This is a genomic window from Nocardia sp. NPDC056000, from assembly GCF_042269265.1.
Lineage (GTDB): Bacteria > Actinomycetota > Actinomycetes > Mycobacteriales > Mycobacteriaceae > Nocardia.
Map to the genome: position 1 here is coordinate 109,666 of NZ_JBHJXS010000004.1, position 54,766 is coordinate 164,431.

General features: G+C 64.7%; 63 protein-coding genes (2 of these 63 running past the window's edge). 30 read left to right on the forward strand and 33 right to left on the reverse strand.

The features are described from left to right. The 6 genes in view from ACFC4D_RS12535 to ACFC4D_RS12560 are tightly spaced (at most 3 nt apart) and all read left to right on the forward strand, a layout consistent with a single transcriptional unit that may run on beyond the window. A protein-coding gene (locus tag ACFC4D_RS12535) for an MSMEG_0567/sll0787 family protein (protein ID WP_376062831.1) crosses the window boundary here: on the forward strand, positions 1-881 show its 3' portion. Its footprint begins 460 nt before the window's first position; only the last 881 of its 1,341 coding nucleotides appear in the window; the start codon falls outside the window, past its left edge; its stop codon occupies positions 879-881. Beyond that, positions 878-1,801: a carbon-nitrogen hydrolase family protein gene (locus ACFC4D_RS12540; RefSeq protein ID WP_376062832.1), complete on the forward strand. Its 924-nt coding sequence runs from the start codon at positions 878-880 to the stop codon at positions 1,799-1,801. Before ACFC4D_RS12535 ends, ACFC4D_RS12540 begins: the two co-directional genes overlap by 4 nt. Then, positions 1,794-2,120, forward strand: coding sequence for an MSMEG_0570 family nitrogen starvation response protein (locus ACFC4D_RS12545; protein ID WP_376062833.1), 327 nt, complete (start codon positions 1,794-1,796; stop codon positions 2,118-2,120). Before ACFC4D_RS12540 ends, ACFC4D_RS12545 begins: the two co-directional genes overlap by 8 nt. Continuing rightward, positions 2,117-3,373 carry an MSMEG_0569 family flavin-dependent oxidoreductase gene (locus ACFC4D_RS12550; RefSeq protein WP_376062834.1) on the forward strand — a complete coding sequence of 419 codons (1,257 nt, stop codon included), beginning with the start codon at positions 2,117-2,119 and terminating at the stop codon, positions 3,371-3,373. Before ACFC4D_RS12545 ends, ACFC4D_RS12550 begins: the two co-directional genes overlap by 4 nt. 3 nt (positions 3,374-3,376) lie before the next feature. Next, the gene (locus ACFC4D_RS12555) at positions 3,377-4,228 is read left to right on the forward strand and encodes a carbon-nitrogen hydrolase family protein (protein ID WP_376062835.1); all 852 of its coding nucleotides are present in this window, start codon (positions 3,377-3,379) and stop codon (positions 4,226-4,228) included. Further along, positions 4,228-5,361, forward strand: coding sequence for an MSMEG_0565 family glycosyltransferase (locus ACFC4D_RS12560; protein WP_376062836.1), 1,134 nt, complete (start codon positions 4,228-4,230; stop codon positions 5,359-5,361). Before ACFC4D_RS12555 ends, ACFC4D_RS12560 begins: the two co-directional genes overlap by 1 nt. Positions 5,362-5,413: 52 nt before the next feature. Here the strand turns inward: ACFC4D_RS12560 and ACFC4D_RS12565 are convergent, their stop codons facing one another. Next, the gene (locus tag ACFC4D_RS12565; protein ID WP_376062837.1) at positions 5,414-5,848 is read right to left on the reverse strand and encodes an NUDIX domain-containing protein; all 435 of its coding nucleotides are present in this window, start codon (positions 5,846-5,848) and stop codon (positions 5,414-5,416) included. Positions 5,849-6,041: 193 nt separating this feature from the next. Between ACFC4D_RS12565 and ACFC4D_RS12570 the strand changes: the two genes are divergently transcribed. Together ACFC4D_RS12570 and ACFC4D_RS12575 are read left to right on the forward strand one after the other, a co-directional pair. Continuing rightward, the gene (locus ACFC4D_RS12570; protein ID WP_376062838.1) at positions 6,042-7,076 is read left to right on the forward strand and encodes a Gfo/Idh/MocA family oxidoreductase; all 1,035 of its coding nucleotides are present in this window, start codon (positions 6,042-6,044) and stop codon (positions 7,074-7,076) included. Positions 7,077-7,316: 240 nt separating this feature from the next. Further along, positions 7,317-7,760, forward strand: a complete 444-nt coding sequence (locus ACFC4D_RS12575) for a hypothetical protein (RefSeq protein WP_376062839.1) — start codon at positions 7,317-7,319, stop codon at positions 7,758-7,760. A gap of 740 nt (positions 7,761-8,500) precedes the next feature. On the opposite strand, the gene ACFC4D_RS12580 is transcribed toward ACFC4D_RS12575, so the two are convergent. Beyond that, complete coding sequence (locus tag ACFC4D_RS12580; protein WP_376062840.1) at positions 8,501-9,304, reverse strand: TauD/TfdA family dioxygenase; 804 nt, start codon at positions 9,302-9,304, stop codon at positions 8,501-8,503. A gap of 41 nt (positions 9,305-9,345) precedes the next feature. Between ACFC4D_RS12580 and ACFC4D_RS12585 the strand changes: the two genes are divergently transcribed. Together ACFC4D_RS12585 and ACFC4D_RS12590 are read left to right on the forward strand one after the other, a co-directional pair. Beyond that, positions 9,346-9,771 (forward strand): NUDIX domain-containing protein, encoded by a 426-nt coding sequence (locus tag ACFC4D_RS12585; protein ID WP_376062841.1) that lies wholly within the window; start codon positions 9,346-9,348, stop codon positions 9,769-9,771. A 114-nt stretch (positions 9,772-9,885) separates the two neighbouring features. After that, on the forward strand, positions 9,886-11,046 hold the full coding sequence (locus ACFC4D_RS12590) for a helix-turn-helix domain-containing protein (RefSeq protein WP_376062842.1): 1,161 nt from the start codon (positions 9,886-9,888) through the stop codon (positions 11,044-11,046). Positions 11,047-11,472: 426 nt separating this feature from the next. Here ACFC4D_RS12590 and ACFC4D_RS12595 read toward each other — a convergent pair whose 3' ends face one another. From ACFC4D_RS12595 to ACFC4D_RS12620, 6 genes are all read right to left on the reverse strand, one after another. Beyond that, positions 11,473-11,883 (reverse strand): RNHCP domain-containing protein, encoded by a 411-nt coding sequence (locus ACFC4D_RS12595; RefSeq protein WP_376062843.1) that lies wholly within the window; start codon positions 11,881-11,883, stop codon positions 11,473-11,475. Between the two features lie 9 nt (positions 11,884-11,892). Next, entirely contained in the window at positions 11,893-12,273 is a 381-nt protein-coding gene (locus ACFC4D_RS12600; RefSeq protein ID WP_376062844.1) for an RNHCP domain-containing protein, read from the reverse strand. Between the two features lie 319 nt (positions 12,274-12,592). After that, the gene (locus ACFC4D_RS12605) at positions 12,593-13,276 is read right to left on the reverse strand and encodes an MBL fold metallo-hydrolase (RefSeq protein ID WP_376062845.1); all 684 of its coding nucleotides are present in this window, start codon (positions 13,274-13,276) and stop codon (positions 12,593-12,595) included. A 126-nt stretch (positions 13,277-13,402) separates the two neighbouring features. Continuing rightward, entirely contained in the window at positions 13,403-14,797 is a 1,395-nt protein-coding gene (locus tag ACFC4D_RS12610) for a DUF1254 domain-containing protein (protein ID WP_376062846.1), read from the reverse strand. A 178-nt stretch (positions 14,798-14,975) separates the two neighbouring features. Further along, on the reverse strand, positions 14,976-15,215 hold the full coding sequence (locus ACFC4D_RS12615) for a hypothetical protein (protein WP_375957107.1): 240 nt from the start codon (positions 15,213-15,215) through the stop codon (positions 14,976-14,978). A 90-nt stretch (positions 15,216-15,305) separates the two neighbouring features. Beyond that, entirely contained in the window at positions 15,306-15,773 is a 468-nt protein-coding gene (locus ACFC4D_RS12620; RefSeq protein ID WP_376062847.1) for a hypothetical protein, read from the reverse strand. Positions 15,774-16,054: 281 nt separating this feature from the next. Between ACFC4D_RS12620 and ACFC4D_RS12625 the strand changes: the two genes are divergently transcribed. Together ACFC4D_RS12625 and ACFC4D_RS12630 are read left to right on the forward strand one after the other, a co-directional pair. Beyond that, positions 16,055-18,571, forward strand: coding sequence for an arylsulfatase (locus ACFC4D_RS12625; protein WP_376062848.1), 2,517 nt, complete (start codon positions 16,055-16,057; stop codon positions 18,569-18,571). Positions 18,572-18,686: 115 nt separating this feature from the next. Next, positions 18,687-19,838 carry an epoxide hydrolase family protein gene (locus ACFC4D_RS12630; RefSeq protein ID WP_376062849.1) on the forward strand — a complete coding sequence of 384 codons (1,152 nt, stop codon included), beginning with the start codon at positions 18,687-18,689 and terminating at the stop codon, positions 19,836-19,838. A 102-nt stretch (positions 19,839-19,940) separates the two neighbouring features. Here the strand turns inward: ACFC4D_RS12630 and ACFC4D_RS12635 are convergent, their stop codons facing one another. Then, positions 19,941-21,791: an ABC transporter ATP-binding protein/permease gene (locus tag ACFC4D_RS12635; RefSeq protein ID WP_376062850.1), complete on the reverse strand. Its 1,851-nt coding sequence runs from the start codon at positions 21,789-21,791 to the stop codon at positions 19,941-19,943. A gap of 152 nt (positions 21,792-21,943) precedes the next feature. Here ACFC4D_RS12635 and ACFC4D_RS12640 point away from each other — a divergent pair, with 152 nt between their 5' ends. Further along, positions 21,944-22,732, forward strand: coding sequence for a PIG-L deacetylase family protein (locus ACFC4D_RS12640; RefSeq protein ID WP_376062851.1), 789 nt, complete (start codon positions 21,944-21,946; stop codon positions 22,730-22,732). Positions 22,733-22,741: 9 nt separating this feature from the next. Here ACFC4D_RS12640 and ACFC4D_RS12645 read toward each other — a convergent pair whose 3' ends face one another. The 10 genes from ACFC4D_RS12645 to ACFC4D_RS12690 form a co-directional block, all read right to left on the reverse strand. Next, positions 22,742-23,353, reverse strand: coding sequence for a TetR/AcrR family transcriptional regulator (locus ACFC4D_RS12645; protein WP_375957122.1), 612 nt, complete (start codon positions 23,351-23,353; stop codon positions 22,742-22,744). A gap of 92 nt (positions 23,354-23,445) precedes the next feature. After that, the gene (locus ACFC4D_RS12650; protein ID WP_376062852.1) at positions 23,446-24,447 is read right to left on the reverse strand and encodes an NADP-dependent oxidoreductase; all 1,002 of its coding nucleotides are present in this window, start codon (positions 24,445-24,447) and stop codon (positions 23,446-23,448) included. 42 nt (positions 24,448-24,489) lie between these two features. Further along, positions 24,490-25,713 (reverse strand): acyl-CoA dehydrogenase family protein, encoded by a 1,224-nt coding sequence (locus tag ACFC4D_RS12655; protein ID WP_376062853.1) that lies wholly within the window; start codon positions 25,711-25,713, stop codon positions 24,490-24,492. A 41-nt stretch (positions 25,714-25,754) separates the two neighbouring features. Further along, positions 25,755-26,864, reverse strand: a complete 1,110-nt coding sequence (locus ACFC4D_RS12660; protein ID WP_376062854.1) for an acyl-CoA dehydrogenase family protein — start codon at positions 26,862-26,864, stop codon at positions 25,755-25,757. Further along, on the reverse strand, positions 26,861-28,054 hold the full coding sequence (locus tag ACFC4D_RS12665) for an acyl-CoA dehydrogenase family protein (RefSeq protein ID WP_376062855.1): 1,194 nt from the start codon (positions 28,052-28,054) through the stop codon (positions 26,861-26,863). Before ACFC4D_RS12665 ends, ACFC4D_RS12660 begins: the two co-directional genes overlap by 4 nt. Then, positions 28,051-29,082, reverse strand: coding sequence for a phosphotransferase family protein (locus ACFC4D_RS12670; protein WP_376062856.1), 1,032 nt, complete (start codon positions 29,080-29,082; stop codon positions 28,051-28,053). The genes ACFC4D_RS12665 and ACFC4D_RS12670 overlap by 4 nt, the downstream gene beginning before the upstream one ends. Beyond that, positions 29,082-29,534: a MaoC family dehydratase gene (locus ACFC4D_RS12675; RefSeq protein ID WP_375957140.1), complete on the reverse strand. Its 453-nt coding sequence runs from the start codon at positions 29,532-29,534 to the stop codon at positions 29,082-29,084. Before ACFC4D_RS12675 ends, ACFC4D_RS12670 begins: the two co-directional genes overlap by 1 nt. A gap of 20 nt (positions 29,535-29,554) precedes the next feature. Beyond that, on the reverse strand, positions 29,555-30,316 hold the full coding sequence (gene fabG, locus ACFC4D_RS12680) for a 3-oxoacyl-ACP reductase FabG (protein ID WP_375957143.1): 762 nt from the start codon (positions 30,314-30,316) through the stop codon (positions 29,555-29,557). A 52-nt stretch (positions 30,317-30,368) separates the two neighbouring features. Continuing rightward, on the reverse strand, positions 30,369-31,121 hold the full coding sequence (locus ACFC4D_RS12685) for an SDR family oxidoreductase (protein ID WP_364647814.1): 753 nt from the start codon (positions 31,119-31,121) through the stop codon (positions 30,369-30,371). Between the two features lie 245 nt (positions 31,122-31,366). Further along, positions 31,367-32,191: an SDR family oxidoreductase gene (locus ACFC4D_RS12690; protein ID WP_376062857.1), complete on the reverse strand. Its 825-nt coding sequence runs from the start codon at positions 32,189-32,191 to the stop codon at positions 31,367-31,369. Positions 32,192-32,430: 239 nt separating this feature from the next. Between ACFC4D_RS12690 and ACFC4D_RS12695 the strand changes: the two genes are divergently transcribed. Further along, complete coding sequence (locus ACFC4D_RS12695) at positions 32,431-33,366, forward strand: alpha/beta fold hydrolase (RefSeq protein ID WP_376062858.1); 936 nt, start codon at positions 32,431-32,433, stop codon at positions 33,364-33,366. On the opposite strand, the gene ACFC4D_RS12700 is transcribed toward ACFC4D_RS12695, so the two are convergent. Together ACFC4D_RS12700 and ACFC4D_RS12705 are read right to left on the reverse strand one after the other, a co-directional pair. Next, positions 33,359-34,015, reverse strand: a complete 657-nt coding sequence (locus tag ACFC4D_RS12700) for a TetR/AcrR family transcriptional regulator (RefSeq protein WP_376062859.1) — start codon at positions 34,013-34,015, stop codon at positions 33,359-33,361. The two genes, ACFC4D_RS12695 and ACFC4D_RS12700, sit on opposite strands and share 8 nt — an antisense overlap. A 72-nt stretch (positions 34,016-34,087) precedes the next feature. Next, the gene (locus tag ACFC4D_RS12705; protein ID WP_376062860.1) at positions 34,088-34,429 is read right to left on the reverse strand and encodes a DUF5713 family protein; all 342 of its coding nucleotides are present in this window, start codon (positions 34,427-34,429) and stop codon (positions 34,088-34,090) included. Positions 34,430-34,549: 120 nt separating this feature from the next. On the opposite strand from ACFC4D_RS12705, the gene ACFC4D_RS12710 reads away from it, so the two are divergent. Then, complete coding sequence (locus ACFC4D_RS12710) at positions 34,550-35,134, forward strand: dihydrofolate reductase family protein (RefSeq protein ID WP_376062861.1); 585 nt, start codon at positions 34,550-34,552, stop codon at positions 35,132-35,134. A gap of 59 nt (positions 35,135-35,193) precedes the next feature. Here the strand turns inward: ACFC4D_RS12710 and ACFC4D_RS12715 are convergent, their stop codons facing one another. Continuing rightward, positions 35,194-36,231 carry a YdcF family protein gene (locus tag ACFC4D_RS12715; protein WP_376062862.1) on the reverse strand — a complete coding sequence of 346 codons (1,038 nt, stop codon included), beginning with the start codon at positions 36,229-36,231 and terminating at the stop codon, positions 35,194-35,196. A 238-nt stretch (positions 36,232-36,469) separates the two neighbouring features. Between ACFC4D_RS12715 and ACFC4D_RS12720 the strand changes: the two genes are divergently transcribed. Beyond that, positions 36,470-36,856, forward strand: coding sequence for a hypothetical protein (locus tag ACFC4D_RS12720; RefSeq protein WP_376062863.1), 387 nt, complete (start codon positions 36,470-36,472; stop codon positions 36,854-36,856). Here the strand turns inward: ACFC4D_RS12720 and ACFC4D_RS12725 are convergent. Then, entirely contained in the window at positions 36,837-37,313 is a 477-nt protein-coding gene (locus ACFC4D_RS12725) for an MFS transporter (protein WP_376062864.1), read from the reverse strand. The genes ACFC4D_RS12720 and ACFC4D_RS12725 overlap by 20 nt on opposite strands. Positions 37,314-37,348: 35 nt before the next feature. Next, a complete protein-coding gene (locus ACFC4D_RS12730; protein WP_376063655.1) occupies positions 37,349-38,155 on the reverse strand; it encodes an MFS transporter in 807 nt (268 codons plus the stop codon). 136 nt (positions 38,156-38,291) lie between these two features. Between ACFC4D_RS12730 and ACFC4D_RS12735 the strand changes: the two genes are divergently transcribed. Both ACFC4D_RS12735 and ACFC4D_RS12740 read left to right on the forward strand, forming a co-directional pair. Next, a complete protein-coding gene (locus tag ACFC4D_RS12735) occupies positions 38,292-39,056 on the forward strand; it encodes an ArsR/SmtB family transcription factor (RefSeq protein WP_376062865.1) in 765 nt (254 codons plus the stop codon). A 91-nt stretch (positions 39,057-39,147) separates the two neighbouring features. Continuing rightward, positions 39,148-39,507: a hypothetical protein gene (locus ACFC4D_RS12740; RefSeq protein WP_376062866.1), complete on the forward strand. Its 360-nt coding sequence runs from the start codon at positions 39,148-39,150 to the stop codon at positions 39,505-39,507. A gap of 14 nt (positions 39,508-39,521) precedes the next feature. Here ACFC4D_RS12740 and ACFC4D_RS12745 read toward each other — a convergent pair whose 3' ends face one another. Together ACFC4D_RS12745 and ACFC4D_RS12750 are read right to left on the reverse strand one after the other, a co-directional pair. Next, the gene (locus tag ACFC4D_RS12745; RefSeq protein ID WP_376062867.1) at positions 39,522-40,343 is read right to left on the reverse strand and encodes an alpha/beta fold hydrolase; all 822 of its coding nucleotides are present in this window, start codon (positions 40,341-40,343) and stop codon (positions 39,522-39,524) included. A 44-nt stretch (positions 40,344-40,387) separates the two neighbouring features. Then, positions 40,388-41,548 carry an MFS transporter gene (locus tag ACFC4D_RS12750; protein WP_376062868.1) on the reverse strand — a complete coding sequence of 387 codons (1,161 nt, stop codon included), beginning with the start codon at positions 41,546-41,548 and terminating at the stop codon, positions 40,388-40,390. 177 nt (positions 41,549-41,725) lie between these two features. Here ACFC4D_RS12750 and ACFC4D_RS12755 point away from each other — a divergent pair, with 177 nt between their 5' ends. Together ACFC4D_RS12755 and ACFC4D_RS12760 are read left to right on the forward strand one after the other, a co-directional pair. Next, positions 41,726-42,292 carry a TetR-like C-terminal domain-containing protein gene (locus ACFC4D_RS12755; RefSeq protein WP_376062869.1) on the forward strand — a complete coding sequence of 189 codons (567 nt, stop codon included), beginning with the start codon at positions 41,726-41,728 and terminating at the stop codon, positions 42,290-42,292. Positions 42,293-42,436: 144 nt separating this feature from the next. Further along, on the forward strand, positions 42,437-42,571 hold the full coding sequence (locus ACFC4D_RS12760) for a hypothetical protein (RefSeq protein WP_376062870.1): 135 nt from the start codon (positions 42,437-42,439) through the stop codon (positions 42,569-42,571). Positions 42,572-42,639: 68 nt separating this feature from the next. On the opposite strand, the gene ACFC4D_RS12765 is transcribed toward ACFC4D_RS12760, so the two are convergent. Further along, positions 42,640-43,305 (reverse strand): hypothetical protein, encoded by a 666-nt coding sequence (locus ACFC4D_RS12765; RefSeq protein WP_376062871.1) that lies wholly within the window; start codon positions 43,303-43,305, stop codon positions 42,640-42,642. A gap of 390 nt (positions 43,306-43,695) precedes the next feature. Here ACFC4D_RS12765 and ACFC4D_RS12770 point away from each other — a divergent pair, with 390 nt between their 5' ends. Together ACFC4D_RS12770 and ACFC4D_RS12775 are read left to right on the forward strand one after the other, a co-directional pair. After that, a complete protein-coding gene (locus ACFC4D_RS12770) occupies positions 43,696-44,319 on the forward strand; it encodes a hypothetical protein (protein WP_376062872.1) in 624 nt (207 codons plus the stop codon). Between the two features lie 221 nt (positions 44,320-44,540). After that, positions 44,541-44,891: a hypothetical protein gene (locus ACFC4D_RS12775; protein ID WP_376062873.1), complete on the forward strand. Its 351-nt coding sequence runs from the start codon at positions 44,541-44,543 to the stop codon at positions 44,889-44,891. Positions 44,892-45,003: 112 nt separating this feature from the next. Here the strand turns inward: ACFC4D_RS12775 and ACFC4D_RS12780 are convergent, their stop codons facing one another. The 3 genes from ACFC4D_RS12780 to ACFC4D_RS12790 form a co-directional block, all read right to left on the reverse strand. Continuing rightward, complete coding sequence (locus ACFC4D_RS12780; protein WP_376062874.1) at positions 45,004-45,363, reverse strand: hypothetical protein; 360 nt, start codon at positions 45,361-45,363, stop codon at positions 45,004-45,006. 156 nt (positions 45,364-45,519) lie between these two features. Beyond that, on the reverse strand, positions 45,520-45,762 hold the full coding sequence (locus tag ACFC4D_RS12785; protein WP_376062875.1) for a hypothetical protein: 243 nt from the start codon (positions 45,760-45,762) through the stop codon (positions 45,520-45,522). Positions 45,763-45,918: 156 nt separating this feature from the next. Then, entirely contained in the window at positions 45,919-46,101 is a 183-nt protein-coding gene (locus ACFC4D_RS12790) for a hypothetical protein (protein WP_376062876.1), read from the reverse strand. A 275-nt stretch (positions 46,102-46,376) separates the two neighbouring features. Between ACFC4D_RS12790 and ACFC4D_RS12795 the strand changes: the two genes are divergently transcribed. From ACFC4D_RS12795 to ACFC4D_RS12830, 8 genes are all read left to right on the forward strand, one after another. Beyond that, positions 46,377-46,853, forward strand: coding sequence for a DUF6228 family protein (locus ACFC4D_RS12795; RefSeq protein ID WP_376062877.1), 477 nt, complete (start codon positions 46,377-46,379; stop codon positions 46,851-46,853). A 607-nt stretch (positions 46,854-47,460) separates the two neighbouring features. Continuing rightward, entirely contained in the window at positions 47,461-48,540 is a 1,080-nt protein-coding gene (locus ACFC4D_RS12800; RefSeq protein WP_376062878.1) for a hypothetical protein, read from the forward strand. 117 nt (positions 48,541-48,657) lie between these two features. Beyond that, positions 48,658-49,047 carry a nitroreductase/quinone reductase family protein gene (locus ACFC4D_RS12805; protein WP_376062879.1) on the forward strand — a complete coding sequence of 130 codons (390 nt, stop codon included), beginning with the start codon at positions 48,658-48,660 and terminating at the stop codon, positions 49,045-49,047. 309 nt (positions 49,048-49,356) lie between these two features. After that, positions 49,357-49,683 carry a helix-turn-helix domain-containing protein gene (locus ACFC4D_RS12810; protein ID WP_376062880.1) on the forward strand — a complete coding sequence of 109 codons (327 nt, stop codon included), beginning with the start codon at positions 49,357-49,359 and terminating at the stop codon, positions 49,681-49,683. Between the two features lie 119 nt (positions 49,684-49,802). Continuing rightward, positions 49,803-50,354 carry an ATP-dependent Clp protease proteolytic subunit gene (locus tag ACFC4D_RS12815; RefSeq protein WP_376063657.1) on the forward strand — a complete coding sequence of 184 codons (552 nt, stop codon included), beginning with the start codon at positions 49,803-49,805 and terminating at the stop codon, positions 50,352-50,354. A 501-nt stretch (positions 50,355-50,855) separates the two neighbouring features. After that, positions 50,856-50,996 carry a hypothetical protein gene (locus ACFC4D_RS12820; RefSeq protein WP_376062881.1) on the forward strand — a complete coding sequence of 47 codons (141 nt, stop codon included), beginning with the start codon at positions 50,856-50,858 and terminating at the stop codon, positions 50,994-50,996. A gap of 1,249 nt (positions 50,997-52,245) precedes the next feature. Then, complete coding sequence (locus ACFC4D_RS12825; protein ID WP_376062882.1) at positions 52,246-53,019, forward strand: IclR family transcriptional regulator; 774 nt, start codon at positions 52,246-52,248, stop codon at positions 53,017-53,019. Positions 53,020-53,134: 115 nt separating this feature from the next. After that, positions 53,135-53,575 (forward strand): hypothetical protein, encoded by a 441-nt coding sequence (locus tag ACFC4D_RS12830; RefSeq protein WP_376062883.1) that lies wholly within the window; start codon positions 53,135-53,137, stop codon positions 53,573-53,575. A 597-nt stretch (positions 53,576-54,172) separates the two neighbouring features. On the opposite strand, the gene ACFC4D_RS12835 is transcribed toward ACFC4D_RS12830, so the two are convergent. The 3 genes from ACFC4D_RS12835 to ACFC4D_RS12845 all read right to left on the reverse strand — a co-directional run. Then, entirely contained in the window at positions 54,173-54,487 is a 315-nt protein-coding gene (locus ACFC4D_RS12835) for a hypothetical protein (protein ID WP_376062884.1), read from the reverse strand. Then, positions 54,469-54,663, reverse strand: coding sequence for a hypothetical protein (locus ACFC4D_RS12840; RefSeq protein ID WP_376062885.1), 195 nt, complete (start codon positions 54,661-54,663; stop codon positions 54,469-54,471). Before ACFC4D_RS12840 ends, ACFC4D_RS12835 begins: the two co-directional genes overlap by 19 nt. Before the next feature lie 61 nt (positions 54,664-54,724). After that, positions 54,725-54,766, reverse strand: partial view of a TetR/AcrR family transcriptional regulator gene (locus ACFC4D_RS12845; protein ID WP_376062886.1) — the end only. The gene runs 591 nt beyond the window's last position; the window shows 42 of its 633 coding nt (coding positions 592-633); its start codon lies beyond the right edge, outside the window — the gene reads right to left on this strand; its stop codon occupies positions 54,725-54,727.

A 54,766-nucleotide genomic window follows, 5' to 3' on the forward strand; every position in this document is an offset into this window, starting at 1 on the left:
CCAAATCGATGCTGGGACCGACACTCGCGGCACTGGATGTACTGCCGATGTCCCTGGGTGGGAGCGGTTTTCGCGGCGACGATGCAGCGCCCGTCCCCAGTGGAGATCTGTTCGCGGCGTGCGATGCCATCGTGCCCTCGATGGTCGAACGCGATCCGGAATGGGCGGGCTGGTGCGCGGTCCTGGTCAACCTCAACGATCTGGCCGCGATGGGTGCCGAACCCGTCGCGATGCTCGACGCGGTAGCCGCCCCCACACGCTCACTGCTGACCCGGATCCTGCGGGGCCTGGGTAAGGCGAGCGCGGTATGGCAGGTGCCGGTCCTGGGCGGTCACACCCAGCTCGGGGTCCCGGCCGCGCTGTCGGTGACCGCGTTGGGCCGCACCGATCGCCCGGTCAACAGCGGTGGCGGCCGCGCAGGCGACCAGCTCGCGCTCACCGCCGATCTCGACGGCGGCTGGCGCACCGGATATCACGGGCGGCAATGGGATTCGTCCTCGCATCGATCAGGCGAAGAACTGCGCGCCCTGGGCCGCGTCGTCGCCGAGTCCCACCCGCGCGCGGCCAAGGACGTCAGCATGGCCGGTATCGCGGGCACCGCCGGCATGCTCGCCGAATCCAGCGGCGTCGGCGTCGAAATCGACCTGGCACGCCTGCCCAAACCCGAGACCGCCGCAATGGCCGACTGGCTCACCTGCTTTCCCGGTTTCGCCATGCTCACCGCCGATCGCCCCGGTGCCCCCGCCCGCTCTGCGTCGAGCCCGGCGACCTCGGCGATCTGCGGCGAATTGACCACCACCCCCGGCGTCCGGCTGCGCTGGCCGGACGGCATCACGACCACCGCGGTGACGGGATCCGTTACCGGATTGGGGATCTCATGAACGACCTGACCATCTCCGTGGCAGCCGCCGAATTCGGCCGCGATATGGAGACCTGCTACCGCACCATCGGCACACTCATCGACACCGCCCGCGCACGGGGGAGCCGATTGTTGGTCCTTCCCGAGGCCTGCCTGGGCGGCTACCTGCCCAGCCTGGGCGGCGGTGAAGAGAGCGAGGAAGCCCGAGCCCGCCGATTGCGCAGTCTGCCACCGGCTCTCACTCTCGACGGACCCGAGCTGCGCACCGTCGCGGCCATGGCCGGGGACCTGGTGGTGACCCTCGGATTCTGCGAAGCCGACGGCGAGGACCGCTACAACGCCGCGGTCACCCTCAGTGGTGACGGAATCCTGGGCTCATACCGCAAGGTTCATCAGCCGCTCGGTGAAAACCTCTGCTACCAAGCGGGATTCGAGTATCGAGCGTTCGACACTCCGGTCGGCCGGATGGGCATGCAGATCTGCTACGACAAAGCCTTCCCCGAGGCCGCCCGGGCACTGGCTCTGGATGGTGCGCAGATCATCACCTCGCTTTCGGCCTGGCCGACGGCTCGCACAGGTGCGGCCGAGCGGCTCGAAGATGACCGCTGGACACAACGTTTCGACATCTTCGATCGTGCCCGCGCGGTGGAGAACCAGGTGGTGTGGGTCGCCTCCAACCAGGCCGGAACCTTCGGATCACTGCGCTTCGTGTGCAGCGCCAAGATCGTCGGCCCAGGCGGAGACGTGCTTGCCACCACCGGCACCGACGCCGGACTGGCCACCGCCACAGTGGATCTCGATCATGTGCTGGCGCTCGCCCGTGACGGCGGCATGTACAACCTGCGTGATCGCCGTCCTGAGCTGTATCACAGCGTGACTCAGCGCTACGGCGTTGTCGGACAACCGGATCGGCCTGCGGGTTTGGTGGTCGAACATGCCTGAGATGCATTTCCTGGTCCGCTGGCCCGACGGGGCGGTGCAGCACTGCTACTCACCCTCGCTGGTCATCCACGACCATCTCACGGTCGGCATCGACTACCCGATCGACGAATTTCTCACCCACGTCCGCACCGCACTCACCCTCGCCTCCGAGCGGGTGCGCGCCAAGTACGGATTCGCGTGCACCTCGGCGGCGCACACCCTCGAATGCATCGAAACCGCTGCCGCACAGGCACTCTTGTCCGCCGAAACCGGCACCGTGCGAGTGCTGTCGATGACTCCGCCATCGCTGGCCGCCGCGACATCGAAAGGCCGGTCATGACAACCTATTCCACCGAACATCACGATGTGATCGTGATCGGCGGCGGCCAAGCGGGCCTGTCGATCAGCTGGCATCTCACGCGTAACGGTATCGACCATGTCGTGCTCGAACGTGACACCATCGCCCACGAATGGTCCGACACCCGCTGGGACAACTTCACTCTCGTCACCCCGAACTGGCAGTGCGTCCTGCCCGGCTACCGGTACGACGGCCCAGACCCGCACGGGTTCATGGCGCGCGATGAGGTCTTTGCCTGGCTGCAGGGCTATGTGCGGACGTTCGACCCACCCGTGCGGGAAGGCGTGCAGGTGAACGATCTGACCGTCGCGCCCACAGGCGGATTCGCACTCGGCACCAGCGCCGGGCCGATGCACGCCGATCAGGTGGTGGTCGCGGCCGGCGGCTATCACATTCCCACCATTCCGCGCTTCGCCGAGAAGCTCCCGGCCTCGATCACCCAGCTGCATTCGGCGCAGTACCGCAATGCCGACGAATTGCCCGACGGCGCGGTACTGGTCGTGGGCACCGGGCAATCGGGTGCCCAGATCGCCGAGGACCTGCACCTGGCAGGGCGACAGGTGCATCTGGCGGTCGGCAATGCCCCGCGGGTGGCGCGCTTCTATCGCGGCCGCGATTGCGTGGCCTGGCTGCACGATATGGGCCACTACGACATCCCGATTCAGGATCAGCCCGGCGGACTGGGCAAGCGGGAGAACACCAACCACTATGTCACCGGCCGTGGCGGCGGTCGCGATATCGATCTGCGCGCATTCGCCCGTCAAGGGATGGGGCTCTGCGGGCGTCTGATCGATATCGATAGCGGCACAGCGTATTTCGACTTGTCGCTGGCGAAATCCCTCGATCACGCCGACGCCGTCGCCGAGAGCATCAAGGATTCCATCGACGCCTACATCGCCCGCGAACACCTCACCGCACCGGTCGAGGAGCGCTACACCCCGGTGTGGCACCCCGAATCCGAGCCGACCGAACTCGATCTCGCCGCGCACGGCATCACCTCGGTGCTGTGGTCGGTCGGATTCCGCACGGACTACCGATGGCTGCGCGCCGGAGTCTTCGACGGAGAAGGACACCCCTGCCACAACCGCGGTGTCACAACCACATCCGGCCTGTACTTCCTGGGCCTGCCCTGGCTGCACACCTGGGGTTCGGGCCGCTTCGCCGCGATCGCCCGCGACGCGGAGTACCTGGCCGACCGCATCACCGTCGCGGCCCACACCTCAGCGGTGGCCTAGGCGATGCCCGTCACGCGAATCGCCGCGGTCGCAGCGCATTTCGGCGCCGATATCGGCCGGGCGCTGGAGAAGATCGCCGGGATCATCGAGCGCCTGGCCGCCGACGGCGTCCAGCTGCTGGTGCTGCCCGATGCGAGCCTGGGCGGCTACATCGGCGATCTGCGCAACCCCGACCCGGCCACCGGTCCCGAAGCGATCGACGGCGACGGCCCCGAAATCCGGCTACTGAGCCGCTTGGCCGGAGACATGGTTGTCTGCGTCGGCTACGCCGAACACGCGGATGGCCTGCGCTACAACTCGGCAGTCTGCCTCAGCGGTGACGGCGTGCTGGGCCGCCACCGCAAGGTGCATCAACCGGCGGGGGAGCACCTCGCTTACGCTGCCGGACAAGGCTTCTCCGCCTTCGATACTCCACTCGGCCGCATGGGCATGCTCATCGACTACGACAAAACCTTCCCCGAATCCGCCCGCGAACTCGCCCTCGACGGCGCCCACACCATCGCGGCCCTCTCGGCCTGGCCTGCCAGCACCACCGACCGCGCCTCCCGCATGCCCAACGACCGACAATCACGCCTGTTCGACCTCTACGACCAGGCCCGCGCCGCCGAGAACCAAATCGTGCTCGCCTCCTCCAACCAAACCGGCACCACCGGCAGCCTCCGCTTCCTCGGCCAAGCCAAAATCGTCGGCCCCGGCGGGGACATCCTCGCCAAAACCTGGACCAAGGGCGGCCTCGCGGTCGCCGACATCGATATCGCCGCCGAAGTCCAGCGCGCCCGCCGTGTCCTGCACCACCTCACCGAACGCCGCACCGACACCTACGTCAACCTCCTGCAGGACAAAGGATTTCAATGATGAGGATCGCCCTGCTGACCTACTCCACCAAACCGCGTGGCGGCGTCGTACACACCCTCAACCTCGCCGAAGCGCTGGTCCGCGAGGGAGCCGACGTCACGGTGTGGACCCTGGGCAGAGGCGGTGACCACGCCTTCTTCCGCCCCGTCGACCCGGCAGTGCGCGTGCGCGTTGTCCCCTTCGCCGCTCTCGACGGTGAAAGCGTCGGCACCAGGATCATGCGCTCGATCGAGGTCCTGCGAACCGCCTTCACCCCAACCGATTTCGACATCGTGCACGCCCAAGACTGCATCAGCGCCAACGCCGTCGGCCCCTGCATCCGCACCATCCACCACCTCGACCACTTCACCACCCCCGAACTTGCCCGCTGTCACGAAGCCGCCATCATCAACCCCTACGCCCACATCTGCGTCTCATCCGCCGTCGCCGAGGAAGTCCACACCGGCTGGGGCCTGACCCCCACGGTCATTCCGAACGGCGTCGAATACGACCGCTTCGCCACCGCCGCAAGCAACGACCCCGCCGCAGCAGCAGGCCGATCCGCATGGCGCACTCGCCTGGGCCACTACGTCCTCGCGGTCGGCGGCATCGAACCCCGCAAAGGCAGCCTCGATCTACTCGAGGCATTCGCTCTTGTGCACCGCGATCACTCCGACCTGCGCCTGGTCATCGCAGGCGGAGAAACCCTCTTCGACTACCGCGACTACCGAACTCAATTCGACACCCGTGCAACCGAACTCGGCATCGACGTCACCGTACTGGGTGCGGTCGAGCACGCCGACCTACCCGCCCTGGTCGCCGCCGCACAGGTCCTGCCGTTCTTCTCCACCAAGGAAGGCTTCGGCCTCGCCGCCATGGAAGCCCTGGCAGCAGGCACCCCCGTCGTAGCCCGCGACCTACCCGTCCTGCGCGAAGTCTTCCAGAACGCCGTGCAGTATGCCCGATCCCCAGCCGAGATGGCCGCAGGCATCCGAGAAGCGTTGCGCCACAACCCACAACGCGCCCATGCAGGCCGCACCCTCGCCGCGCAATTTCGATGGGACCGCGCCGCCCGCTCACACCTCGACTTCTACGCCAGCGCTGCCACAGCGGATCGTCGACCGACATCCGTATCCGGCCATGGCGCTGCATGATCAATTCATCCGCTCACGCACCGCTCGCCAAACCGGATCGGACATCGATCGCTCAATCGAACAGTCGGCCAAGTAGCGCGCCCTGCCCCGATTGCAGGACGTGCGCGACTTCCAACGGAATCCAGAAGCATTCGAATCGAGTCGGTTCACCTTCGCCATCGTGTTCTTCCCGGCTGTTCCACCGCTCCGGAGTTCCTTGACCGAGCTCGAGTTCGAAGACGTGCCGATGCTGGATCTCGAACCGGTAGGGGCTGATGTCATAGGCGTCTTCCCCGAGCTTGCGCACGATCGTGAATTCGGTGAGCCCAGTCTCTTCCCGTGCCTCGCGCAGGACGGCATCCTCGGGCGTCTCCCCGTCCTGCAGACTTCCGGCAGGTACTTGGATGCCGACATCTTCCCATGAGTAATCGATGTGGCGGAAGACGAGCAATCGTCCGTCGCGCACGATATAGGCCAAAACCTTTTCCGTGGACACCTTTTCGGGCATCGGACCTGTAGCCCTTCCTGAGGGGTGGATGCGACATCAACCTAGCCGTCCATGCACGTCAGAGATTCCTTTCCGCAGGGAACTACACTCTGGCTGACGAAATCCACGTCGCGTTGCATGGGTGAATCACAGTTCCCGGCGTAGCCGAACTGCGACCGCAGAAGACCGGACCATCGGTGTAAGGGAGAGCGAGATGCCGGAAATTCGGGTGGCGCTGGTGGGCTTCGGGCTTGCCGGATCGGTTTTTCACGCACCATTGATCGCCGCCGAACCGCGGATGCGCTTGGACGTGGTGGTCACCTCGTCGGCCGAACGCGCCGAGCAGGCGAAGCGGGAGCATCCCGGGGTACGGGTCATCGCGACAGTCGAGGAGCTGTTCGCTGATCCATCCGGAATCGATCTGATAGTGATCGCCACGCCCAATCGCAGCCATGCCTCGCTGGCGCTGCAGGCGATTGAGGCCGGGATTCCGGTCGTGGTGGATAAGCCATTCGCGGTCACCTCGGCCGAGGCAGAGCAGGTCATCGCCGCCGCTGACCGGCGTGGAGTGGTTTTGTCGGTGTTCCAGAACCGCCGATGGGACGGCGACTTCCTCACTGTCCGAAACTTGATCGCTAAGGGGCAGTTGGGAGAGGTGCAGCGGTTCGAGTCGCGGATGGAACGGTGGCGGCCGGTATGCAAGGGCGGCTGGCGCGAGCTCGGGGGAGCCGCCGATGGGGCCGGATATCTATACGACCTCGGCAGCCATCTTGTCGATCAGGCGCTGGTGCTGTTCGGTCCGGTCACCGATGTCTATTGCGAACGCGACCGCCGTCGTGCCGGAGTCAACGCCGATGATGACGCGTTTCTTGCTCTCACTCATGACTCGGGCGTCCGGTCTCATTTATGGATGAGTGCTGTAGCCGCACAAATTGGCCCGCGGTTTCGCGTTCTGGGATCCGAAAGTGCCTTCGTCATACATGGTCTCGATCCTCAGGAAGCGGACCTGCGCGCCGGTCGTCGCCCGGGCGAGGGAAACCCCTGGGGCACAGTTGAACCCGACTCATGGGGTCAGTTGGGAACCGAGGGCGATACCGGTTCAATCCCCACCGAGCCCGGCGACTACCCCGCGTTCTATCGAGCGATGGCCGATGCCTTGATCGACGGCACACCAGTCCCGGTTGATCCGCACGACGCACTCGAGACGCTCAGGGTTCTGGAACGGGGAGTCATCAGCGCGCAGCGGTAGGACTTCCCCTTTGTGAGGGATGCGGGTGATGTCGTTGACCCACAGGTCATTTGGTTTGCCGCGAATGCGATTTCATTTGCAAGTTCGGTGTTAACCAGGCTGAATGCCTATGTTGTGCTCTGGTTTCCGGTGTGTCAAGATCGTCGGCACCGGCTTCGGGGGGAAGTTCATCGGAGGTAGTCGGCAATCCGCGTTGCGCACCCGTTTTGACTCGCCGCCAACAAATTTCAAGGAGCCGCCATGGGAGCGCTACTTCTCAGCAGGGACGTTCCGGGGACGCTCGAGTCCCTTTTCAACACCATTGTCGCGCCGACCACCTGGGACCACTGGTTCGGTATGCATCACGATTTCATCGGCACGCCACCCGAGCGGCTGGTCGAAGGGTCCGTCGTAGTCGCCGAGGTGCTGCTGCACGGCATGCTCGAGGAAGTCGAGTGGACCGTCACCCGACTCGACAAGCCCAATCGAATTGCCTTGCGTGGCAAGGGAAGAACGGGAATTCAGTACGACCTGACCTACTGGTTGCAGAGCACCGAATCGGGCAGCAACATCACCGCGGGCTTCACCTTCTCCGGACCGTTGATCACCAATCAGGTGACCAAGGCCCTGGAACAGCACGGCTACGAGCAGCTCGAGAACACCCTCGGCCAATTGGCCGAACTCGCCTGCGCACGACACGAATAGATCGAAAACCCGACGCTCACATCGATCCCAATGCCGTGATCGGTGAGCGCTTTCGCGGTTGCAGGGCAACGGGTTTCGGGCTCATGCCCATTTCGACTGACACCGTTCGACCGTGTGCCGTGCATTCCACGAGGTCCCGATACACCTGAGCGACATCGACCCCCGGGGTGCCGTCTGCCAGATCCATGCCGAGGCTGAGTAAGGTTTCGCGCACCCAACCCGGGCTGACCGTATTCAAGCGAACGCCACGCGGCATCGCGATCGACGGAGCGTGCACGAACGCCTCCAGGCCCACATTGACCAGATAACCGAACGAACTGCCCGGGATGGGCTCGGTGAACCGGTCGCTGGTAGCGTCACCGATCCGCCGCCTCGCACATGAGCGAGTGCTCGTCGGCCCGCGCACTGAGAAATGCCCTGCCTCGGTGGTTCACGACGGGCACCTATGTATTCACGCGACTGCCGTACAGCCCTACTCGGCGTCCTCGTTGTCGGGTTCGGTCATGACTGCACCCCGCTGCGGTACAACACCCCGGCGGCCTCGAGGGTCGCCAGGGCGGCCTGTTTCTGCCTGCATCGCACGGACTCGTTGTGCAAGTGGATCTGCGTCAACCGGTGCGCCCGCGCAACGTCCATAGGGCCGGGGTCGAACCCACAATGATCGAAGTACGCATAGTCGTTCGGGTCGTCCGAACCGTTCTCGAATCGCATGGCAACCCGGACCGTCGCAAAGTCCACGTTCATCCTGGCATCACCGCCGGCACGTCGGGGGCGAACCCGGATGGGATAGCGAATTCCGGGTGCGGGTCGAGACTGAGCCGGTGCATCACGCGGTTGCCGACGAACGCGGTCCGGCCGTGCATCCACCGATGGTTGTGCAGCACATAGCCTTCGCCGGTCTCGAGCGCAAACGTGATGGTGTGTCGTTTGATCGCCGCCGCCAGCACCGACAGGTACCGCGTGATCTCCGGCGAGTACTTCACTAGATCGTCGGTGCGGTACCGGACCCGTATCCGGCCGCTCTTGCCGCTTTCGAAGATCGAACCCAGATAGCCTGCGGCCCCGCCGAAAAGCGCTGTACGCGGCTGTGAGAGGGCATCCAAGGCTTGCGGGTCGTTCATCGCGAGATCCAGGTACACCGCCAGCCCATCGGTCGCCAGACACTCGCCGCCGGTGGATGCCTTCTGCCCGCAGCACACCATTAGCAGCGCGGGCGGTTCCATCACCCCGGAACGGTCTGTGTGTGGTGTGAGCTTCCCGGTCCCGAATCCTTCGAACCCGATGCGGTTGCCGAACCCGCCCCGATCCTCGAGGGTGGTCACCCCGTCGGTGTCGCTGTCCCGGTGAGGGACGATACGGCCCAACGATGAGCCGAGGGTGACCAACTGGGCACGTGTTCGGATCTTGTCGACCCGGGCGAATCCATCGGCGGACAGTCGCGCTGCCACCCCGGACGCCCAATCCTGCTGCAAATCAACGAAAGTCATGCCGATAACCGTCCGCTCGTGGCTGCCGGGCGTCCACTGACAGATTGTCAGCGTCAACGTCGAGCCGGGTCGGGTATGACGGTGTTAGCGTCGCGGGCATGACTGCCGACTACGTGCCACACATGTACTCGATCTCGGTAAAGGGTGTCGTCGTCCGCGACGGTCACGTACTGCTGTTGAAGAACGAGCGCGAAGAGTGGGAGTTGCCGGGCGGGCGAATCGAGCCGGACGAATCCCCCGAAGAGTGTGTGGCCCGTGAGATCACCGAAGAGACGCAGTGGCCGGTGACGACGGGGCCGATTCTGGACTCGTGGATGTACTACATCAACGAAGTGGAACGGACCGTGTTCATCGTGACCTATGGGTGTCACCCGGACACAGACGCGGAACCCGTGCTCTCTCATGAACACAAAGAGGTCGGGTTGTTCCGTGAGGATGAGATCGCGGGGCTGAACATGCCGGACGGCTACAAGCGGTCGATCATGACGTGGTTCGCGCACTTGCGGGCGTCCGAAAACGTCTGAGCCGCGATCGTGGATGGGCACCGGTGCCAAGCCTGCGGAGTGATTATCAGTCGCCTCGCCGCTGAACCGGTGTGCCCGACCTGCGCGGTCAGCACCGACGCACCGGTGCGACCGGTGCAGGCCGCACCGATTGCTTCGGTGGTGTGGTTGTGGGCGGCTCCGGAAGCGGCGACCGCGATAGCTACCCGTGACCTGCCAACGATTCTGCGCGCGTATCGAAGAGTGAACGGGCTCAATCAGATTCAACTGGGCGAGCTTCTCGGCTACGACTCGTCGTACATTTCCATGATCGAGACGGGGCGGCGGCCCATCACCGATGTCACGGCTCGCCGCCACATCGCCGGCCGCTTGGGGATACCCGCGCATGTTCTCGGGATCACCGGCACCGATGACGCCGAATTTCGGGCGATGCTCCAATTCGGTGACAGCACAGTGCGATTAGCTGAGATCGCCCGTCAGTCCGGGCACGCCGCGGAAGCGGTCAACGAACTGTGGCCGCTCGTGGCACGGCTGGAAGCACGAGCAGCGGAGGGGCATTTAGAGCGGGACAGCCTGGTTCTGTTGGCGCAAGCGCGGGTAGGGCTTGGCGTCTCGCTAGGGGCAGTGCTACCCGAGGAACGGTTGTCATCGGCGGCCAGGTGGACCGGGCAGGCGGTGACGATCGCCGCCCGCCTGGACGATCCGATGTTTCGTGCGTACACGCTTCGTATGCACGGCAACGAACTTCGCAAGGCTGGGCATCCCGCCGCAGCTGTCGCACGCCTCAAGGAGTCCAAGGAACTGTCACGTGACCCGGCCGCTTTGGGCGGAACGCTCGCGTTCATGTGCCGCGCGTTCGGTGTCCTCGGCGACGCCGAACGATTCGACACCGCCCTGCATGAGTATCGGACGCTGTTGGAGGGCAACACCGGGAGCGGACTATTATTCCAGCCGTTCACGTTGCGGGAGATCGAGTTACGCGGCCTGTTGTGCACTGGTCGGGCCGCCGAAGCGGGACGGCTGGTTCACGTCCAGGCAGGTAGGCCGGCCGCGCCGCAGTGGCGGATCATCGAGCGTGTCACCACCGGCGAAGTGCTCGCCGCGGTCAATGAATTAGACAGTGCGGCAGTATTTTTCGAGGATGCAATCGAGGATGCGGAACATCGCCGACTTCCGCATCAGATCCAGCGGGCAATACGCGCGACCGCCCAGGCCGGGCTGGACGAACTCGCGACCGAAGCGCGCGCCGCCCTCGCGCGAATCCGGTCACTGCTTGGCAGTGGACGGTCCGAGTAGCGTGCTCGATCGAACGGGAGCCCCCACCCTGAGTACCCGATCACTGGTCGGGCGACGACCCCGCCCAAGGCCGATTGTCACTCGCACACTGCGGAGGGGTCGCCGCGCACGCCCATGGCCAGTTGCTGTACGCGGCCAGCGGAGTACTCGCCTGGGCGGATTCACCTACCCCTTCGGTGTTCCCGGCGCCGAGCACATCGATGCCGACACCGTCCGTCGTCACCCTCGCGAATATGCTGCCCTGGCCTATCTGCTCGAACGCAGCGGCCACACTGCAAACGGCGCGTTCCCAACCCGTTTCAGCGATCAGGAACAAGACATCCTCGCTGCGGGCCGAGCATGGCTGGCCGAAAACCAGTAGGTCAACTCGACCGTCAGCGCCGCGATACCGGGGCACCGACCCGATTAGGTTCGGTGCCCCGAATCTCACAGCGATCGCAGCACTCTCCGGCCCATCACCGGATCAGACAAGGGCCGCACCGCAATTCGCATCAGCGCCAATGCGTTGTCATCTCCGGCAATGCGGTTCATCTTCAATACCCCACAGCCCAGACACTGGTGCACCAGCGACCATTCACCGTTGTCCCGCACCGTCATACTGACCGCCCGCATGCGCGCACGACAGGTCGCGGCACGATCGCCTGGTACCCGGTCCACATGACGACTGGCCAAACAGTGCGGGCAATGATTGCGATGCCCGGTCCCCGGTGCGTTGATCGGTACGTCGAGCCGACACCCCACGCATCGGAACGACTCACCGGATTCCCCACCGGGACCGTGCAATACGGACTTCCCGCGCTGGCGGCGATTGGGCGCCGCGTTGTTCTTCCGTGGCATGTCCGGCTCCTACAGATCGCCGAACACTTCGAGCGGGAACGGTGGTTCGGCCAGCGGACGCACAGCCAACCGCATAAGGATCAGCTGATTGTCATCCCCGCACACCGCGTGCAGCGCCAGCTCATGGCACCGCGTGCAGCGATGCACGATGCCCCATTCGCCACTGCGCGACACCGCTATCGACAGCGGAGCCATCCGTGCCTGACACTCGGACACACCACCCTCGACCTGATCGACGGTATGTCGTGAATGCAAACAACTGGGGCAATGATTGCGCCGCTGGCCATCGGGCCCGAGCAGAGCCACGGTGAGACTGCAACGCATGCAGGAAAACGTCCCGGTCCGCAATGCCGGACTGGGCTCATGGTTGGTAAAGGTGTTGTCGGACAACTCGGTTCACTCCAATGCCTAGAGCGTGAATGCTGGCAGCGGGAGCAGGCCGAGAGCGCCTCGATGACGCTTGCGACTATCGACCAGATGTGGTGCGGGCAGCGATGTTTCGTGCCGGAGCCACACCCTGAGGCGCTCTCGGCGCATTCCGGGTCATCAAAACACCCTCTTCCACGAGTCGATTCTTACGCGCCCGAGCGGCGCGGCGGCAACGGTAACAGTGGCCGACCGCTGCCCGCCATCGATTTATGGCGCACTGCTGCGAGACGAACCGCAACCGCATGAATCTGCCGAAGGGCGAGTTGTGTCAGCGGCCTGGTTAGCGGCCTTGCCAGGTGCGCAGGGCCGTACCGGTGAGCTCGGTGCCGTGGCCGACGCAGACGACGTCGACATCGAGTTCGGCCAGCGTACGGGCGGCGGCTTCGACGGCGGCGCTGTCGAGGTTGAACACGCCCGGCATGCTGATGCCGTGGACATTGGCGACTGTGTCGCCGGTGAAGAGGGTGCGGTGGGTCGGCAGGTGTAGGGCGAGGCTGCCCTCGGTATGGCCGGGAACGGTGAGAACCTCTGCGCCGCCGCCGAAATCGAGTACGTCGCCGGCGTTCAGTTCGCGGTGTACGGGGGCCGGGCGCGGTTGCGGGCCCGGTTCGAGAGCCTCGGCGATCGGAAGTTCCCAGTCGCGCAGGACTGGAGCGGGCTGGGGGCGTTCGCCGCGCACGATGTCGGCGTCGGCGTGGTGCACCCAGATTTCGGCTCCCCATTCGGCGATATCGCCTGCGGAGCCGATGTGATCGTCGTGGGCGTGGGTGAGGATCGCCCGCCGGACCTGCTCGGGGGTGAATCCCAAAGAACGAAGCCCTTTTTCGATATCGCTCGCCGATCCGGGCAGGCCGGTGTCGATCAGGGTCAGTACGCCGTTGTCGTTCCACACGTAGACATTGAGGTCGTTCACCTGGGAAAACCGGAATGCTGTGAGCTGCGGCAAGATAGAAACGATCTCCATGTAGCGGACACTACCGAGGATGGACCGCACGTTCCCAGCCGTGCTGCTGTGGGCAGAAAACGTCACCGCACGGGTTCAGGGTGGGTTGTTCACAGGTGTCGATCGCAGTGGTTTGGCGGCCCAGGGTCAGTTGGTTCGGTGGACCGGTGGTGGGGTCCAATCACCTTTGTTCACTTCGGGTTTGGGCCAGTAGGTGCGGATGGTGAGCTCGAACTCGGTGCGGGGTGCGGGGAGCCAGTTCGATTCGAGGTCTGGGCCGGGGGAATCGTGTTGGATGTAGAGCGTCAGGGTGCCGTCGGGGTCGGTGCGCATGGTCTTGTTCTTGGTGCCCAGTGAGTAGCGGGCCAGGTCGTTGGGGGCGAAGAAGTGTTCGGGGTTGTAGAGGGTCAGGGACCAGAAGCCGTCGACCGGTGGTTGTTGTCCGAGCGCGAAGGTGAGGGTGTAGTCGTTGTCGCCGTGTAGCCGCTGATTCGCGCTGTCTTCTTCGCCGAAGAAGTAGCGGGTTTCCTCGGGCTGGTTGACGTACATGTTGGATTTGGCGGTGGCGGTGCGGGTCAGGTAGTCGAATCCCCAACGGGCACACTGCGGTGGGGTGTTCCAATTGCCCGGCAGGCGTTGACCATTGGTGCGGAAATCGAAAAGCGGTGCGACGATGCGGGATTCGGTGTCGATCGCCGCGTCTTTAAGTGCGGCGGCCAGTTCCGCGTCAGTGGCGGCAGCGGCCAGCAGTGCGCGCATCATCGCGTAGCGGGACTCCTCGCCTGGCAGTGGCGGCACGCGGTCCAGAATGTCGCCCAGTTCGTCGAAGAATGTCTCGGGATCGACCCACCTGGTCTCACCGTGGGAGGAAGCGGCGGCGGGGAAGTGCGGGGTATTGCGCCAGTCGACGGTCCGATCGTCACCGGTGTAGGTCGAGAGCGGGTAGATCACGATCCGATCGAGGGTGGCCTGGATGGCGTCGCGGTCGGCATCGGTGTCATCGAGGAACACCCGCGGTCCCATGGCGACGAGTTCGGTCGGGCACCGCAGGACCGCGGTGATGCCCTCGGGGACGCGGCCGTCCCAGTTCGGTCCGATGACCAGGTAGCGACCGGGTGCGGTCCCGTATTGCTGTCCCAGTGCGGAGAATTCGTCGCTGCGGGCGTCGTAGAGGGAGTACACCCAGAACCGTTCACCGAAGTCGGGCACCTGCAGCACCACCGGGTCTTGATCGACCGCGCCGTACCCGAAGCCGTACACCACATCCTGGTTCGGGTGCGCGACCCATCGTTGAGACGGGTCGATGTATCTGCTCAGCATCGATACGTATCCGGTCGGCGCCGCGGGCAGCACCCCGCCGATGAGCCCGGGCTCGGGTGCCGCGGCGAAGGACGCACGCCGATGGAAGGCATTGACGATCGGCCATCCCCACACGTAGATATCGGCGGCGACCAGTCGCGCGAATTCGGGGGTGAATACCGTTCCGGCAGGAACCCCCGGAACATCGGTCGCGTCCGTCGGGGCCGGGCTCGGGTAGCTCATCTACTGACCGCCTCTCGCGCAGTGATCGTCGACAGCAACGAGCGCAAACCTATGACCGGCGCATTCCACCCACTTCACCCGTAACGGGTGAGGTTCATCGGCTGGGCCCCGACCGGCCGCGGTCCGGATGAGCCGAAAGGTCAACGGGCAGTGCATCGCACGGCGAGTGAGCGGCGGCTCAGATCGTCCAGCACCAGTCTAGGGTGGCTGAACCCGGTGTCGGGATGTGGACGCAGAAGGAGATCCAAATGTACGGCGCGTCCGCATTCCTGCGCAGGGGGTCGATCACAGTCGAGGTAGAGGTCTGGTCCGGAGTCGGGGTGGCCGGTTCGTCGGCGAACGCGGTCGGTGCGGTGAGCGCGACGAGCGGGACGGCTATCGCGGCGACAATTGCCGAGCGGGCGATGACTGCGAACATCTCGTAACTCCTTCGAATCGAACACCGTGGCCAGCGCCCATCGCGGTGCGGCACTGGAGGTTTCGTGAACGGTGAGTGCCTGACGCAGGGCTACTGCGGACCATTGGTGAAGCGATAGAACGCGACGCTGTCCGAGTCGGGCGTGGGTGCGCCCGGAGCCGACAGGCTGTAGTCGCCGGCCTCGTCGGTGCGGCAACGCAGGGTGACCGAGTAGCTGATGGGTCCGGCCTCCGCGGGCTGCATCCCGTCGATGATCGCTACGCCGGGCTCGGGACTGCGCATGGTGTAACTGGTGTCCTGCCAGGTGGTGCTGCTGGCGATCCGGTACTGCAACTGATCTGCAGAAGTGAAGCGCACCATGGTCATCGAATGGCCGGGTGGGGTGCCGGGCATGGCCGGGGTACTGCCATACATGATCATGAACTTGCCACTCATATCGGCCGGGACCGCGCACGTTCGTGGCGCGTCACCGGGCTCGGAGTGCACGGTAGCCATTCCGGCCGTCAGGGGAATCAGTGCGGAAGCGGAGACGACGGCGATGCGTACGAAAGCCTTCATGGTGCTCCTCGCGTCGAGCGATGGGATACCGACATCGCAGGTCCTCGGTTCGCTGACGCGCGAACCGTGGGCTGTTTCGCGGAAACGGGTACCTCTGGCACCCTATCGGCACCAAAGTTCATTAGCTACAAAGTTGCTTCATGTGGCTGTTTTGTTACCTTGGTTAGCTCAAAAGGCACGTTGGTCGATCTCTGTGCATTTGCTAAGGTTCGGAAACAGTTGGGTCGCAGTGCACTCCATTTGAAGATCGAATCCGAAACAGACTGCTTAGTCTGCACCCTATGGAGCCGATCGATGACGAGCAGAGTTCGCCCGCGGGATCCGATTCCAGTCAGCCGACATCGAAGGGGAAGTTGTCGCGGCGCTCGATTCTGAGCGGTCTGGCCGCGGCGGGCGCCGGAATGGCCGCGCTCCCCCTGGCCGCGGCGTGCGGCAGCGACAAGAAGGACGGTCCGCCCGGATACGGCACCGGCATCAACGACGGCTTCAACGGCGATATCGAACTCGACATCCGAGACTCGAAACCGGACTGGACCCCGTTCGAGGTCAAGAAGGCACCCGAGGGCGCACCCAACGTGCTGGTCGTGCTCTTCGACGACACCGGTTTGGCCTCCTGGTCGCCCTACGGCGGCCGCATCAATATGCCCACCCTGCAGAAGCTGGCCGATAACGGCCTGACCTACACCCAGTGGCACACCACCGCGCTGTGTTCGCCCACCCGCTCCACCATGCTCACCGGTCGCAACCACCACGTGAACCGCTTCGCCGCAATCACCGAGGGCACCAACGGTTTTCCCGGCGCGGCCGGTCGGCTGCCCGCGCAGTGCGCGACCGTGGGACAGATTCTGCAGGACAACGGCTACTCCACCTTCTGGGTCGGCAAGAACCATAATGTGCCCGAGGAGGACGTCTCCTCCGGCGGCGCGAAATCGGAATGGCCGCTGGCGAAGGGCTTCGACCGCTACTACGGCTTCCTCGGCGGTGAAACCAACAACTGGTATCCGGACCTGGTGGAGGACAACCGGTTCATCGAGCCGCCGCAGACCCCCGAACAGGGCTACCACCTGTCGAAAGACTTGGCGGACAACGCCATCAAGATGATCCGCGATCAACGGTCATCGAATCCGTCCAAGCCCTGGTACATGTGGTTCTGTCCCGGCGCCAATCATGCACCGCATCACAGTCCCACCGAGTACGCCGAGAAGTACAAGGGTCAGTTCGACGACGGCTATGAGGCGTACCGCACCTGGGTTCTGCAGCGAATGATCGATAAGGGCATCATGCCCAAGGACACCCAGCTCACCCCGCTCAACCCGCTACCCAAAGACGTTGCGGTCCATGACGATCAGGTCCTGCCCTGGAATACGCTCAGCCCCGACCAGAAGCGATTGTTCTCGCGCATGGCCGAGGTCTTCGCCGGTTTCTCCGAATACACTGACGCCCAGGTCGGACGGATCATCGACTTCCTCGAACAGACCGGCCAACGCGACAACACCGTCGTCATCTACGCCGCCGACAACGGCGCCTCCGGTGAGGGCTCCCCGAACGGATCGGTCAACGAGAACAAATTCTTCAACGGCTATCCCGACTCCCTGGACGAGAACATGCAGTACATCGACGTGCTGGGCACACCGGCGACCTACAACCACTACCCGACCGGTTGGGCCGCGGCCTTCTCCGCACCGTTCCAGATGTTCAAGCGGTACGCCCAGTTCTCCGGCGGCACGTGCGATCCGCTGATCATCTCCTGGCCCAAGGGCATCAAAGCCAAGGGCGAACTGCGCCACCAGTATCACCACTGCACCGATATCGTCGCCACCATCTACGACGTCACCGGCGTGCAGATGCCCGAGGAGTACCGCGGCGTCAAACAGTATCCGCTCAACGGTGTTTCGATGCGCTACACCTTCGACGACCCGAACGCGAAGACCAAGAAGGAACGCCAGTACTACGCCATGCTCGGCACCCGCGGCATCTGGCAGGACGGCTGGAAAGCCTCCTCGGTGCACGCCGCGCTCTCGGACAAGGGTCATTTCAACGACGACAACTGGGAGCTCTACCACGTCGACGAGGACCGCTCCGAGTCCAAGGATCTCGCCAAGGACAACCCCGACAAGCTCAAAGAGCTTATCGCGCTGTGGAACTCGGAGGCAGCAGACAATTACGTGCTGCCCCTGGACGACCGCACCGCCGTAGAACAGCTCGGCAACGAACGACCGCAGTCCGAGCCTCCGCGCGACAAATACGTCTACTACCCCGATACCGCCGCGGTGCCCGAAGGTGTCGCGGTCAACATCCGCGGCAAGTCCTACAAGATCCTCGCCGACGTCGACCTCGGCCCCGACGCGCAAGGGGTGATCTTCGCCCACGGTTCACGATTCGGCGGCCACACCCTGTTCGTCAAAGATGGTGCACTGCACTACGTCTACAACTTCCTCGGCATCGCCCCGGAACAGGATTTCGTCTCCTCGCAACCGCTGACACCGGGCAAACACGTCGTCGGCATGGAATTCAACCTCCAAGGCAAAGGCGCCAACGGCGAATCCACCGGCAGCACAACGCTGTACATCGACGGCCAGCCCGTCGGCAACGGCCCGATGCGCGCGCAGGTCGGCAAGTTCACCCTCGCCGGTGACGGTCTGTGCGTCGGACGCGACAGCGGCGACAACGTCTCCCAGCAGTATCAGCACCCCGGCACCTTCACCGGCGGCACCATCGCCGAGGTGACCATCTACACCGGTAAGGAGTCCTACGCCGATCTGCAGAAGGAAGCTGCTGCGGCCATGAGCACCGAGTGACCCTCCTGCGTCACCATCGGTGAGTTCCTCGGCTCGGGTGGTGTGGTGGGCGACACGATCGCGGTGCGGCGAACTAGGACAGATTCGGACCTGCGCGAATTCTAGATTGATTCGCATGAGCGCTGACATCATTCCCTTCCGGATCGATATTCCGCAGGTTGAGCTCGATGATCTGCGTGACCGACTGGCCCGCACCCGCTCCCCACACCCCGTGCCCGGCACCGGCGCGGACTGGGACCATGGCATCGCCCCGGACTATCTGGGCGAGCTGGCCGCCTACTGGGCCGACGGGTTCGATTGGCGCGCGCACGAAGCCGAGTTGAATCGCTACCCGCACTTTCTCACCGAGATCGACGGGCAGCGGATCCACTTCCTGCATCTGCGCTCGCCCGCGCCGAACGCGACGCCGCTACTGCTCAACCACAGCTATCCGACCTCGTTCGTCGAATTCCTCGCCGCCAGCGGGCCGTTGACCGATCCGCGCGCTCACGGCGGCGACCCGGCCGACGCGTTCCATCTCGTCATACCGTCACTGCCCGGGTTCGCCTTCTCCAGTCCGCTCTCAGCGCGCGGCTGGAACATGGAACGGACCGCGCTCGCGTTCGGCGAGCTCATGACCCGGCTCGGTTACGACAGGTTCGGCGTCGAGGGCGGCGACCTCGGTGCCGGGGTGACCGGCCGGGTGGCGACGCTGCTGCCGGACCGGGTGATCGGCGCGCACACCCACGGTGACCGGTTGCAGGTCGGCATGGTGGGGGAGGACTTGCCGGTGCCCGCCGGTCTGGATCCCGACGAACAGAAACAACTCGAACACGCGCAATACACCTGGTCGCAGATGAAGGGCTACAAAGTCCTGCATCAGACCGAACCCAACGCCCTGTCGGCGGGTCTGGCCGACTCCCCGATCCTGCAATTGGCATGGATCGCGGAGAAATTCGTCGAGTGGGCCAACCCCGCAACCCCGATCAGCCGCGACAACGTCCTGATCACCGCTAGCCTCTACTGGTTCACCCGCACCGGCCCCGCGGCAGCTGACTTTTATTGGGAACTAGCCCACGCGACCAACCCGGGCTGGGGCGATACCTCGGCGGTGCCGCAAGGCCAATCCCTGTTCTACAGCGACGCTTTCGTTCGCAAGGTCCTGGGTGCCGGTGACAGCGTCGCCTTCTTCCGCGACCACGCCGAAGGCGGCCACTTCCCGGCGTTCGAAGTCACCGACCTGTTCGTCGACGACATTCGCGCCTTCTTCCGGCAACTCCGCAACTGACATCACCACCGAACCGAACGGGCGGATTGTGTGAAAGCTGCTGCCGGACTGAGGATTTGCACCAGCCTCCGAGTGGACGTGTGGCTCGGAGGCCGGTGCGGATCATGTCGTGGACGTGGCTCGGTACGACCATTCGCCGCCGCGGGTGAGTTCGAGGGTGGCGGTGTGGTGTTGGTCGACGGTGCGGCGGTGGGCGGTGCTGATGAGGATGAGGTCGGGGAGTTCGGTGCGGATCAGGGTGTAGAGGGCGAATTCCAGGCCCTCGTCCACTGCGGAGGTCGCCTCGTCCAGGAATGCGGCGTTCGGGCGGATCAGGAGGATGCGAGCGAAGGCCAGGCGCTGTTGTTCACCGGTCGAGAGAATGTTCGCCCAGTCGGCACTTTCGTCCAGACGATCGGTGAGATGACCGAGTTGCACTTGGGTGAGCGCGGAGCGCAACTCGGCGTCCGTGGCACCGCCTGGTGGGGCGGGATAGGTGATGGCCGTGCGCAGATCACCCAGCGGCAGATAGGGCAGCTGGGAGATGAACAGCGTGCCGGGGGTTTCCGGTTTGCCGACGATACCGGTTGTGTAAGGCCACATTTCGGCGAGTGCGCGTAAGAGCGTCGTCTTGCCGGTGCCGGAGAGTCCGCGCACCACCACCGCGTCGCCTGCGGTCAGCAGCAGGTTCAGATCCTGGACCAGAATCTCGCCGTCGGGTCGGTAGACGTGCACCGCGCTCAGTTCCACCGAGCGCTCCAACGCTCGCGCTTCGATCCGGGGCAACTCACGCGATCGCTCATCCGCGTCGAGCAGACCTTCGAGCCGGAGCAGTGTCGCGCGGAACGATGCGAAACTGCTGTAGCTGTTGCGGAAGAAGGACAGTGAGCTCTGGATCTGCCCGAATGCCGTACCTGTTTGCTGGACATCGCCGAGAGTCAGCTTGCCGGAGAAGAATTGGGAGGCTTGCAGGAGCCATGGCAGGACCGAGGCCGTTTCGGTGGCGGCCTGATTCCAGCCGATGAAGCGGGTGGTGAAGTACACCAGACGGCGATAGATGCGCAGCACCTCGGCGAAAAGTGCGCGCAGGGAATGCCTTTCGGACTCCTCGCCACGGTAGAACGCGACCCGCTCGGCATTGTCGCGCAACCGGACCAGCGCGTAGCGGAAGTTCGCTGTCGCGGCTTGATAGTCGAAGCCGAGTTGGATCAGCGGGCGGCCGATGCGGAAGGCGATCGTTGTCGCGACGATCACGTATGCAAAGACGAGAAACACCATGGCCCTGGGAATTTCGAGCCCGGCGATGCTCAGCGGTTGGGACAGATCCCACAGGATTCGGGTGAACGACACCACTGACACCACCGCGGTGACCGCCCCCAGCGAGAGTGAGCGCGCCCCGGAGATCATGTCCCCGACATCCTGCTGAATACGCTGATCGGGGTTGTCGATGGGCGCGTCGATGAATCGCCCCCGGTAGTACGCCTGATGATCGATCCATGCCCCGCTCATGCGCTCGGTCAACCAGTCACGCCAGCCGATCTCGAATATCTGACCGAGATAGAAGTCCAGCTGAGTGCGCACCACCTCGATCACCGCGAGGACAGCGAACACCATCAGCGAATGCCAGAACGCGTGTTCGGCGGCGTCGAGCGCACCGCCGTCTCCGCCGCCGATGGCCGCGGCCGCGTCTTGCAGAGACGAGAACATATCGTTGCCCTGATAGGACAACAGCACCTTCACCCGCACCGACAACACCGCACTCAACAGCAGCACCCCGATGAACGGGAGAGTGCGCACCGCCTCAGAGCCGGTGAAGTACGCACCCGTCACCGCGCGAAAATGCCTGCCCCACTGCGTCATCCGCAGCAGCAACGCCGCGACCACCAGGAATACGACCGCCGTGATCGCGACCGTGATCAGCAGCCACTGCGCCGACGTGACCATCTCGTCGCTCCAGTCGCGCGACGCGTTCACAGCGGCCTCCGATCACATCCGGGCATATCCCAAGGCAGTCGAAAATCCGCTCGCTGAGGTGAGCGACAGCCAACAATAGCCGCTACCTGCGCAAATCCAGCCGAACCCGGAACGGGGTGCCGTCTGATCACACCGCCGGAATACTGGGCGGCATGGCGACAGTCGTGGCTCTGCATGCTCATCCCGATGACGAGATCACTCTGACGGGAGGGACTCTGGCGAAATTGGCCCGGGCGGGGCACCGCACGGTCATCGTGGTCGCCACCGATGGGCACCGGCAGTTCGATGGCCCCGTCGCGCCACGGCTACTGGAATTGCAGGCCAGCGCAAAGGTTCTCGGCGTTTCCAGAGTTGAGCACCTCGGATACGCGGACAGCGGGCACGGCCCGGTGCTGTATCCCAACCCGCCGGGTCGGACGATGTTCGTCCGAGCGGATGTCGGTGCAGCGGCGCAACGCCTGGCGTCCATCCTCGCCGAGGAGCGTCCGGACATGCTGCTGAGTTATGACCGCAACGGCGGGTACGGGCACCGCGATCATGTTCGTGTCCATGAGGTCGGGGCGCTGGCAGCGAAATCGGCGGGCGTCGCACGAGTGCTGAACGCGACCATGCCACGGGAGCTACTGCGGGGGCTGACCGCTCCGGCCGGTTGGCTCGGGTATGACGCCACCGCTATCCGCGACGGTTATACCGCCCGCGCGGAGATCACCCACCGCATCGATGTCGGAGCGTTCACAACGCAACGAATGACGGCCTTGGCCGAACACCGATCGATCCTCGAGGGTCAGAGCCGTTTCGCCACCATCGCCGGTTTCGTGCGCCGCGTTCCCGCGCCCCTGCGGGCAAAGCTGTTCCGCTGGGAATGGTTTGCCGAGGAAGGTCTGCGCCCCGGCCCAGCCGGTCCTCTCGATGACATCTTCGCCCGCCCCGGCCCGCACTGACGCCGGGATTTACCTCTTGTCGGGATGGCGCGCACCGACGATGCGCAAGGCCAGGTCGACGTAGTAGTCGCCGAGGTCTTCGGGGGTCCAGGGGCCGTTGTCGTGGTACCAGCGGGCGATGTCGATGCCTAGGGACAGGATGGCTACGGCGGCCATGTGGGGGTTGGGGTTGTCGAAGGAGCCGTCGGTGACGCCGCGTTCGATGAGGGTGCGGACTTCGGTGTCGATGGTGTGGCGGATGTCTTTGATCTCGCGCTGATGCTCGGGGGACAGCGCGGCGAGTTCGTAGTTGATGACGCGGGCGACGGTGTGGGCGCGGGCGTGGTGGATGGCGAAGTCGCGCATCAGGGTGATGAGTTGTTCGGTGGGGTCGGGGGAGGAGGCGATGGCGGATTGGACGCGTTCGAGGGTGTCCTGGTGGCCGACGCGCGAAATCTGGTAGAGGAGTTCCTCTTTGGAGCGGTGATGCACGTAGATGGCGGCGGTGCTCAGGCCCGCGATGGAGGTGACGTCGCGGGTGGTGGAGCCGTGGAAGCCGCGTTCGGCGAAGGCGATGACGGCGGCATCGATCAGCCGGGCGCGAGTGTCGTCCGCGCGTGAGCGGTCGGCTGGTTCGGTCACCTGGCCAGTCTCCCATCGGTCGGACCATGACATGTCAGCAGGCATGTGCTGGGGAGCGTCCCCCGGCATGGTAGGCGGGGGACGCTCCGCGTTCAGAGCGCCAAGACGAGCTTGCCGGTGTTCGCGCCGCTGAACAGCATGTTCAGGGTGTCACCGAACTGGGCGATACCGCCCTCGACGACGTGTTCGCGGCTCTTGATGCGGCCCTCGGCGATCCACTGCGCCAGTTGCGCACCGGCTTCGGCATACCGGTCGGCATAGTCGAAGACCACGAATCCGATCATGGACGCGCGGAAGACCAGCAGGGACATATAGCGCGAGGGTCCCGGCGGCGGCTTCTCCTCGTTGTAGGCCGAGATCGCCCCGCACAGCACCACGCGTGCGCCGCGGCGCAGGTTGGCCAGTGCGGCGTCGAGGATCTCACCGCCGACATTGTCGAAGTAGATGTCGATGCCCTTGGGGGCGGCTTCGCGTATCTGCCGCAGCACATTTCCCGCGCGATAGTCGATGGCGGCGTCGAAACCCAGTTCCTCGGTGAGCATTCGGCATTTCTCGGCACCGCCCGCGATACCGATCACCGTGGCGCCCTTGGCTTTCGCGATCTGCCCGGCGATGCTACCGACCGCACCCGCGGCCGCCGACACCAGCACGACGTCGCCCTCTTTCAGCTTCCCGACCTCGAGCAGGCCGAAATACGCTGTCATACCAGGCATTCCGAGCGTGCCCAGCCAGGTGGGGCCCGACGCTACGTTCAGGTCGACCTTCTGCACGCCTCGGCCGTCGCTGACCGCGTACTCGGTGACACCGAAGGTGCCGCTGACGGTATCGCCGACCGCGTAGTCCGGATGCGCGGACTCGATGACCGTGGCGATATCGAGCGCGCGCATCACCTCACCGATACCGACGGGCGGCAGGTACGAGCGCACATCGTTGAGCCAGCCGCGCATGGCCGGATCCAGGGAGATGAAGTTGATCTTCACCAGAATCTGGCCCGCCTCCAGGGCGGGGAGTTCGGTGGTCACCACGTTCCAGGTGTCCGCGGTGGTCAGCCCGGTCGGCCGTTCGGCCAGCAGCACCTGCTGGGTCTTCGTCATGCGGTCCTCCTTCTCGAATAGGTCGAATTCACTTGGGGCGTCTCAGCCTTTCCGTCCCCAGGACGGATCGCGACGGCGCAGTTCACGCTGGGCGATGGTGCGCTTGTGTACCTCGTCCGGACCGTCGGCCAACCGCAGCGTGCGCACGTGCGCGTACATGGCGGCCAGCGGGAAATCCCCGGACACGCCACCACCGCCGTGCACCTGAATAGCCCGGTCGATCACCTTGAGCGCCATCTCCGGCGCAGCGACCTTGATGGCAGCGATCTCGGTGCGCGCGTTCTTGTTTCCGACGGTGTCCATCAGATACGCCGCCTTGAGCGTGAGCAGCCGGACCATTTCGATCTCGATGCGGGATTCGGCGATCCAGTCCTGGATATTGGCCCGATCCGCCACCGGCGCACCGAAAGTCGTGCGGGACTGGGCCCGATCGATCATCAGATCCAGCGCCCGCTCGGCCATGCCGATGGCCCGCATGCAGTGGTGGATGCGGCCCGGGCCCAGACGGGCCTGGCTGATCATGAACCCGTCGCCTTCCCCGGCCAGCAGCGCCGTGGTGGGCACCCGGACGTTGTCGAAGATGACTTCGGCGTGCCCTTCGCGGTCCTGGTAGCCGAACACGGTCAGCCCGCGCACCACGGTCACCCCGGGGGTATCGATGGGGACCACCATCATGGACTGCTGGCGATGGGTCGCCGCCTCGAGGTCGGTCTTGCCCATCACGATGAGCACCTTGCAATTGCGGTGTAATGCGTTGGAGGTCCACCACTTACGGCCATTGAGCACGTACTCGTCGCCGTCACGATCCATTCGCAACTGGATGTTGGTGGCATCGGAGCTCGCGACCGCGGGCTCGGTCATGGCGAAGGCCGAGCGGATATCCCCGGCGAGCAGGGGAGCGAGCCATTCGCGCTTATGCTCCTCGGTGCCGAACAGCGTCAGCACCTCCATATTGCCGGTGTCCGGCGCACTGCAATTGGTGGCCTCGGGCGCGAGATGCGCACTGCGGCCCATGATCTCGGCCAGCGGTGCGTACTCGGAATTGGTCAGCCCCGCACCGAGTTCGGGATGCGGATGGAACAGATTCCACAGCCCGCGCTTGCGCGCCTCGGTCTTGAGCTCCTCGAGGATCGGCGGTTGAAAGTGCGGGTCACCGGATTCGATCATCTGCGCTTCGAAGATCGGCTCGGCCGGATAGACGTGCTCATCCATGAAGGCGAGCAGATCGTCCCGGTACCGCAGGGCCTTGCCCGAGAGTTCGAACATCGCTACTCCTGATCGTCGTTTATGTTGCGGCACATGCGGTGTCAGTCCCGTCCGAGTGGCAGGTCGATCAGCTCGGCCAGCACCGATCGGTGATAGGCGGGGTTGCCCAGCCCGATCTGATCGGCCTTGGCGCGCTTGAGATACAGATGGGCCGGATATTCCCAGGTCATGCCGATGCCGCCGTGCAACTGCACCGCTTCCTCGGCGGCGTGCACCGCGATCTCACCGCAGTATGCTGCGGCCACCGCACCGGCGATCGCGGCGTCGGGATCATTCTCAGCGAGCGCACCGGCGGCGTATCGTGCTGCCGCACTCGCGGATTCGAGTTCGACGTACAGATCGGCGAGCCGGTGCTTGAGTGCCTGGAAGCCACCGACCACCCGCCCGAACTGCCGCCGCACCTTCAGGTACTGCACCGTGGTGTCCAGGCACCAGGCCGCGAGACCGACCTGCTCGGACGCCAGCAACGCCGCACCGGTCGCCAAACCCACACGCAGCGCGGGCAATCCGGCTCCGGCCGCCACGACGACCTGCCCGGGAGCGGAATCGACGGTGATATCGGCCAGGGGCCGAGTCATATCGAGCGAGACCACCGGTTCGACCGACACCAGCGAGGTTTCGATGGCATGCACCTCGGTGCCCTGGGACGTCTGCACGGCCGCGAGCAGCACATCGGAATCCAGCGCTCCGGCCACACTCGTCACCCGCCCGGACAGCCTGCCCTCGGCATCCTTGACGAGGGCAGGAATCTGCTCGACGGTCGACGCCGAGAACGGTGCCAGCAGCGCAGCGGTGCGCTCACCTGAGGCGAGCTGACCCACGAGTTCGGAATCGCCCGCGAGCAGCACGGTCGCCGCGATCACACTGCTGGTCAGGAACGGCACCGGAGCCACATAACGCCCCAGCTCCTCCAGCACGACCGCGGCATCGCGCGCCGAACCTCCTGCGCCGCCGCGGTTCTCGGGAATCAGCAACCCAGCCAATCCCAGCTCCGCGGTGATCGTCTTCCACAGCGAACGCGACAGCGATCGATCTCCGGCATAGGCCGCCAGCACCGCCGTCGAATCACACCGCTCATTCAGCAGACTCCGCACCGCGCCGCGCAGCGCCGTCTCGACATCGGTGTCGAGCAGCAGGATGTCCTCGCTCATCGGATCAGGTCCTTCCAGGCGATGTCCTTGTCCGCGCGCGCTTCGCCGGGCAGCCCCAGCACCCGTTCGGAGACGATATTGCGCATGATCTCCGACGTTCCGCCCTCGATCGAATTGCCTTTGGCCCGCAGATAGCGGTAGCCCGCGTCCCGGCCCGCGAAATCGACGCGGTCGGGGCGCACCATGGTCCAGTCCTCGTAGCGCAGCCCGTCCTCGCCGAGCAGTTCGAGCTCTAATCCACTGAGTTGCTGGTTGATTCGCGCGAACGAGAGTTTGAGCGCCGAGGTCTCCGGACCCGGCTGCCCGCCCGCGACGCGCTGGCGCAGCCGGGTGGCGGCCAGGCGCGCGGCCTCGGACTCCACCCACAGGCGCAGCAGTCGATCATGCAGGTCGGCAGTGTGCTTGTCCGCGTGAGCGCGCCAGGTCCGCGTGACCGCGCCGAGGATGCCGCTCTCGCGCGGCACCGGACGGCCGCCGATAGACACGCGCTCATTGTTGAGGGTGGTGTTGGCTACCCGCCAGCCCTCACCCTCCTGGCCGAGCCGGTTCGCATCGGGAATGCGCACATCGGTGAGGAAGACTTCATTGAATTCGGCCTCACCGGTGAGCTGGCGCAGCGGCCGCACGTCCACACCCGGATCGGTCATATCGCAGATGAAATACGACAGCCCAGCGTGTTTCGAGCGATTCGGATCGGTGCGCGCCACCAGAATCGCGCGCTGCGCCTTATGCGCGACCGAGGTCCAGACCTTCTGCCCGTTGACAATCCAGTCATCGCCGTCGCGCACCGCGCGGGTGCTCACGGCCGCCAGATCCGATCCGGCACCGGGTTCGCTGAACAGCTGGCACCAGATCTCTTCCCCGGCCCAGAGCGGGCGCAGATAGCGTTGCCGCTGTTCGGGAGTGCCGTAGGCCAGGATCGTCGGCGCGGCCATTCCGAGCCCGATGCCGTTGAGCTCGGGATTGTTGCCGGGTGAACCGGCCTGCTCGAACAGGGCATCGACGAAAGGCTGCAATTCGCGATCCAGGCCGAGCCCGCCCACGCCTTCGGGGTAGTACACCCACGCCAGCCCCGCATCGAAGCGGGCGCGGTGGAAGGTCACCGGATCGGTGGTAGCCGGATCATTGTCGGCGAGCAAGGCGGCTACGCGCCGGCGCAGATCCTCGCGTACCGCTTCGGGATTGGTCATCTGTTCTCTCCGAGCGCGGTGATCCCGGCACGCAGCAGCGGGTCCACCATGTCTCCCATATTGTCGAAACCCGCGCCCACGGTCTGGCCGTGGATATAGCGGTAGTGAATGCCCTCGGCGATCACCGCGAGCTTGAACGAGGCCAGCGCGACATAGAACCCGATGTGCGACAGGTCCAGGCCCGCGCGCTGGGCGTAGCGATCCAGCATGTCCGATTCGCTCAGGAAGCCTTGTGCCGCAGCGACATCGGTGACGCCGGGAATGCGATGCGTGCCCATCCGCTGATAGACCAGCAGCAGGCCGATATCGGTGAGCGGGTCGCCCAGGGTCGCCATCTCCCAATCGAGCACTGCCGCAACGTGATCGCTCGCATCGACCAGCACATTGTCCAGGCGGTAGTCCCCGTGCACGATCCGTGCGGGTGATTGCGGCGGTTGCGATGCGGCGAGCAGCTCATGGAGCTCGACGGCCGAGGGCAGCTCTCGCGAATACGAAGCGTCGAGCTGCTTCTTCCAGCGTCGCACCTGCCGTTCCAGAAAGCCTTCGGGCCGACCGAAATCGGTGAGGCCGACCGCGGCCGGATCGACCGAATGCAATGCGGCGAGCGTATCGATCAAACCGGTGGAGATCACGGCTGTGCGCTCGGGACCCAGAGCTTCCAACTCGCGTGCCCTGCGGTACGGCGTCCCGGCCACCAATTCCATCAAATAGAAAGGCGCACCGATGATGTCGGTGTCCTCGCACAGTGCGTAGGTATCGGGCACCGGCACATCGGTCTCGGCCAGCGCGCTGATCACCCGGTGTTCGCGGGTCATATCGTGCGCGGTGGCCAGCACATGGCCCAGCGGCGGCCTGCGCAGCACGAATGATGTTGTGCCATCGGTGATCGCATAGGTGAGATTGGATTTCCCACCCGCGATCAGATGTCCCTGCAACGGCCCCTTGGCCAGATCCGGCCGATGCGTGGCCAGCCAGTCGGCGAGCCGATCGAGATCCAAACCGGGAAGCGAGGTTTCGGCTGAACTCATCACGGCACCAGGACCGCGACGCTCTCGACCACGCAGGCCGGTTTGCTCACGCCCTCGATCTCCACGGTCACCTTGCTGACCGCCTGGAACCCCAGGCTCGCAGGGGTGAGCGAGATCAGCTCGACGCCCGCGCGCACCCGCGAACCCACCGGAACCGGTGCGGGAAAGCGAACCTTGTTGGCGCCGTAGTTGACTCCCATCGACAGACCCTCGACGGTGTAGACCTCCCCGGCCAGCATCGGCAGCAGCGACAGCGTCAGGAATCCGTGCGCCACCGTGGTGCCGAATGGCCCTGCGGCCGCACGCTCGGGGTCGACGTGGATCCACTGGTGATCCCCGGTCGCATCGGCGAAGAGGTTGATCCGCTCCTGGGTGATGGTGTGCCAGTCGCTGTACCCGAGATGGGTGCCGACCGCCTTCTCCAATTCGCCCAGGCCATCGAAAGTCTTCATCGCTTGCGGTCCTTCCCGATTCAGTTCTTGGGTCCGCCGGCCACGTAGATCACCTGGCCGGAGACGAAGCCCGCTCCCTCGCTCACGAAGAAGGAGGCGGTATGCGCGATATCCTCGGGCTGTCCGGCGCGTGCGACCGGAATCGTTGCCACCACAGCCTTTTTGAAGTCCTCGAACGGCACACCCACGCGCGCGGCGGTGGCCGCGGTCATATCGGTTTCGATGAAACCGGGGGCGATGGCGTTCGCGGTGACACCGAACTTGCCCAGCTCGAACGCGAGCGTCTTGGTGAAGCCCTGCAAACCCGCTTTGGCCGCAGCGTAATTCGCCTGACCGCGATTACCGAGCGCCGAGGTGCTGGACAGGTTGACGATGCGTCCCCACTTCTGATCGATCATGTGGGACTGCACTGCGCGCGACATCAGGAACGACCCCCGCAGGTGCACGTTCATAACGGTGTCCCAGTCGTCGACGGACATCTTGAAAAGCAGATTGTCGCGCAGCACGCCCGCGTTGTTGACCAGAACCGTCGGCGCTCCCAGCTCGGTCGCCACGCGTTCCACGGCCTGGGCGACCGCGGTCTCGTCGGAGACGTCCGCGCCGACGGCGAGTGCACGGCCACCGGCGGCGACGATCTCGTCCACGACTGTCTTGCAAGCGTTTTCGTCCAGATCCAGGACGGCCACGGCCAGGCCGTCATCGGCCAGGCGACGGGCCACGGCCGCGCCGATACCGCGCGCGGCTCCGGTGACGATCGCGATCCGCTGGGTCGGTGTGCTCATACTGTTCTCTCCTCGAGTGAGTGTGCAGGGGGAAAGTGAGTGTTCAGGGGATTCAGACGCCGCCGGTCAGCGTGACGCCGCCGTCGACGACCACCAGCTGTCCGGTGAGCCAGCTCGCGTCCTGCGACAGCAGGAACGCCACCACGCCGCCGATATCCTCGGGGACGCCGAGTCGTTTGAGCGGATAGTTCGCCGCCACTTCGGCTTCGTGGCCTTCGTAGAGCGCGCTGGCGAATTTGGTCTTGACCACGGCCGGGGCGACGGCGTTGACCCGGATATCGGGACCGAGTTCGACCGCGAGTTCCTGGGTGATGTGGGTGAGCATCGCCTTGCTGGCACCGTAGAAGCCGATGCCGGGGGCGGGTTTGGTGCCCGCGACCGAGGAGATGTTCACGACCGCACCGCCGTGCTCATGCATCCAGCCCTTGTAGATCTGCTGCACCCACGACAGCGCGGCCAGGCAGTTCACCTCGACGATCTTGCGGGCCGCGGCCAGATCGAGTTCGACCATCGGGCCGAAGACCGGATTGATGCCGGTGTTGTTGACCAGCAGATCGGCGCTGCCGAAGGTCTCGATGGCGCGCGCGACGGTATCGGCCTGATGGGCGATGTCATCGGACTTGCCCGCGACGGCCAGCGCATGGGCCGGGCCGCCGAGGCTCGCGACCGCCTCGTCGAGCGCCTCCTGCTTGCGCGCGGTGATCACGACCTTCGCACCCTCGTCCACCAGGCGCTGGGCGATGCCCAAGCCGATGCCCCGGCTCGCGCCGGTCACGATCGCCGTTTTGCCGTCGAATCTGTTCACAGAGTGGTCCCTTCGGAGGTCGGGCGATCCGGACCGGGTGGTCGTGCACCCGCCGCGCGTTGTCAGCGCCACCGACTCGGAGTCGATTACTAAGCGCTTGGTAAGTCATGAAAACCATGCGTGACGCAGGCCTCACGGGTCAAGGGTGTGCGGTGCGGTCCGTGCTGTGACTCGCGACACATGAATGCCAGCGTAGCGCGCCCACCAGCGGTGATATCCGGTATGTCGAATCCGGATTCAGGTTTTCAGGAGGTGGCGCTATCCAGCAGGCGCTGCTGGTACTGGCGCATACCGGACAGCCAGCGGTCGTAGTCGCCGCCCTTGCGGCGGTACATATCCAGCACCTCGGGGTGCGGCAGGATCAGGAATCGCTCATCATCGATCGCCGAGAGGACGATCTCGGCGACCTCGTCCGGGGTGAGCACCGCACCCGCCGAAGTCACCGCGCGAGTCGCGGCCGCACCGAGCGCGTCGCCGGAATTCTCGCCCGCACGCAGCAGTGCGGTCTCCACGCCCATCGGACACAGGCAGCTGACCCGGATGCCGCGATCGCCATAGGTCACCGACAGCCATTCGGCGAAGCCGACGGCCGCGTGTTTGGTGACCGAGTATGCGGCCGAACCGATTTGGGTGAGCAGGCCAGCCGCCGAGGCGGTGCTGACGAAATAGCCTTCGCCGCGTTCGAGCCAGCCGGGCAACAGCAGGCGCGCGGCGCGCACATGGGCTTGGAGGTTGACGTCGATCGTGGTCGCCCAGGCCGCGTCGTCGTCGCCGATTCCGACGGGTCCGGCGACACCGGCGTTGGCGAAGTAGAAGTCGACCGGGCCGAATTCGGCTTCGGCGCGGGCGATCAGTGCTTCGATCTGCGCGATATCGGAGACATCGGAGCCCATCGCGATGGCCGATTTCGGATGGCTCTCGTTGATGGCGGCGGCCACGCTCGATGCGGCGTCGGCATCGAGATCGGCGACCACGACCCGTGCCCCCTCGCGTACCAGCCGTGCGGCCAGTGCACCGCCGATTCCGCCGCCGCCACCGGTAACCACCGCGATCTTTCCCGCGACCTGCACGAGTACTCCTCTGTCGAGTCGGATGCTCGAACCCGGTGCCGGGTTCGAGTCGATGATCTCGTCTGTCTACTCGCCCGCGCGCCCGCGTTCAAGAGTCCCGGGATGGGGGAGTGGCAAAGATCGTGATCGAAAGGCTTGTGACACAAAGCGATTCATCCCGTAGTTGAACTCGGCGTCAATTTTGCATAGCGTGAGTCCCACTCCGGACCCCTGGCTCAGACGCGAGATGAAGGACAACCGTGACCGCACGAGATCTACTCCAGGACTGGCAAGGGCTCGGCAGCGCCCAGGTGGCGGCCAATGGCATCGAACTGCGGGTCGTCGAGCACGGCGACGGTGTGCCGGTCGTGTTCTGCCACGGCTTCCCCGAACTCGGATTCTCTTGGCGGCACCAGGTTTTCGCGCTCGCCGACGCGGGATTTCGCACGCTGACCCCGGATATGCGCGGCTACGGCGGGAGTTCGCGGCCCGAGCGGATCGAGGACTACGACCTTCTGACCGTGTGCGCGGATCTGGTCGGGCTGCTCGATGCCCGCGGTATCGAGGACGCGATCTTCGTCGGCCACGATTGGGGCGCGTCGGTGGTGTGGCAGCTGGCGCGGGCCTATCCCGATCGTGTGCGCGCGGTCGCCGGTTTGAGCGTTCCGGCCACACCCCGCTCGTCCGGGCCGCCGGTGTCGATTCTGCGATCGCGGCTCGGTGACGAGTTCTATATGGTGTGGTTTCAAGAGCCCGGTGTCGCGGATAAGGTCCTCGCGTCGGATGTGCGGCGCACCCTGCTGCAAGACGAGGTGCTCAGCGCGCGCACGTTCCTGGACACCGACTCGGCCGAGCCGCCATTGCCTCCGTGGCTCACCCCTGCCGAATTCGATTACTACGTAGAGACTTTCACGAAGACTGGGTTCACCGGCGGGCTCAACTACTATCGCAATCTCGATCGCAGCTGGGAACGCACCGAGCATCTCGCCGACACCAAAGTCACCCAGCCGTCGCTGTTCATCGCGGGCTCTGCTGATCCGGTCATTCAATTCACGCCGTTGGCGAAAATGTCTGCGGTACTGACGGATCTGCGTGGCTCGATCATTCTCGAGGGCGCGGGCCACTGGATTCAGCAGCAGCGTCCGACCGAAGTGAGCGCGGCGCTGATCGATTTCGCCCGCGAAGTCTCTAACTGACCGCGTCGTCCGAAGGCGCAGTCAGTTGCAGCCCGTTGATCCACAGCTGGGTCAGCGTCGCCACCAGCTTCTCGAACGAAATGCGTTGATTCTGAACGAAAACCGTGTAGGCCATCCGGCTCACCATCGCCGAGAGCGCATGCGCGGTAATCGTGGGATCGAGCTCGGCGCTGGCCTGCCCCGACTCCTGTAGCGCGCGAATCATCCGCGCGTTGCGCTGCACGAACGCCTTGCCTCGCTCGACCCGCATCCGCCGGAAATTCTCATCGACGTGCGCGACCTGTTCGAACAACGCCATCAACCGGGCATTGCGCTTGTACGACAACAGATAATCGCGATTGGCCATCTCGATCAGCGTCCGAGCATCGGTGACCCCGCTGCGCTCGCGCAAATGCGGATGCAGCATCTCATCCTGCACCTGCTCCACCAGCGCCGCGAAAATCTCTTCCTTACTGTCGAAGTAGGTATAGAACGATCCCGACGCCATCCCCGCCGCCTTGGAAATATCCGAGATCCGGGCATCGAGATACCCGTCCCGCTCGAACACCTCCCGAGCCGCCGCGATCAACGCCCCCCGAGTCCGCACCCCTCGCCGAGTCCGCGGCCCCACCCGCCCGGATTCGCCTTCGACAGCAACGGATTCGGCCACCAATCAGCTCACAACCTGTCAATCAACGGACATTCATCGAGGTGGCAACCGTATCACCGGGGTGGATCGCGCTCACCAGTCTCGGGTGGCGATCAATTGCTCCGCGTCGGCGTCCGCGAAGCCGTAGGCCGAGGCGACGAAGGAGAAGTCCTCGGCGATCTCCTCCCGCGCCACGGTCTCGATCTCGCTACCGGCGGCCTCGAACTCCTCTTCCAGGAGGTTGAATTCCTCGGTCGCGGACCAGGTGAGTGCGTACAGGGCGGTGAGATCCGCAGGCTGCTCGGCCTCGATCCGCTCGCATAGGCGCAGCAGGATCGCTGTGCCCTTGTCGAGAACATGATCGGGAAAGTACGGGTCCGCATACAGTGGCTGCAGAAACGTACGCTCCACCACCTGCTGGTTCGTGATCGCCATGGCGCTCCATCCGCGAGAACTGAGTGTGCGTTGATCATGCAGGAGCGCACCGACATACAACTCGATGTGCAGTACCGGTCCGTCTGTACTTTGGAGATCAACTCACGGGAGGCATGACGCATGCGGACACTGACCTTCGGAATGAATGTGACCGTGGACGGCTATATCGCCGCGCCCGGTGATGACCTCGGCTGGAGCGGGGGTGACGGGCCGGACTCCCCGCCGAGTGATGAACTGTTCCAGTTCTGGTCCGACCGGGTGGCCGCGACGAGCCTGTCGCTGTACGGGCGCAAGCTATGGGAGGCGATGAGTCCGCACTGGCCGACCGCCGACCAGCAGCCCGGGGCCACACCGGCGGAGATCGAGTATGCCCGGCGCTGGCGGGATATGCCGAAGGTGGTGTTCTCCTCGACGCTCAGCGCGGTCGACTGGAACACCCGCGTGGTCGCCGGTGACCCGGTCGCCGAGATCACCCGGCTCAAGGCCGAGGACGCGGGGCCGATGGATATCGGCGGCGCGACGCTCGCCGCGGCGGCCATGCGGGCCGGGCTGATCGACGAGTACGTGATCGTCACCCATCCGGTGCTGGTGGGTGGCGGCACGCCGTTCTTCACCGCGCTGGACAACTGGGTGAATCTGAATCTGGTGCAGAGCAAAACATTTCCGGGCGGTGTGATGATGACCCGCTACGAGACGAGGCGATGAGAACGGGCCGCACGATCGACTCGTGCGGCCCGGTTGCAGGCATCCTCGGCGTGCTCGGTTCAGTGCGGTGGAAGCGCGGCCTCGGCGGCCACCGCGGTGAACGCGGCAAGCGTGAGCGCGGCGGTGGTGAGGTGGGTGCGCCGGTAATGCGTGGTCAGCACCGCGACGAACTCACGCAGGAACGCGGCCGGGACGAAATATCGGGCGGTGCGGGAGCCGACCACCCGAGCGTCGATTCCGGCACGCCGGGTCAGTGCCGCGGTGCGGAGTACGTGGAAATCGCTGGTGACAACCATCATTCGGATCTTGTGCGCCGGTATGCCGCGAATATCGAGCTGGCGCAGGCAGTTCCGGATGTTCTCCTCGGTATTTCGCGAATAGCGTTCGCGGACAATGGCATGCGCCGGGATGCCGTGGTCCATGAGATGCCTGGCCATGGCATCGGCTTCGCAGGTGCCTTCGTCACCGCCCTGGCCACCGCACGTCACGATCACCGGTGGTTCGCCCTCGGCCGACGCGGCGTGATAGGCGGTGATTCCCCGGTCCAGGCGAGCGGCGAGCAGGGGAGTGACAGACCTGCCGTTGAGCCCGCAACCGAGGATCACAATCGCGTCGGCCTCCGGTCGAGTGCGAAGCGTGCCGTAGAGCAGCGCGTACCCGCCGAACGCGACCAGGTGCAGCACAAGGTAACCGCCTACGGCGCATACGATCATGGCCAGCGCGGTCAGCGGCGTCGGCACGGGCACAGCGATCCCGATCGCGGCGATCACGACACCCAACACCACCAGGCCCGCACCGACCACCACGGGGGACAGCGTGGTCAACGACCGTCCCTCACGTCGCATCACGGTGAACCCGTTGGCCACCAACGCAATACCGATGCAGCACAGCGCGAATGCGCCCGCGCACGCCATCTGCGGAACGGTCACCGAGATCGCGGCGACATCGACAACCAGCGCGGCCGATCCGGCCGCGAGCAGTAGTGCCGCCGCCAGCAGCACCCACCCCGTCGACAATCGGCGCGGTTCCCGCTTCATGCGAAAAGCCCCGAGAGCCACCAAGAACAAACCGATGGACAGCAACACTGCGGTCATCATCAGTCCTCCCTATTCGTTGCCGATCCGGAACCACAGCATCGGTGCCTGTCACCGACACCAAGTCGATTCCCGATCCGCCCTGGGGTAAACCCACCGATCTTCGAAGGGCAAAAACCGGGCAAAGCGCCCGGGAGGCAATCGCATTGACCCGGTGCGGCTTCGATACCCTTCTCTCGGAACGTGTTTCCGCTATCGCGGAACACCGAGCAGGCCTGGCAGGAGAGACAGAATCGTAGACATGAAGTTGGCGGATACCTTCGACGGGATCGATCCGTCGGGGAAGCCCGTTCTCTCAGCCGAGCGTACGACCGTTTCAGATCCGGAAGAGCGGCAGCGGATTCAACAGTTTCTGGACGGCGGCGGGTTCGTCATGGGGGCGAGAAGAAGATCTCTCGACCTCGTCGATCCCAACCGTGGCAGAGCTGTTCCGATGAATTTCCACACCGATGGAGAGTGGATTTGGCCCCTGGAGATCGGATACTACCTTCAGGAATACGGTGTGCCGGTGCAGGCGAATTTCCTCCTGCATATCCGGAACTGCGGTTATGTCGCAATGGTTCCCGATATGCCGAAGATCAAGCGGGCGATAAAACTACTGAACGAGATCAGCCGTTCCGGGGGATAGTTGTAAGGGGCGGAGCGCTGTTGGGCGACCTGTGGTTCACGTTGGTTCCGAGCAATACGCCGATGACGACGAAGGCGGCCGCGGCCGCAATGAACAAACCGGCGGAGTGCGCGGTGAAGTTCGTGCCGGTGGCCGGTCCGGCGATGGCGGCGAAGATCGCGACGCCGAGTGCGCCGCCGGTTTGTCTGCTGGTGTTGCTCGCGCCGGAGGCGGCACCGGGGGAGTCGGGCGCGGCGCGGAGTGCGGCGGCGACGATGGCCGGGGTCAGAATTCCGAGGCCCGAACCCCAGACCGCCATGAAGGCCAACAGGAGTGGGTAGCTGTTGCCGTTGATCATCACGGCGATGCCGGCGAAACCTGCTGCGGCGATGAGTAGACCTAGTGCACTGGTGCGCCACACGCCGATACGCGTGGTGAGCCAACCGGCCAGAGCGCCGAGCAGCGGTAGGGGCAACATTGCAGGCAATGTCGCAATGCCTGCCGCCAAAGGGCTCAGCCCGCGGACATTCTGGAAAGCTGCGTAAGTAGGAACAGGCCGCCGAGCACGCACAGGTTCATCACTCCCGCGACCACACGCGCTGCGGTCAGCGCACCTCGCGCGCCGGGCGGAAAGGACAGGAGCGGGTGCGAGTTTCGCCGTTCCACCGCGATGAACCACACCGCAACTCCTGCGGCAATCGTGCCCAACGTCGCGCCTAGCCACGGCAAGCTCGGGCCTTGGATGATCGCGCTCACCAGGCACGCGAGCCCGGTCACCAGCAGGGCCGTCCCACCCCAGTCGACGGTGTCGCTTCGGGGCGTAGCGGGACGGGAGCGGTGGAGCCGCAGCACGGGTATCAGAGCGAGAACGACGACCGGCACGCTGAGCCAGAACACAGCGCGCCACCCCGCGGCCTGGACCAGCAGTCCGCCGATCACCGGACCGGCAGGAAGCGCCGCACCGCCGGTCGCCGCCCACACGCCCACGAGCCGATTTCTCGCACTCTCGTTTGCGGCGTTCTCCACCAGCAATGCGAGCGTTCCCGGAAGCATCAACGCGGCCCCTACACCCTGGAGCGCTCGCGCCGCGATCAGCACACCGATGGTCGGACTCAGCGCGCACAGCACCGATGCGCCACCGAAGCCTGCCAGGCCCAGCAGCACGACTCGACGGTGACCGAGCTGGTCGCCAATCGCCCCGGATGCCAGCAACAGCGCCGCCAATGGCAACGAATACGCATCCACTGCCCACGCCAGTCCCGCACCGTTTGCTGCGAGACCCGAACCGATTTGCGGGAGCGCGACATTCACCACTGTCACGTCCAAAAGCACGAGGAAATAGCCGCCGCACAATGCGAGAGTGAGCGGCCACCGGACAGGATTTCCAGTCATGACCGCATTGTGGGTCGCAAACACTTCACCGTGGATCGAAGTATTTCGCGCCTAGCATCGAGGCATGTCCTCTATGCCGCACGATCCGCAGGGCGAGCCGGACATCGCTCGGCTGGCTTCCGCGTTCGCCGATCCGCGCCGCGCGCGCGTGCTGATGGCGCTGGCCGACGGCCGCGCACTCCCGGCGGGGCGTCTCGCCGAGGAAGCCGGTGTTGCCGCCTACACGATCAGCAATCATCTGTCGCTGCTGCTCGACCATGACCTCGTCACCGCCGAACAGCAAGGCCGCCATCGCTACTACCGGCTTGCCAACGGGGAGGTCGAGGGCGTGCTCGAAGCCCTCGCGAAACTCGCGCCGCGCACCCCGGTCACGTCCCTGCGCGAACACACGCGCGCCGCCGCGCTCCGCACAGCCCGCACCTGCTATCACCACCTCGCGGGCGGTGCCGGGGTCGCCCTGTTCCGCCAGCTTCTCGATGCCGGATGGGTCACCGGAGGCGACGGACTCCACCACCCCGACACCAGCCAGGACCGGCTTTCAGCGCCTGGGAAGGGAACCGATTACGTACTCAGTCCCGCGGGTGCGGACGCACTCGCGGCATGGGGGATTCCGCCCCACCTGCTGTCCACCACCCGGCCGTTGCGCTACTGCGTGGATTGGACCGAACAGGCGCACCACCTCGCCGGTCCCCTCGGCACCGCGATCACCACCCGGCTGTTCAAACTCGGCTGGATCATCCGCGGCAACACCCCGCGCAGCATTCGCATCACCCCGCAGGGGCAAGACGGGCTGAGCGCGCTGACCCACATAGGCTCGGCGTGTGGATAAGGCGCCGCTGTATCGCAAGGACAACACCACCGCGCGGGGGTCACGCCCACGCGGTGGTGAGTATCGGCATCGGCGCAATACCAAGCCGACCGTGAAATCCGATGTGACGCACGAGGGTATGGGACGGACTACCGGTCGGGGGCGGGATTACACGCCGCTGTTCAGGTTCCTGCTCTCGCGGGTCGGTTCGAGCTGGGAGGCGACGTTCGCCGAGGCGAAATCCCGGCTCGATACGACTGAACCGATTTTCTGGCTCGTGGCGGTGCAGGAGTTCGACCGTCGGGACTATGTGCGGATCGGTGAGTCGACGTATTACAGCGGGTTGTATGTCGACTCGGACGGAACGCTGCAAGTGGTGAATCCGGATATCAATGAATCGAGTCTGGATCCTCAGTGTGCGTGCTGCACCCACACGTTCAACGGCGTCCGATTCACCAAGCGCGCTCCATAGGGTACGTCGTCGAGCTAGCTGCAGTCAGCGAATGCCTGCGGGATGGCCACGGACGCAAGGAGTTTCGCGGTGCCCTCGGGTGCCTCGACGGGGAAGTGGTGGCTACCCAGGTCGTTGAGGACGAATTCGAATCGGTCCGCGTAACGGTCGATCGCGGCCTGGGTTACCAGATCACGGATCGCGAATACGGTGATCGGTTGCTTGGTTTCGCGCAACGCGGCGTCCATGTCCCAGCGGATCAGACCCTCGATGGCGCGCGTACCCGCGGGCTGGCGCACCGCGACCATCTTCTCGAAGTACGCGTCCATCAGTGCCGGATCGGTCCCGTCCGGCGAGCCGCCCTCGACCAGACCCCGTACCGCCGTGGCGAATTCGTCCTCGAACAGACGCACCATCGCTGCGGCCTGGTCGTCGCTCTGCGCCGGGAACAGCGAAAGGTAGTGCAGCGCATCGAGTGCGACCACATGGGTGACCACCTCGGGCAGTAGTCGGCCGACTTCGACGGCGACCGCACCGCCGAGGGAATGTCCGGCCACCACCGCCGAGTCGACCGACTCGGCTTCCAGCACGGCGGCCACATCGCGGGCGAACTCCGCCATGGTCCACTCCGTGCGCGTCGAGCGGGATTCGCCGTGCTCGGCCAGGTCGATCGCCAGGACCCGGTAGTTCTCGGGTAGGTGGTCGGTCACCGCATCGAAATCGCTTCGGGCGCAACCCCAGCCGTGAATCAACGCCAGTGTCGGCCCGGTGACCGGACCGCTGGCCGTGTACCGGATGGTCGTGTGCTCCGATCGCTGAACCTCGCGGTGGTTCTTGATCCGGTGTGCTGTTGTCACAGTCTCTCCTCGTACTGAATTTCGATTACGCATGGGTTGACGGCTCAGGTGCACGGAGCGACAGCGGTTGTCATCCTGACCTGGTTCAACCGAAGAACGAAGGCGGAGAACGTGATTGCCACGATGGCGAGCGCATAGCCCACCGTCGCGGTCCGCAGTCCCACAACTGTCACGGCGATGCCGCCCAGGACGGCAGGCACGCTGTTGCCCAGATAGTTGATGATGTTCGCCAATGCGAACACGGCACTGCGCTCATGCGGCCGGGCGATCCGGGCGAACGTGCCGAATGTCGCCAACACGCACGCGCCGAAACCAACCCCCGCGACCACGGTGCCGACCGCGGCGAGCCAAGCGAGTTCCGCGACCACCCCGGCGAGCGAGAGCAGGGTCCCGAACCCGAGCAGCACGGACGCGGGCCCCAGTAGCCACGCCGCGGAACGCGAACGCAGCAGGAAGATCGCGAGCGCGCCGGCGCCCGCCAGCAGTGTCACGACAGCGCCGCCGACCAAATGGCTACGCAGCCCGAACAACTCGGCCGCGACGGACGGCCCGAGTGAGAGATACATGCCCGCCAAGGCCCAGGTCGCGATCATCGCCGGAACCACCGGGATGATGTCGGCGCGCAGGTGCGCGGGCATCGCGATCCGCGGGCGCAGCGAGGCCAGGGCACCCGGGCGGCGCGGAGAGGTCTCCGGCATCCGCGCGACAATCACCGCGGCAGCCAGCATCGCGACCAGCAGCACGATGTATACCAGTCGTGTTGGCGCGGGCCCGAATTCGACGAGCAAGCCACTGCCGAGCGCACCGAAAGCGAGTCCGGTCAGTGGAGCCACCGAGGTGACGACTCCGGCCCGTCCGCGTGCGGGTTCGAGATCGACCAGCGCGGCGCTCAACGTGGTGGTCGCCGCCCCGGTCGCGATCCCCTGCAATACCCGGGCGACGGCCAAGACGTAGATGTTCCCGGCGACCAGGAACAACACAAGAGCGACCAACTCCAGGCCGATCGCCGCGGCGAGCACCGGGCGGCGACCGAGATGGTCCGAGAGTGCTCCGACCACGAGCAACGAGCCCAGTAACCCGAAGACGTAGAGGGCGAACACGACGGTCAGCACCCACGCGGTGAACTGCCAATTCTGTTGGTAGATCACATAAATCGGGGAAGGGGCGCTGGATGCGGCAAGGAAGAGGACCAGGATCGCGGCCACGCTCGTGAATGTGCCTCGCCTGGATGCAGGGTGAGACTCGACGGTAGGCGATGCGGTTTCAGCAGAATCGACAGACATGCATTCCTCGCAGTGATCGTTGCGTTAGCGCTGCCGATGCTACTGCAAACGCATCGATCGCTGCAATAAAAAAGCAACGATCAATGCGATAATGGCTGTATGGCCAGCCTGACGCCCACTCAATCCGCCAGCCGACCCGGCGGCCGATCCGCCCGGGTACGAGCGGCCGTCCATCGCGCGGTGGAAGAACTGATCACCGACGGCGCAGGCGAACTACTGACAATCCCGGTCATCGCAACGCGCGCAGGCGTGCACCCCACCACGGTCTACCGCCGCTGGGGTTCGGTCGGCGAACTCCTCGCCGACGTCGCGACCAGCCGCTTCTCCGGCGACATCGTCGTTCCCGACACCGGAACACTGCGTGGCGACCTGGAACGCTACGCCTTCGACCTGGCCAAAGATCTCGCCGACCCGGACACCCTCGCCCTGGTTCGCGCCACCATCGGCATCGGTGGCGAACAGGGTGCCGCCGCTTGCCGCGGCGAACGCCAGCAACAACTCGAAGCCATCCTCGAACGCGACCAGGCCCGCGGAAACCACCCCCCAACCCTGGAACGCACCACCGACGCGATCCTCGCCCCCCTCTACTACCGAGCCGTCTTCACCGACTATCCCCTCACCCCCGAATGGACTCGCAGCCTGGTGGCAACCCTGCTCCCGGACTGATTTTCGCCGAACTGACATCGAACTCTGTAGTGCCCCATAGGTTCTGACGCTTTCAGCCACTGCGATGGGACGGGGAATCAACTCGACGCGGTGCGGGTGGACCCTTCCGTCAAGGCCGCACGTGAAGCCAATGGTCCGTCGTACTTGGCAGACTCGAGCGTCCAGAGCCTGCTCGACGAGGTGCAGAAGTCCCCCGACTGGACACAGCTGTCCAAGGCGCAACAAATCGGAATGGCCCAGGGACTCGAAGGCGCCGCAACAGGGACCTGCGATAAGTAGGCCCAGCAGGGGATGTCAACGCCGTCGTGGTCGAAGTGGACAAGCACCCACCCGCACCGAAGCGATATTCAGCTGATCGTCCGGCCGATCACCAGGCCCGGGCCCAGCACAAACATCACGGCTTTCGCGATCGCCGGGCACGGCACGTCGTAGCCGTGCTTGTAGCCGACGGACACGAACGTCTGCACCGTATGTGCCGGTCCGCCGTCCGGATCGCCGAGCGCGTTGGCCCACAACGGCCGCTGTTGCGGGCGGGCCAAGGCGAAACAGGTCAGCTGGATCCGGCTGTCCTCGTCCCAGAAGTGGTTCAGCACATCAGTATTGGTGAAATCGAGCTCGTCGAAGACGATGGCGATGTCCTCCCCGCCGTACGGGGCGGCGGCGACCGCGGCCGCGATTTCTGCCGGGTCGGTCCCAGTGGCCAGCACCCGGCCCGCCTCGATGGCCGTTCCCCACGGCGGAGGCTCGGCGTCCTCCCACTCGGAGCGCTCGGTGATGTCGGTGGCCCGTTCGCCACCGACGGTCAACGAACCGTCACGGATGCTCCATCGGATGTCGCCGAGGATCCCACCGTAGGGCAGTTCGGCGTTGGCCGACAGGCTTCCGGCGACGAGTGTCCAGGGCGCGCGTGCCACCTGGAAGCGGATCATGTTGGCCGCCAAGTCAGCGAACTTCTCCGCCGCCGGCAGCTGTGCCTCGTACGGGGCGAGGAATTGGTCGGTCCAGATACCCATGCACAAGACCCTGCCATCGAGCACCCCAGCTTTCGCAGCGAACAGCACCCGGGCACCACGCGAATCCCCTTGCACTTGGTCAGTACGCCGCAGTCGGTGCGCGAGGCGCGCGCAAGATCGACACGGCGCTAACAGAATTCACCGCGGACCATCCGATCGATCTGAACGCGCTCGATCTCACCTGACAACAACGCCAGAAGGGCTCCCGCAGCAACACAACTCACGCCATTGCGGGATCGCTGCGACGCGCCTACCTGGCCTGTCCGGGATGCGGTGTCCGGGTGGATGGGGCGCAGGTAGGCACGTCGACCCCGCGAAAATGGTGGAGCTGCCTGGTATTCGACACCGGAACTCCACCCGGCGCTGACATCGAATGGGTGGTGTTATGACTTGCTGAGCCAAACCGCCCAAACCCCGCCCCGCACGTGGTTCACCCTGTGGGACGGTGCGGGCTGGCAGACTCGGCATGTGCCAACTGATGACGAGGAACGCGCAACCAACACCCCGCCGACCGTGGACGGGGAGAAAGCGCGGACGCTAGGTCGAATAGTGTTGGGGCTGGGTAGTTTCGGAACGCTGTTCGGGCTGTACGTACCGCTGGTGAACTATCCCGACAAGAAAGCCGACTACTCCCAGTTCAAATCCGCCGAGGTTCTGGGCACGCCCGGAGTGTGGCTGGTGCTCGCGGGATCGGCGGCGCTGCTGCTCGCGGCGACTCTGCTGGTCGAAAGAGTCCAGACCCGTGCCAAACTCGGCGCGCTGCTCATACTCGCCTGCCTCCAGGCGGTCGGTGCCCAGGCGGTCTGCCTGATCGCCTTCGTCTTGATCTGGACAGACGCCCGCGATGTCACCCATGCCGAACTCGGTGCCCATGCCTTCGTCAAAGCCGACTTCACCCTCGCCGCGGCAATTCCGCTCGTCTCACCCGCCTTGATACTCGCGGGCGCGGTGTGGTGGTGCCTCAACGCATCAGCGCGTACTCCGAGCAGCTCGACCGCACCCCCCTTCAATTAGGGAATCCGATTCTGGAGCGCCGCAACGGTTGCCGCGCAAGATCGCCAGACACCTCAATGCCTACGACCGCGACCTTGGCCAACACCACAGAGTTGGCTATAGCGCAATCAAGTGCGCGCTCATGCCGATGAGCGAGCAGCTCGAGAAACAACAAATGCCAACAAGCCGATTGTTCTTCAGCGCTGGAAACCAGCGCACTGCGCGACCAGAGGTGCCACGACATGCCTTCCACCTGGATCGAATTCGATTCCTACACCGATCCGTCCGAACAGTGGAGGGTGCTCGAGGACTTCACCTGTAGCAACCCGGTCGTCGTCATCGAGTACCGGAGTAGTGACCGGGAAAGCTATCTCTGCGGTCGGCATGCTATCGCTCATTGGAATCAATACTCCGACATCGTGTTCGGCACCGTTCATTACAGGGAGGTCCGGCCTGCCGCCGCTCGTGAGCAGGTCATGAACGCAAACACGATCGTCGTGTACGCCTATGGGATACAGGTGGGACAGTCCTACAAGGACCGACCGCCGCCGGAGTCCCTGATCGAACAAGCCCGCATGCTGCTCGCGGAATAGCATCCGCTACTGCCGCGTTCCGCGCTGATCGAACCGGTCACCGCGAGGCGTGAGGAACCCGATCCCGTCGGTTGGCTCCGGCCATTGGCTTCGAGGTTCTGAGCACCTTGGGTCAGACGAACAGCATTTGATCGAGGATCTCCACCGATTCGCCGACCGTAATCTCGAGCCTGCCCGGCAGTGAATCCGTGTTGAACTCGGTGACGAACTGGCGTGATTCACCGACCCAGCCGATCGAAAGCCGGGTGGCTGCCTCCCGAAAGATATCGGTCACCACAGCGCCGCGGGTGACCCGGCGGAAGCGCACCGAGATGCCCATGACGTCGTACGAGAACTCCACATGATCATCGGGACCGAGTTCGAGTTTCACCAGCCGCACCGTCTCGCTCCCGGCGGAGTGCGCTGCTTCGAGCTCGATACCCAACTCCTGGATGAACTCGTCCTGATGAGGGACAACGAACTCCCGGTACATGTGCGCTCCTCCCAGCCTGTTGCTGCCATCGTCTCGTCCACCGATGACTGATCGACGCAGACACACCACACCGGGCAAGAGCTTCGATGTCCTGTCATGCCGCTGAGCGTGTTCGACGGTGAGCGACCTCCGCAGCATCGGACCGGCCGGTGTTGCCTAATCAGAATCAGTAGAGCTATCGCGCGCACGCTTCAGGGCTAGAACTACGGCTACAATCGGTCGCGTGTCGCCCAGGTGCCCGAAAGTCACCAGGTTGGCTGGGGTAAAAGCCGCCGAAGGAATGCCTCCGCGGATGTCGATATTGCACACCACCTCTAATTCGAATCCGTCTTGATCGAAGACGAGGAGATATTCGTCGTCCGAAATATGCGTTACTTGCCTGAGGGCAGCTTTACTCACCGAAATACTCCTCCTGTGGCATATTGCTGTCTGTCCCGTGATCGGCCGCCGTCCGGAGTCGCAACGGACACTTGCATGTCTCGCGCATGATTGATCAGCGCCCACGCTGCCAGCTCGAACGCACTGAACTGTCGAATGGCGGGCACTGTCAGACGGTCAGCGGTCGGATGATCGAAACCTCATAATGGCCAAGGCGAACCAAACTACGAGTGCAATCATCGCCAGCGTCCATCCGATGATGCCGCTGGATTCCACAGTGATCAGCTTGGACAACAGAACACCGAGAATGACAACGACCAGGCACACTCCGGTGGCAACACGGAAAGCTTGCTGTGACATCACTCGGCACTCCTCACCGTTTCGCCCACGCGATTCACCACATATGTCTTAATCTTTCCTGATCACAGGCGATTCACCGTGCATGCGCAGACACCGAGCCCCGCCGCCTGCAGCCTGTTTGAACGTACTCAATTGCCGCTGACCGCTCGATTCGGGACAGCCGCAGCGCCGCCGCTGCACGTGTTGGATGGCGCAGATCCACCACGCAACGAGATGGTGTGAGTGTCGTCCGACTCCTTCGCTGCGGACCGCAATCGAGTCGCTAGCCTCGACCGGTGACCTGCGAATTCGAGAGTGAGATGGTCGATCGAGATGAGGCCATCGAGCTCATGGACCGGCCCGACGGCACCGGGGTGCGGTTGTGGCACCGCACCGTTCCATACAGCGACGACAACGTAGCGGTGTGCGTGGAGTTGTCTGCGAATGGGATGGTGGCGTCGATGCGTGGACTCATCCTCGATTACGTCGCTGGCCGCTCACTCCCGGGATTCATCAGCGGCCTGGAGCGGGATTTCGCTGGCTGGCAAGGGATCCGGACGTGGGAGAGCATGGACCACGAGCTGCGGATCGAGGCGCGACACTTGACCTTGGGACATGTTCAGCTGGACTGGAGCCTGACCCGTCAGTTGGGCGAATCCCTTTCCTGGGCCGCGACGGTCGTGACTTACCTGGAAGCTGGTGAGCAGTTGCGACAGTTCGCAGCTGCCATCCATCGATTCGTTCTACCCGACGACGCTGAACACCGCCGGTAGCGCATATCCGCAATTGCCGCGTTACGGGCTGTTCAGAGGAGCCACACGGCAGGGCTGAACATCAACGTGCCGAGGCGATCTCGGCCGGGCCGAACGTACTGAACTGCCGATGACCGGGCCACTGCGGCCGACGAGCCGGTCGGAAATCCAGCTGCGTATGTTGATTCTGGGCGATAGCCTCGGTTGCTACATCGGCGAATCCGGACGTCGTTGATCGGTGAATCCTGACATCACCTCTAACCGGCCGGATGTCGTATCGGTGGAATCTGACGTCAGCATTGAGCTTGACATAGGGATCTGGCCGATTCGGTCATCGCTGTATGCGACATGTGCGGACACTGCGACGGCCCTGAGATGCCTTGTGGCCACATGGATCTTAGGGGGCCACCCGACCATCGAGGGATCGGCTCGGCATCTCGCAGCGGAGGCGGGTTGTCGCGCGTCGTGATCGCCTAGCGCGAATGCGGCAGCCCCTCAGGGCATTTCGCGTCGCGCAGCCGCAGAGCATACCGCTGTGAAAGCCCCTCCGAGCGCTCACGGAGTCGATGTCTGTCGGGCCGGTATGGCAGGGTCTCCTACGTATGTGGAGCGAATCGGGGAGTTCGGAATGACGGTGGGTTGGGACGCGGCGCGGGTGGTCGATCTTGCGCGGCAACTACGGGGTGCGGAAACCGGTGGCTGGCAGACGGCAGCGCTGCGGCGACTGGTGGCGGGGCTCGGATGGCAGTGGCAGGAGACCGCCGACGGGGTGCGGCTGATCGGGGGTGTGGGGCCGGACCACCTGCCGCAGTGGGCACCTCGGCTGCGGCGAGTGGACCGGTTCGAGAAGGACTATGTGCACGAGGGTGAGGACTACGTGGGGCTGTACGTGCCCATCGCGGTCCCGGAAGGTGGAGCGGCCGGAAAGGCTGCCGCGTTCCGTGCGGCGGGTGAGGCGCTGACCCGAGAGTTCGACCCGGCCCCCATCATGGGGGCGTACGGCGACCTCGGTCCGTTCTACGACTCGACTCCGCGGTGGGGCAGCCCCTTCCGCCGCTGGCGTCAGCAGGTGGACACCCTCGAATTGCGCGCCGGCGAGCACGGTCCTGAATTGCTGCTGCAGCCGACCGCTCCGGCGGAGAACTGGTTCTGGAGGCAGGGCCACGGCGAGAACTACGCCATCGGTGGCTTTTTCGGCTCCAACCGGGATCCCGCCAACGCGGGCCTGGGCTTCCCGGGAGCGTGGCACACCGACGAATGGGACGTCTTCCTCCACGCCCTCACCGCTTTCCTCTGGAACCTGCCCGCTGAAACCCATGCGCTCGGAATAGAACTGGACCTGGGCTTTCATGCCCTGGTGCCTGGCACCCGGGGGCCCGTCGTATTCCACATCGCATGCGGCGAGCGCCTCGAGGTCGCGTACGACACCGAGGGACTCGGCGCGAGTATCGGCGACCCCGCCTCCCTCGGATGGATTCCGAAATCCACGCGGCCCGCCGCGCTCGAGCACTGGATCGAATCCCACTATCACTCGGGCGATTTCGGTATCGGCGAGGTCGACGGTCCCGGTCTGGCTCGTATGATGGTCGACACCCTGCGCGGCCTGGGCGTCGCGTCCCCGCGGAACCTCAGCCTGAGCGACCACGCGCAATCGGTGGCCGGCTATCGCGTCGACTACTACGGTCTCACCCTCGAAGAGAACCCCTGACCAGAGACGAAACTGAGCGTCTCGGAGACTGTGCCGTCGAAGGCGACATCGGTGGACCTCGATCAATACGGCCGACCGAGTGCCACCCCAGGGTCCGCCCCGAGCGAGGCAGGCAGCATGGAGATCGTGCCGTTTTCTCGCAACTTGGCCCGCCTCCAGCGTCGGGTCGTCAACCGCCTGGCATTCCGGATGATGCAGTGGGTACCTGCCTGGGCAGTGCTGGTGCATCACGGGCGCGTTACCGGACGCGAATACCGAAGCCCGGTGGCGGTGTTCATCCGTCACGGTAGGTATCGCATCGCCTTGAGCCATGGCCGAGAGTCGGACTGGGTTCGCAACGTGTTGAGGGCGGGCAGGTTCGAGCTCGAGTGGAATGGGCGAACCGCCACAATGGTCGAGCCGATCCTCGGATCCGACCCGACCTTTCGTTGGGCGCCGTGGTCCGTGCGGCTGTTGTTGCGCGGCGCGGGTGCACCGGACTACCTGCAGGCGCGGCCCGCCCGATAGCGACTTCACCAGCCGCACTCATGTGCCGCACACTGCGATGGCTGAACCGGCCACTCGCAGGCAAGTCGAGGGTCAACGGGCTGAGTCGATCTCAGGCCACCGCAACGTCCGCTTCTGCCGCGACCCGCGCCGTTGTCAGCCGCCCAACCTGGTTGGTCGACAGCGGCTTTCCGCTGCGTGCACATGCCGACGAGCGTGCTGAGGTTCGTGTCAGCTGATCACGTGACTTCGTCGGTTCCCTTTGTCAGTCCGCCGAGCCGCATCGTTCAAGACCTAGCGATATACCTAATATGAGATATCGTTGTAGGTATGAACGAGGAGGCAACCCAGTCGCCGGGCGAGGACAATCTCCCGGCGCTGCCTGGGTTCCGGGAGATGGCGCTACGCAAGATGTCGCAGGATCAGGCACGGCTCATTGCCGAACTGGCGGCGCGGCGGCGGGCGGCGGGGTTGTCTCAAACCGAAGTTGCCGCTCGTATGGGGACCTCGCAGTCGGCGGTCGCGCGGCTCGAGACCGAGAACGTCGATGTACGGACCTCGACTTTGCATCGGTACGCCGCCGCAGTCGGCAGCCGCATCACCTCGCACGTGACCAGTGCGACAGCTGAATCGAATCGGATCGGAGATCAGTCTTGAGGATCGAGACGAGCACGCCCACGTCCCACTGGCAGCCGTGGCCCTCGGAGTATCCCACCTTCTATCCAGCCAAACATGAAGAGCCGCAGTCCGTTCCGGCATCGCAGCCCTCCACGCATGTGTGGATCGACCCTCATCCGGACACGCCAGTAGCGCCATCGGCGACGCCGCGGACAGTTTTCGCGCATGGGCGCCTGGACTCCGCCACTGCCACCGAGTTGTGCGCACGGTTACTGACTTTGGACGCGGAGAGCGACCAACCGATCCGGCTCGAAATGTATGGGCTGGACGCGGATCTGCTCGACGCCAGCACGGTCACCGATGTGCTGGACGTCCTTCGGGCACCGGTCAGCGCCTACGTGAGCGGCACACTCGCCGGGGCGGCGCTGGGAATGCTCGCGGCGTGCAAGCACCGCTACGGCTACAGAACGGCGCAGTTCGTGTTGCGGGAACCGTCGGTGCATCTGGAGGGTGGATTCAGTCGTGTCGAACCGCGACTCGACCACGCGCGAGCCATGTTCGGCGAACTGGTAACCCGGCTGGCCGAACTCACCGGCCGAGACAAGGAGCAGGTCCGCCATGACCTCGAGCAGCAACGCGCCCTCACCACCTCCGCCGCAGTGGAGTACGGGTTGATCGAGGGCCCCGCAACCCGCGAACAGTCGCGCTGAACGCAGAACCGGTCAACGGCCGATCCGAAGGAAGCACCCATCGCGATGAGCGGGTGCTCCTTCGTCGTCGGCAGCACCACGGGCACAGCGCGTCGCGCGGGAACACGTCAGGTATTGCCATGGCTGAAGTGCACACAGCCAACCTGGGCAAACGCACTGTTGCCGCGTACCGCGCTGCCCGAAAGTGGCCAGCGCGGCGGAAGATCAACTGCCCGTGCTGATCCGAGTGTCCGGAACGTCCGCTACTGGCCGTGCGGACTGCCGCTAATCGGTTATTTCGGAGTTTGTTGCTACAGGAGCGTCGGCGTAGACCAGGTCGTAAACGTACGTGCGATCACCCCTGACGCTCACCCAGACTCCCTCGGGCGGGAGGTCCCCCCGGCCCGCGTCATCGTACGGACGACTCGATACGGTGCCCTCCGCAGTGCACACCACCCATCCGAAGTCAGGCAGGCGGAGACACCGTATGTCCAAGTCGACTCGCTTGAACGATGGGAACCCGTGAGCGTCGCCGTCGTGGATGAACTCGTAGGTCAACTGGTCCACCCGCCGCACGAAGCGTATGCCCTGCATCAAGTCATCTTCGCGGTCGAGATTTGCCGAGATCAACCGGATATTGAACTCGGCGTTGGCGCGGGCTGAGATTCGACGTGCCCTTCGGTCCGGTCAGATGGCCGAAATAGCATCAGGCGCAACTGTATTGCCATTGTCAGCGTCCCGTGAATGGGGTGACGGCGGCAGACCCGGATTTCGACGAACGAGCGAGCCCAGCCCCACGAACAACCGTGCCCTGGTTCACCGAGTGCGACCAAGGGGTGGCCGCAGTCCCAATTGTGCGGTGGGCCCGGCTCACTGGCGTGGCAGGCTATTGATTGTGTCGACTGATCGGCCTACCGACGTTCCCTCACCCGCGGTCTCCTCTGGTCTCGGTGCTCAATTCGCTGCATTGGGCCTGATTCTCAGTGGCGCGGTGGCGATCTCGGTCGCCTACTACGTGCCACTCGCCCGGATCGGTGCGCGCGGCCACGCGAAACGTACTCGCTGTCCACGGCCGCAGACTTCGGAGCGCCCGGGCCCGCAGTGATTCTCTGGGGCGCGATTGTGCTTGCGCTCGTGGTCGTTTGGGTGGCTTCTCTGAACGGCACTCGAGCGGGAGTGGCTGTGGTGCTGGGTTTCGCTGTCGCCGAGGCATTGATCGCGGCGGTGCTAACAGCGACGGCGGTGGCACTGCTTCCTGACATTCCCCTGGGGCAGCTTTCGCTTACGCGAATTGTCTTGGGGCCCAGCGCTCTGGATCCTGCTGGCAGGCGCTTCGACCGCGGTGGCCGGCGCGCTGTGGTGGTGTCTGCAGGTATGGACCTCCGACCGTGAACGGTGATCGAACCGGACCGCCGACGACTGCATGATCCTTTCCCGCGGTGATGTAGTTGCTGGGGCTTACGGGAGACGACCAAGCTCAATCGGTGTTCGACGCGGTCCTGGAAGTACTCACCAGTGAGCATATGGATCGAGACGTCATGCTGAACACCGTAGAGCAGAACCAACATTGGTCAGTCGAATGCAAGAGCGAGGGTTCGTTGTACGTCAGCAGCTGGGGTCGGTGGCACGAGGGTTCGAGGAATCGTTGCGCCGTTGTGTTGCCGCCGTGGCACCCGATGCGCAGGTGAGAATCTGGTGGGGCCATCCGGACTTGGAGTACTCCGATTCGGAATGACCCCGCCGCCGAAGCGCACTACTTTGCCGCGACCCGCAGGTTGGTCGGATGTCCGAAATGGTTGGCAGGCAGGTGACCGGCGAAATCCGTTGACAGCGTAGGGCTGTGCTCGCACACTGGGCCGGTCGCCTTGTTGTCGGGGAAGCCGGGTGGTCGTGTATGTCCGATGATCACACGATGGTCGGTCGTGTCGTCGCGATTACCGATGCGGTGGCGGCCGCGTCCGGGCCGATGTCGCTCGCGGAGCTCACTCGGGGTACCGGATTGCCCAAGGCGACGGTACGCAGGATCGCCAATGATCTTGTGCGCCACGAGGTTCTGGAACTTGTCTCCGATGGCTATCGGCTCGGCGCGCGGCTGGCCTACTACGGATTCCGGGCGGTGAACGAGGAGGGGCTGTCTGTTGTCGCGCCGCCTCATCTGAGGGAGCTCTCGCTGCGTGCGCACGGGGAGGTCAGCTGGTGCGGGGAGTTCTTCGACGGTGAAATGGTCTTTCGGCAGCTGGTTTTCGGGCACGAGTACCGCGAGGCGGTGCGGAACCAGAACTGGCCGTCGAATGCCCGGCTCGGGTCCAGCATCGCGCTCACCGCCGCCGGAAGGCTGCAGACGGCCTACGACGCTGAACTCAGCGAGCGGATCACCCATACGGGATGTGCTCCGCTGACCAAGCATTCGGCGACCTCTCCCCGCGAGCTCGGGCTGCTGCTCGAGCAGGCGCGCGCGACCGGGCTGGCCTACGAACGCGAACAGGTGACCCCCGGCTGGAGTTGTGTGGCGGCCGCCATTCTCGACGCCGAGGACTGGCCGCTCGGAGTCATCGGCATCACCGGCCGGAGCTCGGCCGCCGCCCAGCGCTCCACCCAGCGTGCCCTGATCGCCGCCGCCGATGCCATAGGCCGCGATCTGCGTTCCCTCGCCCGCACCGCGATCGCGCCCCGTATCACTGAGTGATATGGGCGCTCCCGACGACCTGCGCGAACACTCCGAACAAAACATCGGGGGAACACATCCTGAATTAGGTCACAGCACGAAAGCTCGTGCCGTACCACCTGATACAGGAGCCTCCATGTTCTCCCAGTTGAAACGAACGCTGTGCGCAGGACTCTTCGTACTCGGCGCCACCGCCGCCTTCACCGTCTCCGGCACGATCACCGCCCCGGCGCTCCCACCCGGCACGATCGAGTTGCAGCACGAGTTCGACATCTATCAGCGCGCATCCGGCACCAATGACAGCCCCCTCGGATTCCACGTCTCGATAGACGATTCCGCCACCGCGACCAAATTCACCGGATTGGCATACACCATCAACTCTTCCGGACGGGTCAAGGAGGGAGTGATCAACGGGCGGACGATCACCTTCAGGATCGAATGGATCAGGGACAGCAAAGTCGGCATCTACCAGGGAACCTACTTCGACGACGGCTACCTGCGCGGCAACACCTCCCAGGAGGAGTCGAACCGCTCCGCCGAATGGTGGAGCCGCTACGCCAACTGGAGCGTCTCCTGACCTACTGACCGAAAACATAAGCCCCGCATCAATTTTCCCTGATGCGGGGCCACTCGGCAGGGGTAGGTGACACTGTCATTTGATCCTGCAGCGGCCTCCGCCGATTCCGAGGTACTGACGGAACGCACCCTCTTGCCGCGTGGCACGCGGCGGGACCGAAGATCAACGCGCCGAGGCAATCTCGGCCGGTCCGAACGCACTGAATTGCTACCGTGTCCTCTGCGGATTCTGGCAGTATCGGCGCCAGACCGTACCTTCGAAAAGTTATGCCCGGCTGTCACCACGACAGCGGCAACCACCGCTACATAGGTCAGCCATGACGGCCCCTACCTGTGAAGTGCCCACTGGGGTTCTGACGCTTTCAGTCACTGCGACGGGGCGGGGAATCAACCGTCGAGTGTCGAAAACCCTGGCGTGTTCGTCCTTGCGGGGCCGATTCCGGCGATCATGGCGGGGTGCGCTGTCGCGACCGCAGCCTAACGGCTTCTCGCATGGGTGGGGCCGCGCGCTCGTAGTCAGTCGGTCTACAGCGCGGGCGAGGCCGGTGCGGTGTTCCGCAGCAGGCCGAACAGCGCTGTCGCGGACGGCGGCACCCTCTTAAGCGGCTGGTGGGTGTGCAACGGTTGCCAGCACACGCCAAACGTCGGCGAGGTTGACGACCAGGCCGGGATTCTCGACCGCCAGTCCCACATCGATGAATTGGTGGACCAGTTCGGAGACGGACATGCCTTTACGCTCGGCGGCGGCCTTGAGCGCGTCGTCGGTGGCGGTGGTCCACTTGACTGACCGCTTGACCATGATCCCTTCGGCCGGAACATCGTTCGGTCCGGGGAAGTTCTCGGTCGGAAGTGTGTCCGCGAAGTCGAAAGTGATTGCGTCGATACGGTTTTCGCTCATCGGTTGTTCTCCCATTCGGTGAAGAGTCCCAGTTCGTAGGTCCGCATGTCATAGACGCTGCGAATCAGGTAGTCGACGATGGCGGTGTCGTCGTCCTCGTCGTCTGGTCGTAGGGTGACGATGATCGGCCGCCCGCTGCCGGTTCGACAACAGAAGAGTAGGACTTCTCTACAGTCGTCGATGCCGGTCATCACGAGTTTGGTCGCTGGTGTGACCGTCGGCACTAGTTGTGCGCGCTCCAATGCGACGCCTCTATCTCCGATTGCTGGCGTAGCGGGCGAGCATGGTTTCGAC

What these genes read in the sequence shown, in the direction of transcription:
- ACFC4D_RS12540 (WP_376062832.1), top strand. Translation starts at nt 878, where the DNA reads ATGAACGACCTGACCATCTCCGTGGCAGCCGCCGAATTCGGCCGCGAT.
- ACFC4D_RS12545 (WP_376062833.1), top strand. Translation starts at nt 1,794, where the DNA reads ATGCCTGAGATGCATTTCCTGGTCCGCTGGCCCGACGGGGCGGTGCAG.
- ACFC4D_RS12550 (WP_376062834.1), top strand. Translation starts at nt 2,117, where the DNA reads ATGACAACCTATTCCACCGAACATCACGATGTGATCGTGATCGGCGGC.
- ACFC4D_RS12555 (WP_376062835.1), top strand. Translation starts at nt 3,377, where the DNA reads ATGCCCGTCACGCGAATCGCCGCGGTCGCAGCGCATTTCGGCGCCGAT.
- ACFC4D_RS12560 (WP_376062836.1), top strand. Translation starts at nt 4,228, where the DNA reads ATGAGGATCGCCCTGCTGACCTACTCCACCAAACCGCGTGGCGGCGTC.
- ACFC4D_RS12565 (WP_376062837.1), bottom strand. Translation starts at nt 5,848, where the DNA reads ATGCCCGAAAAGGTGTCCACGGAAAAGGTTTTGGCCTATATCGTGCGC.
- ACFC4D_RS12570 (WP_376062838.1), top strand. Translation starts at nt 6,042, where the DNA reads ATGCCGGAAATTCGGGTGGCGCTGGTGGGCTTCGGGCTTGCCGGATCG.
- ACFC4D_RS12575 (WP_376062839.1), top strand. Translation starts at nt 7,317, where the DNA reads ATGGGAGCGCTACTTCTCAGCAGGGACGTTCCGGGGACGCTCGAGTCC.
- ACFC4D_RS12585 (WP_376062841.1), top strand. Translation starts at nt 9,346, where the DNA reads ATGACTGCCGACTACGTGCCACACATGTACTCGATCTCGGTAAAGGGT.
- ACFC4D_RS12595 (WP_376062843.1), bottom strand. Translation starts at nt 11,883, where the DNA reads ATGCCACGGAAGAACAACGCGGCGCCCAATCGCCGCCAGCGCGGGAAG.
- ACFC4D_RS12605 (WP_376062845.1), bottom strand. Translation starts at nt 13,276, where the DNA reads ATGGAGATCGTTTCTATCTTGCCGCAGCTCACAGCATTCCGGTTTTCC.
- ACFC4D_RS12610 (WP_376062846.1), bottom strand. Translation starts at nt 14,797, where the DNA reads ATGAGCTACCCGAGCCCGGCCCCGACGGACGCGACCGATGTTCCGGGG.
- ACFC4D_RS12615 (WP_375957107.1), bottom strand. Translation starts at nt 15,215, where the DNA reads ATGTTCGCAGTCATCGCCCGCTCGGCAATTGTCGCCGCGATAGCCGTC.
- ACFC4D_RS12620 (WP_376062847.1), bottom strand. Translation starts at nt 15,773, where the DNA reads ATGAAGGCTTTCGTACGCATCGCCGTCGTCTCCGCTTCCGCACTGATT.
- ACFC4D_RS12625 (WP_376062848.1), top strand. Translation starts at nt 16,055, where the DNA reads ATGGAGCCGATCGATGACGAGCAGAGTTCGCCCGCGGGATCCGATTCC.
- ACFC4D_RS12630 (WP_376062849.1), top strand. Translation starts at nt 18,687, where the DNA reads ATGAGCGCTGACATCATTCCCTTCCGGATCGATATTCCGCAGGTTGAG.
- ACFC4D_RS12640 (WP_376062851.1), top strand. Translation starts at nt 21,944, where the DNA reads ATGGCGACAGTCGTGGCTCTGCATGCTCATCCCGATGACGAGATCACT.
- ACFC4D_RS12650 (WP_376062852.1), bottom strand. Translation starts at nt 24,447, where the DNA reads ATGACGAAGACCCAGCAGGTGCTGCTGGCCGAACGGCCGACCGGGCTG.
- ACFC4D_RS12655 (WP_376062853.1), bottom strand. Translation starts at nt 25,713, where the DNA reads ATGTTCGAACTCTCGGGCAAGGCCCTGCGGTACCGGGACGATCTGCTC.
- ACFC4D_RS12660 (WP_376062854.1), bottom strand. Translation starts at nt 26,864, where the DNA reads ATGAGCGAGGACATCCTGCTGCTCGACACCGATGTCGAGACGGCGCTG.
- ACFC4D_RS12665 (WP_376062855.1), bottom strand. Translation starts at nt 28,054, where the DNA reads ATGACCAATCCCGAAGCGGTACGCGAGGATCTGCGCCGGCGCGTAGCC.
- ACFC4D_RS12670 (WP_376062856.1), bottom strand. Translation starts at nt 29,082, where the DNA reads ATGAGTTCAGCCGAAACCTCGCTTCCCGGTTTGGATCTCGATCGGCTC.
- ACFC4D_RS12675 (WP_375957140.1), bottom strand. Translation starts at nt 29,534, where the DNA reads ATGAAGACTTTCGATGGCCTGGGCGAATTGGAGAAGGCGGTCGGCACC.
- fabG (WP_375957143.1), bottom strand. Translation starts at nt 30,316, where the DNA reads ATGAGCACACCGACCCAGCGGATCGCGATCGTCACCGGAGCCGCGCGC.
- ACFC4D_RS12705 (WP_376062860.1), bottom strand. Translation starts at nt 34,429, where the DNA reads ATGGCGATCACGAACCAGCAGGTGGTGGAGCGTACGTTTCTGCAGCCA.
- ACFC4D_RS12710 (WP_376062861.1), top strand. Translation starts at nt 34,550, where the DNA reads ATGCGGACACTGACCTTCGGAATGAATGTGACCGTGGACGGCTATATC.
- ACFC4D_RS12715 (WP_376062862.1), bottom strand. Translation starts at nt 36,231, where the DNA reads ATGATGACCGCAGTGTTGCTGTCCATCGGTTTGTTCTTGGTGGCTCTC.
- ACFC4D_RS12720 (WP_376062863.1), top strand. Translation starts at nt 36,470, where the DNA reads ATGAAGTTGGCGGATACCTTCGACGGGATCGATCCGTCGGGGAAGCCC.
- ACFC4D_RS12725 (WP_376062864.1), bottom strand. Translation starts at nt 37,313, where the DNA reads ATGTTGCCCCTACCGCTGCTCGGCGCTCTGGCCGGTTGGCTCACCACG.
- ACFC4D_RS12735 (WP_376062865.1), top strand. Translation starts at nt 38,292, where the DNA reads ATGTCCTCTATGCCGCACGATCCGCAGGGCGAGCCGGACATCGCTCGG.
- ACFC4D_RS12755 (WP_376062869.1), top strand. Translation starts at nt 41,726, where the DNA reads ATGGCCAGCCTGACGCCCACTCAATCCGCCAGCCGACCCGGCGGCCGA.
- ACFC4D_RS12765 (WP_376062871.1), bottom strand. Translation starts at nt 43,305, where the DNA reads ATGGGTATCTGGACCGACCAATTCCTCGCCCCGTACGAGGCACAGCTG.
- ACFC4D_RS12775 (WP_376062873.1), top strand. Translation starts at nt 44,541, where the DNA reads ATGCCTTCCACCTGGATCGAATTCGATTCCTACACCGATCCGTCCGAA.
- ACFC4D_RS12780 (WP_376062874.1), bottom strand. Translation starts at nt 45,363, where the DNA reads ATGTACCGGGAGTTCGTTGTCCCTCATCAGGACGAGTTCATCCAGGAG.
- ACFC4D_RS12790 (WP_376062876.1), bottom strand. Translation starts at nt 46,101, where the DNA reads ATGTCACAGCAAGCTTTCCGTGTTGCCACCGGAGTGTGCCTGGTCGTT.
- ACFC4D_RS12800 (WP_376062878.1), top strand. Translation starts at nt 47,461, where the DNA reads ATGACGGTGGGTTGGGACGCGGCGCGGGTGGTCGATCTTGCGCGGCAA.
- ACFC4D_RS12805 (WP_376062879.1), top strand. Translation starts at nt 48,658, where the DNA reads ATGGAGATCGTGCCGTTTTCTCGCAACTTGGCCCGCCTCCAGCGTCGG.
- ACFC4D_RS12810 (WP_376062880.1), top strand. Translation starts at nt 49,357, where the DNA reads ATGAACGAGGAGGCAACCCAGTCGCCGGGCGAGGACAATCTCCCGGCG.
- ACFC4D_RS12825 (WP_376062882.1), top strand. Translation starts at nt 52,246, where the DNA reads ATGGTCGGTCGTGTCGTCGCGATTACCGATGCGGTGGCGGCCGCGTCC.
- ACFC4D_RS12830 (WP_376062883.1), top strand. Translation starts at nt 53,135, where the DNA reads ATGTTCTCCCAGTTGAAACGAACGCTGTGCGCAGGACTCTTCGTACTC.
- ACFC4D_RS12835 (WP_376062884.1), bottom strand. Translation starts at nt 54,487, where the DNA reads ATGGGAGAACAACCGATGAGCGAAAACCGTATCGACGCAATCACTTTC.
- ACFC4D_RS12840 (WP_376062885.1), bottom strand. Translation starts at nt 54,663, where the DNA reads ATGACCGGCATCGACGACTGTAGAGAAGTCCTACTCTTCTGTTGTCGA.